This window comes from Pseudomonas reactans (genome assembly GCF_013387025.1).
Classification (GTDB): Bacteria; Pseudomonadota; Gammaproteobacteria; order Pseudomonadales; family Pseudomonadaceae; genus Aquipseudomonas; species Aquipseudomonas reactans.
Window position 1 is genome coordinate 179,416 of the sequence record NZ_JACAQP010000008.1, and the last position, 55,317, is coordinate 234,732.

Annotated in this window: 56 protein-coding genes (2 of these 56 cut by a window edge); 29 read left to right on the top strand and 27 right to left on the bottom strand. The window is 61.4% G+C overall.

All coding sequences use genetic code 11. The annotated features are described in order from the left end of the window. The 9 genes in view from HX793_RS12045 to HX793_RS12085 are tightly spaced (at most 48 nt apart) and all read left to right on the top strand, a layout consistent with a single transcriptional unit that may run on beyond the window. On the top strand, window positions 1-126 hold the 3' portion of the coding sequence (locus HX793_RS12045; RefSeq protein WP_177052917.1) for a GspH/FimT family pseudopilin. The gene continues 300 nt to the left of window position 1, outside the view; only the last 126 of its 426 coding nucleotides appear in the window; its start codon lies off the left edge, out of view; its stop codon occupies window positions 124-126. Next, window positions 123-455, top strand: a complete 333-nt coding sequence (locus tag HX793_RS12050; RefSeq protein ID WP_016978122.1) for a prepilin-type N-terminal cleavage/methylation domain-containing protein — start codon at window positions 123-125, stop codon at window positions 453-455. The genes HX793_RS12045 and HX793_RS12050 overlap by 4 nt, the downstream gene beginning before the upstream one ends. Continuing rightward, window positions 452-1,021, top strand: a complete 570-nt coding sequence (locus HX793_RS12055; protein WP_177095589.1) for a prepilin-type N-terminal cleavage/methylation domain-containing protein — start codon at window positions 452-454, stop codon at window positions 1,019-1,021. Before HX793_RS12050 ends, HX793_RS12055 begins: the two co-directional genes overlap by 4 nt. Beyond that, window positions 1,018-1,719 carry a general secretion pathway protein GspK gene (locus HX793_RS12060; protein WP_177060276.1) on the top strand — a complete coding sequence of 234 codons (702 nt, stop codon included), beginning with the start codon at window positions 1,018-1,020 and terminating at the stop codon, window positions 1,717-1,719. Before HX793_RS12055 ends, HX793_RS12060 begins: the two co-directional genes overlap by 4 nt. After that, a complete protein-coding gene (locus HX793_RS12065; RefSeq protein WP_177052914.1) occupies window positions 1,716-2,708 on the top strand; it encodes a PilN domain-containing protein in 993 nt (330 codons plus the stop codon). The genes HX793_RS12060 and HX793_RS12065 overlap by 4 nt, the downstream gene beginning before the upstream one ends. Then, on the top strand, window positions 2,683-3,285 hold the full coding sequence (gene gspM / locus HX793_RS12070; RefSeq protein ID WP_016978118.1) for a type II secretion system protein GspM: 603 nt from the start codon (window positions 2,683-2,685) through the stop codon (window positions 3,283-3,285). The genes HX793_RS12065 and gspM overlap by 26 nt, the downstream gene beginning before the upstream one ends. Beyond that, window positions 3,282-3,800 (top strand): type II secretion system protein, XpsN-like, encoded by a 519-nt coding sequence (locus HX793_RS12075; protein WP_177052913.1) that lies wholly within the window; start codon window positions 3,282-3,284, stop codon window positions 3,798-3,800. The genes gspM and HX793_RS12075 overlap by 4 nt, the downstream gene beginning before the upstream one ends. Before the next feature lie 5 nt (window positions 3,801-3,805). Further along, complete coding sequence (gspD, locus tag HX793_RS12080) at window positions 3,806-5,917, top strand: type II secretion system secretin GspD (RefSeq protein WP_177052912.1); 2,112 nt, start codon at window positions 3,806-3,808, stop codon at window positions 5,915-5,917. Between the two features lie 48 nt (window positions 5,918-5,965). After that, entirely contained in the window at window positions 5,966-6,853 is an 888-nt protein-coding gene (locus HX793_RS12085; RefSeq protein WP_177052911.1) for a GNAT family acetyltransferase, read from the top strand. A 135-nt stretch (window positions 6,854-6,988) separates the two neighbouring features. Here the strand turns inward: HX793_RS12085 and HX793_RS12090 are convergent, their stop codons facing one another. The 5 genes from HX793_RS12090 to HX793_RS12110 form a co-directional block, all read right to left on the bottom strand. Next, the gene (locus HX793_RS12090; RefSeq protein ID WP_177052910.1) at window positions 6,989-8,008 is read right to left on the bottom strand and encodes a branched-chain amino acid aminotransferase; all 1,020 of its coding nucleotides are present in this window, start codon (window positions 8,006-8,008) and stop codon (window positions 6,989-6,991) included. Between the two features lie 203 nt (window positions 8,009-8,211). Further along, window positions 8,212-9,591, bottom strand: coding sequence for a dihydrolipoyl dehydrogenase (gene lpdA, locus HX793_RS12095; protein WP_177095591.1), 1,380 nt, complete (start codon window positions 9,589-9,591; stop codon window positions 8,212-8,214). A gap of 3 nt (window positions 9,592-9,594) precedes the next feature. Beyond that, on the bottom strand, window positions 9,595-10,854 hold the full coding sequence (locus HX793_RS12100) for a dihydrolipoamide acetyltransferase family protein (protein WP_178905510.1): 1,260 nt from the start codon (window positions 10,852-10,854) through the stop codon (window positions 9,595-9,597). Then, complete coding sequence (locus HX793_RS12105; protein WP_016978112.1) at window positions 10,855-11,913, bottom strand: alpha-ketoacid dehydrogenase subunit beta; 1,059 nt, start codon at window positions 11,911-11,913, stop codon at window positions 10,855-10,857. A gap of 1 nt (window position 11,914) precedes the next feature. After that, window positions 11,915-13,150: a 3-methyl-2-oxobutanoate dehydrogenase (2-methylpropanoyl-transferring) subunit alpha gene (locus tag HX793_RS12110; protein ID WP_016978111.1), complete on the bottom strand. Its 1,236-nt coding sequence runs from the start codon at window positions 13,148-13,150 to the stop codon at window positions 11,915-11,917. A 195-nt stretch (window positions 13,151-13,345) separates the two neighbouring features. Between HX793_RS12110 and bkdR the strand changes: the two genes are divergently transcribed. Next, complete coding sequence (gene bkdR / locus HX793_RS12115) at window positions 13,346-13,831, top strand: Bkd operon transcriptional regulator BkdR (protein ID WP_010209335.1); 486 nt, start codon at window positions 13,346-13,348, stop codon at window positions 13,829-13,831. Here the strand turns inward: bkdR and HX793_RS12120 are convergent. Then, the gene (locus HX793_RS12120; protein ID WP_177095596.1) at window positions 13,828-14,691 is read right to left on the bottom strand and encodes an MBL fold metallo-hydrolase; all 864 of its coding nucleotides are present in this window, start codon (window positions 14,689-14,691) and stop codon (window positions 13,828-13,830) included. The two genes, bkdR and HX793_RS12120, sit on opposite strands and share 4 nt — an antisense overlap. 94 nt (window positions 14,692-14,785) lie before the next feature. On the opposite strand from HX793_RS12120, the gene HX793_RS12125 reads away from it, so the two are divergent. From HX793_RS12125 to HX793_RS12135, 3 genes are read left to right on the top strand one after another with little or no spacing between them, the layout of a single operon-like run. Then, the gene (locus HX793_RS12125) at window positions 14,786-15,121 is read left to right on the top strand and encodes an ArsR/SmtB family transcription factor (RefSeq protein ID WP_005789341.1); all 336 of its coding nucleotides are present in this window, start codon (window positions 14,786-14,788) and stop codon (window positions 15,119-15,121) included. Between the two features lie 50 nt (window positions 15,122-15,171). Beyond that, window positions 15,172-16,416, top strand: a complete 1,245-nt coding sequence (locus tag HX793_RS12130; RefSeq protein ID WP_177095598.1) for an FAD/NAD(P)-binding oxidoreductase — start codon at window positions 15,172-15,174, stop codon at window positions 16,414-16,416. Then, complete coding sequence (locus tag HX793_RS12135; RefSeq protein WP_177095599.1) at window positions 16,417-17,223, top strand: sulfite exporter TauE/SafE family protein; 807 nt, start codon at window positions 16,417-16,419, stop codon at window positions 17,221-17,223. 33 nt (window positions 17,224-17,256) lie between these two features. On the opposite strand, the gene HX793_RS12140 is transcribed toward HX793_RS12135, so the two are convergent. Continuing rightward, a complete protein-coding gene (locus tag HX793_RS12140; RefSeq protein WP_095016893.1) occupies window positions 17,257-17,904 on the bottom strand; it encodes a YceH family protein in 648 nt (215 codons plus the stop codon). 115 nt (window positions 17,905-18,019) lie between these two features. Here HX793_RS12140 and HX793_RS12145 point away from each other — a divergent pair, with 115 nt between their 5' ends. Then, window positions 18,020-18,529: a DUF1993 domain-containing protein gene (locus tag HX793_RS12145; protein WP_016978105.1), complete on the top strand. Its 510-nt coding sequence runs from the start codon at window positions 18,020-18,022 to the stop codon at window positions 18,527-18,529. Window positions 18,530-18,599: 70 nt separating this feature from the next. On the opposite strand, the gene sstT is transcribed toward HX793_RS12145, so the two are convergent. Further along, window positions 18,600-19,820 (bottom strand): serine/threonine transporter SstT, encoded by a 1,221-nt coding sequence (sstT, locus tag HX793_RS12150; protein WP_016977346.1) that lies wholly within the window; start codon window positions 19,818-19,820, stop codon window positions 18,600-18,602. A 229-nt stretch (window positions 19,821-20,049) separates the two neighbouring features. On the opposite strand from sstT, the gene HX793_RS12155 reads away from it, so the two are divergent. Next, the gene (locus HX793_RS12155; RefSeq protein WP_178905511.1) at window positions 20,050-21,207 is read left to right on the top strand and encodes an MFS transporter; all 1,158 of its coding nucleotides are present in this window, start codon (window positions 20,050-20,052) and stop codon (window positions 21,205-21,207) included. Window positions 21,208-21,211: 4 nt separating this feature from the next. Here HX793_RS12155 and nhaR read toward each other — a convergent pair whose 3' ends face one another. Next, complete coding sequence (gene nhaR / locus HX793_RS12160; RefSeq protein WP_177095602.1) at window positions 21,212-22,114, bottom strand: transcriptional activator NhaR; 903 nt, start codon at window positions 22,112-22,114, stop codon at window positions 21,212-21,214. A 134-nt stretch (window positions 22,115-22,248) separates the two neighbouring features. Between nhaR and HX793_RS12165 the strand changes: the two genes are divergently transcribed. The 4 genes from HX793_RS12165 (at window position 22,249) to mnmH (ending at window position 25,528) form a co-directional block, all read left to right on the top strand. Then, window positions 22,249-22,500, top strand: a complete 252-nt coding sequence (locus HX793_RS12165; protein ID WP_177052903.1) for a hypothetical protein — start codon at window positions 22,249-22,251, stop codon at window positions 22,498-22,500. 43 nt (window positions 22,501-22,543) lie between these two features. Then, window positions 22,544-23,296: a TerC family protein gene (locus HX793_RS12170; RefSeq protein ID WP_010211333.1), complete on the top strand. Its 753-nt coding sequence runs from the start codon at window positions 22,544-22,546 to the stop codon at window positions 23,294-23,296. A gap of 94 nt (window positions 23,297-23,390) precedes the next feature. Next, on the top strand, window positions 23,391-24,425 hold the full coding sequence (gene selD, locus HX793_RS12175; protein ID WP_177060190.1) for a selenide, water dikinase SelD: 1,035 nt from the start codon (window positions 23,391-23,393) through the stop codon (window positions 24,423-24,425). Then, window positions 24,425-25,528, top strand: a complete 1,104-nt coding sequence (mnmH, locus tag HX793_RS12180) for a tRNA 2-selenouridine(34) synthase MnmH (RefSeq protein WP_177052902.1) — start codon at window positions 24,425-24,427, stop codon at window positions 25,526-25,528. The genes selD and mnmH overlap by 1 nt, the downstream gene beginning before the upstream one ends. Here mnmH and HX793_RS12185 read toward each other — a convergent pair. Both HX793_RS12185 and HX793_RS12190 read right to left on the bottom strand, forming a co-directional pair. After that, entirely contained in the window at window positions 25,518-26,573 is a 1,056-nt protein-coding gene (locus tag HX793_RS12185; protein ID WP_177052901.1) for a permease, read from the bottom strand. The two genes, mnmH and HX793_RS12185, sit on opposite strands and share 11 nt — an antisense overlap. A gap of 44 nt (window positions 26,574-26,617) precedes the next feature. Continuing rightward, window positions 26,618-27,319, bottom strand: a complete 702-nt coding sequence (locus HX793_RS12190) for a hypothetical protein (protein ID WP_016977353.1) — start codon at window positions 27,317-27,319, stop codon at window positions 26,618-26,620. A gap of 253 nt (window positions 27,320-27,572) precedes the next feature. On the opposite strand from HX793_RS12190, the gene HX793_RS12195 reads away from it, so the two are divergent. The 3 genes from HX793_RS12195 to hemB all read left to right on the top strand — a co-directional run bounded on the left by HX793_RS12195 (window position 27,573) and on the right by hemB (window position 30,208). Then, on the top strand, window positions 27,573-28,271 hold the full coding sequence (locus HX793_RS12195) for a glutathione S-transferase N-terminal domain-containing protein (protein WP_177060192.1): 699 nt from the start codon (window positions 27,573-27,575) through the stop codon (window positions 28,269-28,271). Window positions 28,272-28,274: 3 nt separating this feature from the next. Continuing rightward, window positions 28,275-29,117 (top strand): PhzF family phenazine biosynthesis protein, encoded by an 843-nt coding sequence (locus tag HX793_RS12200; protein ID WP_177060194.1) that lies wholly within the window; start codon window positions 28,275-28,277, stop codon window positions 29,115-29,117. A gap of 116 nt (window positions 29,118-29,233) precedes the next feature. Then, complete coding sequence (hemB, locus tag HX793_RS12205) at window positions 29,234-30,208, top strand: porphobilinogen synthase (protein WP_016977356.1); 975 nt, start codon at window positions 29,234-29,236, stop codon at window positions 30,206-30,208. A gap of 27 nt (window positions 30,209-30,235) precedes the next feature. On the opposite strand, the gene HX793_RS12210 is transcribed toward hemB, so the two are convergent. After that, complete coding sequence (locus HX793_RS12210; RefSeq protein ID WP_177052900.1) at window positions 30,236-30,850, bottom strand: LysE family translocator; 615 nt, start codon at window positions 30,848-30,850, stop codon at window positions 30,236-30,238. 146 nt (window positions 30,851-30,996) lie between these two features. Here HX793_RS12210 and HX793_RS12215 point away from each other — a divergent pair, with 146 nt between their 5' ends. Next, on the top strand, window positions 30,997-32,082 hold the full coding sequence (locus HX793_RS12215) for a DUF1615 domain-containing protein (RefSeq protein ID WP_177060196.1): 1,086 nt from the start codon (window positions 30,997-30,999) through the stop codon (window positions 32,080-32,082). Between the two features lie 333 nt (window positions 32,083-32,415). Continuing rightward, entirely contained in the window at window positions 32,416-32,832 is a 417-nt protein-coding gene (locus HX793_RS12220; RefSeq protein ID WP_177060198.1) for a PaaI family thioesterase, read from the top strand. A gap of 169 nt (window positions 32,833-33,001) precedes the next feature. On the opposite strand, the gene HX793_RS12225 is transcribed toward HX793_RS12220, so the two are convergent. Genes HX793_RS12225 through HX793_RS12235 form a run of 3 tightly spaced genes read right to left on the bottom strand, consistent with a single transcriptional unit; the run spans window position 33,002 to window position 35,587 of the window. After that, window positions 33,002-34,183, bottom strand: coding sequence for an acetyl-CoA C-acetyltransferase (locus HX793_RS12225; protein ID WP_177052897.1), 1,182 nt, complete (start codon window positions 34,181-34,183; stop codon window positions 33,002-33,004). A gap of 11 nt (window positions 34,184-34,194) precedes the next feature. Beyond that, window positions 34,195-34,854: a CoA transferase subunit B gene (locus HX793_RS12230; protein WP_003211625.1), complete on the bottom strand. Its 660-nt coding sequence runs from the start codon at window positions 34,852-34,854 to the stop codon at window positions 34,195-34,197. A 34-nt stretch (window positions 34,855-34,888) separates the two neighbouring features. Continuing rightward, window positions 34,889-35,587: a CoA transferase subunit A gene (locus tag HX793_RS12235; protein ID WP_010211319.1), complete on the bottom strand. Its 699-nt coding sequence runs from the start codon at window positions 35,585-35,587 to the stop codon at window positions 34,889-34,891. Window positions 35,588-35,720: 133 nt separating this feature from the next. Between HX793_RS12235 and HX793_RS12240 the strand changes: the two genes are divergently transcribed. Next, the gene (locus HX793_RS12240; RefSeq protein ID WP_177052896.1) at window positions 35,721-36,626 is read left to right on the top strand and encodes a LysR family transcriptional regulator; all 906 of its coding nucleotides are present in this window, start codon (window positions 35,721-35,723) and stop codon (window positions 36,624-36,626) included. Between the two features lie 61 nt (window positions 36,627-36,687). On the opposite strand, the gene HX793_RS12245 is transcribed toward HX793_RS12240, so the two are convergent. The 6 genes from HX793_RS12245 to HX793_RS12270 all read right to left on the bottom strand — a co-directional run bounded on the left by HX793_RS12245 (window position 36,688) and on the right by HX793_RS12270 (window position 44,514). Further along, the gene (locus HX793_RS12245; RefSeq protein WP_016977362.1) at window positions 36,688-37,017 is read right to left on the bottom strand and encodes a hypothetical protein; all 330 of its coding nucleotides are present in this window, start codon (window positions 37,015-37,017) and stop codon (window positions 36,688-36,690) included. A gap of 471 nt (window positions 37,018-37,488) precedes the next feature. Further along, window positions 37,489-38,334 carry an NAD-dependent protein deacetylase gene (locus HX793_RS12250; RefSeq protein ID WP_016977363.1) on the bottom strand — a complete coding sequence of 282 codons (846 nt, stop codon included), beginning with the start codon at window positions 38,332-38,334 and terminating at the stop codon, window positions 37,489-37,491. An 8-nt stretch (window positions 38,335-38,342) separates the two neighbouring features. Further along, window positions 38,343-38,783 (bottom strand): CBS domain-containing protein, encoded by a 441-nt coding sequence (locus HX793_RS12255; RefSeq protein WP_016977364.1) that lies wholly within the window; start codon window positions 38,781-38,783, stop codon window positions 38,343-38,345. A 131-nt stretch (window positions 38,784-38,914) separates the two neighbouring features. Continuing rightward, complete coding sequence (locus HX793_RS12260; protein WP_177095605.1) at window positions 38,915-40,864, bottom strand: DNA topoisomerase III; 1,950 nt, start codon at window positions 40,862-40,864, stop codon at window positions 38,915-38,917. A 228-nt stretch (window positions 40,865-41,092) separates the two neighbouring features. Further along, the gene (locus tag HX793_RS12265) at window positions 41,093-42,718 is read right to left on the bottom strand and encodes an MFS transporter (RefSeq protein ID WP_256348360.1); all 1,626 of its coding nucleotides are present in this window, start codon (window positions 42,716-42,718) and stop codon (window positions 41,093-41,095) included. 134 nt (window positions 42,719-42,852) lie between these two features. Next, on the bottom strand, window positions 42,853-44,514 hold the full coding sequence (locus HX793_RS12270) for a GMC family oxidoreductase (protein ID WP_177095607.1): 1,662 nt from the start codon (window positions 44,512-44,514) through the stop codon (window positions 42,853-42,855). A 129-nt stretch (window positions 44,515-44,643) separates the two neighbouring features. On the opposite strand from HX793_RS12270, the gene HX793_RS12275 reads away from it, so the two are divergent. Then, window positions 44,644-45,537, top strand: coding sequence for a LysR family transcriptional regulator (locus HX793_RS12275; protein WP_095016874.1), 894 nt, complete (start codon window positions 44,644-44,646; stop codon window positions 45,535-45,537). A gap of 104 nt (window positions 45,538-45,641) precedes the next feature. On the opposite strand, the gene HX793_RS12280 is transcribed toward HX793_RS12275, so the two are convergent. From HX793_RS12280 to HX793_RS12295, 4 genes are all read right to left on the bottom strand, one after another. Further along, window positions 45,642-47,501 (bottom strand): DUF3857 domain-containing transglutaminase family protein, encoded by a 1,860-nt coding sequence (locus HX793_RS12280; RefSeq protein ID WP_177095609.1) that lies wholly within the window; start codon window positions 47,499-47,501, stop codon window positions 45,642-45,644. Window positions 47,502-47,647: 146 nt separating this feature from the next. Beyond that, window positions 47,648-48,748, bottom strand: coding sequence for a DNA alkylation repair protein (locus HX793_RS12285; RefSeq protein ID WP_177095611.1), 1,101 nt, complete (start codon window positions 48,746-48,748; stop codon window positions 47,648-47,650). Window positions 48,749-48,782: 34 nt separating this feature from the next. Then, complete coding sequence (locus HX793_RS12290) at window positions 48,783-50,129, bottom strand: glutamine synthetase family protein (RefSeq protein WP_177095614.1); 1,347 nt, start codon at window positions 50,127-50,129, stop codon at window positions 48,783-48,785. Window positions 50,130-50,140: 11 nt separating this feature from the next. Then, window positions 50,141-50,698 carry a helix-turn-helix domain-containing protein gene (locus HX793_RS12295; RefSeq protein WP_025999768.1) on the bottom strand — a complete coding sequence of 186 codons (558 nt, stop codon included), beginning with the start codon at window positions 50,696-50,698 and terminating at the stop codon, window positions 50,141-50,143. A gap of 141 nt (window positions 50,699-50,839) precedes the next feature. Between HX793_RS12295 and HX793_RS12300 the strand changes: the two genes are divergently transcribed. Both HX793_RS12300 and HX793_RS12305 read left to right on the top strand, forming a co-directional pair. Continuing rightward, window positions 50,840-51,148, top strand: coding sequence for an RcnB family protein (locus tag HX793_RS12300; RefSeq protein ID WP_177003160.1), 309 nt, complete (start codon window positions 50,840-50,842; stop codon window positions 51,146-51,148). 77 nt (window positions 51,149-51,225) lie between these two features. Next, window positions 51,226-52,419 (top strand): MFS transporter, encoded by a 1,194-nt coding sequence (locus tag HX793_RS12305; protein WP_177052889.1) that lies wholly within the window; start codon window positions 51,226-51,228, stop codon window positions 52,417-52,419. Here the strand turns inward: HX793_RS12305 and HX793_RS12310 are convergent. Together HX793_RS12310 and HX793_RS12315 are read right to left on the bottom strand one after the other, a co-directional pair. Further along, window positions 52,382-52,654 (bottom strand): DUF1652 domain-containing protein, encoded by a 273-nt coding sequence (locus HX793_RS12310; RefSeq protein ID WP_016976719.1) that lies wholly within the window; start codon window positions 52,652-52,654, stop codon window positions 52,382-52,384. The genes HX793_RS12305 and HX793_RS12310 overlap by 38 nt on opposite strands. A 107-nt stretch (window positions 52,655-52,761) precedes the next feature. Next, entirely contained in the window at window positions 52,762-54,252 is a 1,491-nt protein-coding gene (locus HX793_RS12315) for a PAS domain S-box protein (protein ID WP_177095616.1), read from the bottom strand. Between the two features lie 175 nt (window positions 54,253-54,427). On the opposite strand from HX793_RS12315, the gene HX793_RS12320 reads away from it, so the two are divergent. Continuing rightward, window positions 54,428-55,317 carry the 5' portion of a hypothetical protein gene (locus tag HX793_RS12320; protein WP_177052887.1) on the top strand. 79 nt of this gene lie beyond the right edge of the window, so 890 of the gene's 969 nt are visible here — the first part of the coding sequence; it begins with the start codon at window positions 54,428-54,430; the stop codon falls past the right edge of the window.

Sequence of the window (55,317 nt, forward strand, 5' to 3'; positions counted from 1 at the left end):
GCCGTCGAGTTCTATCCCGACGGCAGCTCCACGGGCGGCAATCTTCTATTGGCGAATGGCACCCGGCGTTGGCGCATCGATATCGGCTGGCTCACCGGCAGCGTGCAATCCAAGGCGCTGCCATGAAGCACCAGGCGGGGTTCACGCTGCTGGAAATGCTTGCCGCGCTGACGCTGATGGCGGTGTGCAGCACGGTGCTGCTGGTTGCGCTCGGCCAGAGCGCGCGCTCGTTGTCCCAGGTGGCCCACAGTGATCGGCTTTCCCATGCGGCGCTGACGATTTTCGATCAGGAGGCAGCAGGGCGATTGAGCAACGGCGTCAGCCAGGGCGAACTGGACGGCATCCGCTGGCAACTGACCAGTACCCGACAACAAACCCATATTTTCCGCCTCGACCTGGTCCTCAGTGAGGGCCCGCACCAGGCCCGTTTCAGCACCCTGAAGGCGCGCCTGTGAAGCGCCGCGAGCAGGGCTTTACCTTGCTGGAAATCCTCGTAGTGCTCAGTTTGTTGGGCGTTTTGCTGGTGCTGGTTGGGGGCGCATTGCTGGGCGCCAATCGCGCCGTGTCCAAGGCCCAGGCGTATACCGTGAGCCTGGATCAAGTGCGCGCCGCTCAGCAGTTTTTGCGCACGGCGATCAGCGAGGCGTTGCCGCTGGCGGTGGGTGAGGGCGATGTTTTTTTTGTCGGCACGGCGCAGCGGCTGGAGTTTGTCTCGACCTTGCCCGGTGTGCTAGGTGGTGGGATCCACCGGTTCAGCCTGCAACGGGTCGAACAGGATTTGCAGTTGGGCTTTTCTCAGCGTGAACCCCAGGTGCTGCTGAAAAACCTCGAGGACGTGCAGTTCAGTTATCGCGGCCTGTCTCCGCTGGGTCAGCCCACCGGTTGGGTCAGTGATTGGCCATGGCCCAAACGCCTGCCTGCGGCCGTGCGCATCGCCGCCAGCGTCGACGGCCCGGTGCCCTGGGTCACCCAGGTGATTGCCCTGCGCTTGAACCTGTCCAGCGGGAGCGTGGAAGAATGAGGCGCCAACGTGGTGCAGCCCTGCTGCTGGTGCTGTGGGTGCTGGCCTTGCTCAGCGTGTTGCTCGGCGGCCTGGCCGGCTGGGTGCAGTTGGAAAGTCGCCAGGCCCTGTGGTTGCGCCAGCACACACAAACCGTGCTGGCCGCTGAAGCCGGCATCGCCCTGGTCATGGCTGACCGGCGCTGGGTGGCCGATGGTCGCGATATCCCTTTGGCGTTTGATGATGCCCAGTTGCACGTCAGCCTGCGCAGTGAGCGCGGCAAGCTCTACCTGATCAACGCCGAGGCGCAGGATTCCACGCGCCTGGCCCTGGCCTGCGGCGCCACTCCAGCCCAGGCGACGCAACTGTCCACGGCCCTCGAAACGCGCCGCCAACAAGGCCTGGCGCCGTTCCGGGTGCTGGAAGAAGTACGCCAACTGCCCGGCATGACCCAAACCCTCTACAGCCAATTGCTACCCGAGATCACCTTGTGGAGCGACCTGGATCGCCCCGATCCCGCCTTCGCCAGCCCGCTGATGCGCAAGGCGCTGAACCTGCCGCGCCAGAACGCCGAAGGTGCCGACCCCGGCGAAGTGCTGGTGGTCGACAGCCGCGCCGAGCGCCCTGGTGGTTATCAGGCGCGGCTGCAAGTCACCGTTTTATTGAGCCCATCGGAGGACAGCGCACAACCCTATCGGGTGTTGCGTTGGCAAGAATGAATCGACTGGAACCCATCGCCCGACATTGGCGCGGCAGCCTGTTGCAACAGGGTTGGCGCTTGTGGCTCGCGGAGCTGCGCGCCTGTGTGCCGAGTGGGTTGGCACGGCGAGAACCGCCGGAGCAGATCCACCACTGGCCGTTACCGGCGCCGGTCGCGGCGGACAGCACGCGCCAAGTGCTGATGCTTGGCGCGGATGCCGTGCTGCTGCAGCGCGTGCAACTGCCTTTGGCCGCCGGGCGCAACCTCAACGCGGTGGTCGGTTATGAACTGGATCGCTACACCCCGTTCGAGGCCGACCAACTCTACTTCGTCGCGCGTCAGGAACGGCGCACGTCCACCCACCTTGAGGTCACGCTGGTGGCGATCCTGCGCGAACGGCTGGACCAGATCCTCACCGACTGCGCTGCACTTGGCCTGCATCCCCATCGCGTGGATGCGGCCAACCTGGGTATCGACCTGCTGCCCCCGCCGCTGCGCCCGCGCCAACGCCCGCCGGGCATGGGGTTGCAACGCAGCCTGCCGTGGTTGTGCGGGGCCCTGCTGATCGCAGCAATGCTGCTGTGGCTAAACGACCGCCAACGCGTCATCGACGCCATGCACGCCAGTGTGCAGCAACAGAAAGCCGAGGTCGTCGAGGTGCATGCCCTGCGCCAGCAACTGCTCAATACCCGGGGCGCGGCGCAGTACCTTACCCGGCGCAAACTGGCGCAACCCCCCCTGGCCGCGCTACTCAACGACCTGACCACTTGCCTGCCCGCCGATACCTGGCTGGATCAGTTGGACGTGAAGGACGGCGAGATTTCCCTCTCAGGTCAAAGCGCCAAGGCCAGCGCATTGATTACCCGCATCAAAGGCTGCCGCAGCCTGGAAAACGCCCAGTTCGAAGGGGTGATCCAGCCCGATGCCCGTACTGGCAAGGACCAGTTTGCCTTGCGTGCCCACCTACGCCAGGAGGCCGCCGATGCGCCGACCCCTCACACCCCGTGAACGCCGCGGCACTGCCTTGCTGGTGTTGGCGTTGGTACTCGGCACGGCCTACTGGCTGCTGATCGACAGTTGGTTCGCCGGCCCCCTGCGCGACATGGGCGAACAGGCCGAACAGTTGCGCGAGCAACAGCAACGCTATGCCGGCGTGTTGCGTCAACGTGATGCGCTGCGCCAACAGCTTGAGCAAGCCCGCCAGGACCCGGCCAGCAGCACCAGCCTGTTGCCGGGGGATGACCCCGACGTGGTGGCCGCCGACCTGATGCAGCGCCTTGCCGACCTGATCAACAGCCACGCCAACCTCGGCGGCGGTTGCAGCCTGACCCAGCGCAAGCCCATCACGCCGGAGCAGGACGACGGCGAGCCGTATCGCCAGGTCAAGGTCAGCCTGACCCTCGATTGCGCCATCGAACCCTTGGAGGCGCTGTTGCATGAGCTGGAGTATCAACCGCCGTTCTTGTTCGTGGATGAACTGCGCATCCGCCGCAGCCAGCAGGCGCCGGCCAATGGCGGTGCAGGCAAGTTGGTGGTGCACCTGCTGGTGCGCGGTTACCTGCAACCGGCGCGGGTGACGCCATGATCAGCAGATTACGCCCCGTGGAGTGGGGCCTGCTCGGCTTGTCGGGTTTGCTGGGCCTGTTGATGGCGGTAATCCTCAGCAGCATCGGTGATGAACCGCAATGGCTGCCTGAAGCGCCCGCGCGCGCTCATCCCACCGCCCAGGTACAGATCGCGCCGAGTGTCCCGCTGGAAAACCTGGCCGCCACTTGGCAAGCACCGCTGTTCAGCCCCGACCGCAGTCCGGATCGCGTCGTGGGCAAAGCCAAGGTCACCAGCCTGGCCAACCTGACCCTCAGCGGCATCATGATCACCGGCAACCTGCAAATGGCCATGCTCAAGCAAACCGATGGCCGCGCCCTGACGGTCCGCCTCGGCCAGGCCTTGCCCAACGGCTGGCGCCTGGACCACCTGACCCCGCAATCCGCCCGATTCAGCCTGGATGGCCGCACGCAAACCTTGAGCCTCTACGCCAAGCGCCTGCCGCCGCCGTCCAACCGGCCCCCCATCACTTTGCCCCGCGAGCCCCTCCCTTGATCGACATGCGCACCTCAACGTTTTGCCTGGCGACCGCTTTTGTCCTGAGCGGCTGTGGATCCTTCCCCGACCGTCTGGATGCGGACGACGATCTGCTGCACGAAGCGATGCAAGGCACCGGCTCGCAACGCCCGCCGACCGAGCAAGCCGTGCCGGAAAGCCCACCGCCTGCGGTGAAAACACCGACGCAGCGCCAACTGATCCGTGGCAACCAGCAGTTCATGCGCGGGCCGGCAGCGCAGCCGGTGGCGAAAGAGGAGGGTGGCGATATCGTCTTCAACTTCGCCGACCAGCCCATCGAAGCGGTGATCAACAGCGTGATGGGCGACCTGCTGCATGAAAACTACAGCATCGCCCAAGGCGTGAAGGGCAATGTAAGCTTTTCCACCTCCAAGCCGGTGGACAAACAACAGGCGCTGTCGATCCTCGAAACCCTGCTGTCCTGGACCGACAACGCGATGATCAAACAGGGTGATCGCTATGTGATTCTGCCCGCCAACCAAGCGGTGGCGGGCAAGCTGGTGCCGCAGATGAGCGTGGCGCAACCGTCCAGCGGCCTGTCGGCGCGGCTGTTTCCGCTGCGCTACATCGCTGCCACCGAGATGCAGAAACTGCTCAAGCCCTTCGCCCGTGAGAATGCGTTCCTGCTGGTGGACCCGGCCCGCAACGTGCTGAGCCTGGCTGGCACCTCGGATGAACTGGCCAACTACCAGGACACCATCGACACCTTTGATGTGGACTGGCTCAAAGGCATGTCGGTGGGCGTGTTCGGCCTGCAACGGGCTTCCGTGGCCGAATTGATGCCCCAGCTGCAAAGCCTGTTCGGCCCTGACAGCGGCATGCCCCTGGCCGGGATGCTGCGCTTTTTGCCGATTGAACGGACCAACTCGGTGGTGGCGATTTCTTCCCAGCCACAGTACCTCAGCGAAGTGGGCGACTGGATTCGCACCATCGACGAGGGTGGCGGCAACGAGCCGCAGATGTACGTCTACGACGTGCGCAATATGAAGGCCGCCGACCTGGCCAAGTACTTGCGGCAGATCTACGGCACCGGCGCGATCAAGGACGACACACCGGCCAAGGTCGCGCCTGGCCTGCGCACCACGACCCTGTCGTCACTCAATACCGGCGGCTTGCAGAACAACCCACCTGCTGCCGAAGCGCCGGAGCCTGACGAGAAGGAGGTCGCGCCCACCAGCGCGCTTGAAGCCGGCACCCGCATTACCGCGCAAAAGAGCAGCAATCAACTGCTGGTGCGCACCCGGCCCGCGCAGTGGAAAGAGATCGAAGCGGCGATCAAGCGGCTCGATAACCCGCCGCTGCAAGTGCAGATCGAGACGCGGATTCTTGAGGTCAAGCTCACCGGTGAACTGGACTTGGGCGTGCAGTGGTACCTGGGGCGGCTGGCGGGTAATTCCTCCAGCACCACCGTCGCCAACGCTTCCGGCAGCCAGGGCGCACTCGGCGGGGGTGGGGCGGGGTTGGGGGCGACGGATTCGTTGTTCTACTCGTTTGTCAGTTCGAATCTGCAGGTGGCGTTGCATGCGCTGGAAACCAATGGCCGCACCCAGGTGCTGTCGGCGCCGTCGCTGGTGGTGATGAACAACCAGCCGGCGCAGATTCAAGTGGGGGATAACATTCCGATCAACCAGACCACGGTGAATACCGGGGATGCGGATACCACGTTGAGCAGTGTCGAGTATGTGCAGACGGGCGTGATTCTGGACGTGGTGCCGCGGATCAATCCGGGTGGGTTGGTGTACATGGATATTCAGCAGCAAGTCAGTGATGCCGAGAGTCAGAGTGCGAACAGCAACACGCCGGTGAATCCGCGTATCTCGACGCGCTCGGTGTCGACGCAGGTGGCGGTGCAGAGTGGGCAGACGGTGTTGCTGGGGGGGTTGATCAAGCAGGACAACGGGGAGAGTGTGAGTGCTGTGCCGTACCTGGGGAAGATTCCGGGGTTGCGGTGGTTGTTTGGGAGTACCAGCAAGTCGAAGGATCGGACGGAGCTGATTGTGTTGATTACGCCTAAGGTGATTACCAGCAGTGGGCAGGCGCGGCAGGTGACGGATGATTATCGGCAGCAGATGCAGTTGTTGCGGCCAGGGGGGTAGGTTGGTGTACATAGGTGTTTGTTATTGCGCCGTCAATCAGGAGGAATCATGTCTACCGTCGTCCGTCTCGCCCAGGCAGCCGATGCCGAAGGGATCAGCCAGGTCATCCTGGCGGCCTTGCACAGCAGTAATGCGCGGGATTATCCGGCCGATGTGATTGCGCGGGTGGCCAGTAATTTCACGCCTGATGCCGTGTTGGCCTTGCTTAAGCGCCGCCTGGTACTGGTGGCCATTCAAGATCAACTGATCGTCGCCACCGCCGCCCTTGACGGTAATGTGGTGCGCTCGGTGTTCGTCAATCCAGCTTTGCAAGGGCAAGGCATTGGCCGGCTGTTGATGATCGAGATTGAACTGCGCGCCCGTGAGGCGGGGGTGACGGTATTGAGCGTGCCGTCATCACTGACGGCCGAGCCGTTCTACACCAAGCTGGGGTTCAACACCGTGCGCGACGTTTACCACGGCAACGAGCGTACGCTGGTGATGGAAAAGACGCTGCTGTCCCGGCATCCCATCGGGCCGTACCGCGACCGTCAGCATCGGGCGCAAGTGGTTACGTTATGGCAGCAGGCCTTTGGCTATGATACTGCGCATAACGTGCCGACCCTGGCTATCGATAAGAAGCTGGCCGTCAACGACGGGCTGTTCTTCGTGGCCACGGATAAAAAGACGGTGATCGGAACGGTTCTGGCCGGTTATGACGGCCATCGTGGCTGGCTGTATTCAGTGGCGGTGCATGCCGACTATCGGCGCCATGGCTTGGGGTCCTCACTGGTGCGTCATGCGGAACAGGCATTGACCGCCTTGGGTTGCATGAAGATCAACCTGCAGATCAACGGCGGCAATGATGCGGTGGTGGGGTTCTACGAGGCATTGGGGTATGGGGTGGAGCCGAGGATCAGCATGGGCAAGAAGCTTTTGGCGAATATCCCATCGTAATCTTGAGAATGTCGAAGATCAAAATGTGGGAGCGGGCTTGCTCGCGAATGCGGAGTATCAGTCACCTAATTCAGTGCTGACAAACCGCTTTCGCGAGCAAGCCCGCTCCCACATTGGGTTTTTTTTCAGGGTTGCTTAGACCTTGACGATCCAGCCTTCCGGCGCTTCAACGTCGCCGGTCTGCACACCGGTCAGCTCTTTGTAGAGCTTCTGGGTGATTGGGCCGACTTCGGTTTCGCTGTGGAACACGTGCAGCTTGCCGTTGTACTGGATGCCGCCGATTGGCGAAATCACCGCAGCCGTACCGCAGGCGCCGGCTTCCTTGAACTGGTCCAGCTTGTCGATGAACACTTCGCCCTCGACCACTTCCAGGCCCAGGCGGGTCTTGGCCAGTTCGATCAGCGACAGGCGGGTGATGCCTGGCAGTACCGAAGGCGACTTCGGCGTGATGAACTGGTTGTCGTGGGTGATCCCGAAGAAGTTGGCCGAGCCGACTTCTTCGATTTTCGAGTGGGTCATCGGGTCCAGGTAGATCGCGTCGGCAAAACCGGCTTTCTTCGCCTCGGAACCTGGCATCAGGCTGGCGGCGTAGTTGCCACCGACCTTGGCGGCACCGGTGCCTTGTGGCGCGGCGCGGTCGAAGGTGGAGATCTGGAAGTTGTGCGGCACCAGGCCGCCTTTGAAGTAGGCGCCGACCGGGATGCAGAACACGGAGAAGATGAATTCCGGCGCGGTGCGCACGCCGATGTTGTCACCGGTGCCGATCACGAACGGGCGCAGGTACAGCGCGCCGCCGCTGCCGTACGGCGGGATGAAGTGCTCGTTGGCCTTGACCACTTGCTTGCAGGCGTCGATGAACACATCGGTCGGCACATGCGGCATCAGCAGGCGGGCGCAGCTGCGTTGCATACGGGCGGCGTTCTGGTCCGGGCGGAACAGGTTGATCGAGCCGTCCTTGCAGCGGTAGGCCTTGAGGCCTTCAAAGCATTGCTGGCCGTAGTGCAGGGCGGTGGAGCCCTCGCTGATGTGCAGCACGTTGTCGTCGGTCAGGGTGCCGTCTTGCCATTCGCCGTTTTTCCAGACCTGGAGAAACCGCTTGTCGGTCTTGATGTAGTCAAAACCCAGCTTGTCCCAATTGATGCTTTCGTTACCCATGACACCCTCTATCGTTGGTCAAGTCGGTTTTTTTCTGGATGGGCGCAACAATACTTCATTCTTGGCCGGTGTGGGAGCGGGTGGGCGGACCATTCAGCCTCTGTATTGGCTGATCCACCGCTATCGCAGGCAAGCCAGCTCCCACATTTGGAATGCATTCCACTGTGGGAGCCGGGCTTGCCCGCGATAGCCTCACCTCGGTTTTACAGGTGTAAGGCATGCCCTAACGCTCTTAATGCGGCTTCCTGAACGGCCTCGCCCAACGTCGGATGGGCGTGGATGGTGCCCGCCACGTCTTCCAGGCGCGAACCCATTTCCAGGCTCAGGCCAAAGGCGGTGGACAGTTCGGAGACCCCCACCCCCACGGCCTGCCAGCCGACGATCAGGTGGTTGTCACGTCGCGCCACCACCCGTACGAAGCCGGTTTTCGACTCTAGGGTCATCGCCCGGCCATTGGCCGCGAACGGGAAGCTCGACACGATGCAGTCCAGCCCTGCGGCCTTGGCTTCGTCGGGCGTTTTGCCGACCACCACCAGTTCCGGGTCGGTAAAGCACACTGCCGGGATCGCGGCCGGGTTGAATTCGCGGGACTTGCCGCTGATCAGTTCGGCGACCATTTCACCCTGGGCCATTGCACGGTGCGCCAGCATCGGCTCGCCGCTCAGGTCGCCGATGGCATACACATTGCGCATGCTGGTCTGGCAACGGCTGTCGATCTTGATCGCCGCGCCGTTCATCTCCAGGTTCAGCGCTTCGAGGTTCCAGCCTTGGGTGTTGGGTTTGCGACCCACAGCAACCAGCACCTGATCCGTTGCCAGCGACAGGGTGTCGCCATTCGGGTCGCGTACTTGCAGGCTGCCATCGGCAAAACCGGTGACGCTGTGCTTGAGGTACAGCTTCACGCCCAGTTGCTTGAGGGATTCATTCACCGGCTGGGTCAACTCAGCGTCATAGGCCGGCAGGATACGATCCTGTGCCTCGACCACACTGACCTCGGCACCGAGCTTGCGGTAGGCGATGCCCAGTTCCAGGCCGATATACCCGCCACCCACCACGATCAGGCGCTTGGGCACTCGCGTTGGCGCCAGCGCTTCAGTGGACGAAATGATCGGCCCGCCAATCGGCAGCATCGGCAGGTTGACGCTTTTCGAGCCGGTGGCCAGCAGCAAGTGCTCGCACTGGATGCGCTGGTCGCCGACGTCGACGGTCTTGCCATCCACCACCTTGGCCCAGCCGTGGATCACCTGCACTTTGTGTTTCTTCAGCAAGGCGGCGACGCCGGTGGTCAGGCGATCGACGATGCCGTTTTTCCATTCCACGCTTTTACGGATGTCCAGGGTCGGCACATCCACTTCGATGCCCAGTTGCGAACCCTGGCTGTGGTGGATAGTTTGCTGGAACTGCTCGGCCACGTGGATCAAGGCCTTGGACGGAATGCAGCCGATATTCAGGCAGGTGCCGCCCAGCGCCTGGCCTTCCACCAGGATGGTCGGAATGCCCAACTGGCCGGCACGAATCGCCGCCACATAACCGCCAGGGCCGCCGCCGATAATCAACAGCGTGGTATTCAATGTCTGCGTCATGCCTTACTCCAGGAACAGGCTGGCGGGTTGTTCGAGCAGGCCGCGAATGGCCTGGATGAATTGCGCCGCGTCCATGCCATCGACCACCCGGTGATCGAAGGAGCTGGAGAGGTTCATCATCTTGCGTACCACGATCTGGCCCTTGATCACCATCGGCCGTTCAACGATACGGTTGACGCCGACGATGGCCACTTCCGGCAGGTTCAGCACCGGCGTGCTGACGATGCCGCCCAAGGCACCCAGGCTGGTCAGGGTGATGGTCGAACCCGACAGCTCATCGCGGCTGGCCTTGCCGTTGCGCGCAGCCGTGGCCAAACGTGCGATTTCTTCGGCATTGCCCCACAGGCTGCGGGCTTCGGCGTGACGCACCACCGGCACCATCAGGCCAACGTCGCTCTGGGTGGCGACGCCCACATGCACCGCGCCGAGGCGGGTGATGACCTGGGCTTCGTCGTCGTAACGCGCGTTGATCTGCGGGAAGTCACGCAGTGCCACCACCATGGCGCGCACGATGAACGGCAGCAGGGTCAGCTTGCCGCGCGTAGCACCGTGTTTCTCGTTGAGGTGCACACGCAACTCATCAAGGGCGGTGACGTCGATCTCTTCCACATAACTGAAATGCGCGGCGCGCCGGGTGGCGTCCTGCATGCGCTGGGCGATCTTGCGGCGCATGCCGATCACCGGGATTTGTTCTTCAGTGTTGCGTTCGGCGTAGGGGTTGGCAGCCGTTGATGCCCTCGCCGAACCTTGCTGGAGGTAGGCGTCGAGATCTTCGTGCAGAATCCGGCCCGCCGGGCCAGAGCCCTGGACCAGACGCAGTTGAATCCCGGCGTCCAATGCGTGTTTGCGCACGGCCGGGGAGGCCAGCGGGCGTTCGTCGGCTTCACGTGCCACAGGTGCCTGGGCTGCGATAACCGGCGCAGGTTTGCTTTCAACCACGACTGGCGCAAGCTTGGCTTCAACCACAGGCGCGGCCTTCGGCGCTTCCTTCACGGCGGGCGCTTCCTTGGCGTTGCCCGCGCCTTCCACTTCAATGCTGATCAGAATACTGCCCACGGCCATGACTTCCCCCGGCTCGCCGCCGAGGGAAATCACCTTGCCGTGCACGGGCGAGGGAATGTCTACCATCGCCTTGTCGGTCATCACATCCGCCAGTACCTGGTCTTCCACGACCATGTCGCCAACCTTCACATGCCACACCGACAGTTCAACTTCCGCGATGCCTTCGCCAATATCCGGCATCTTGATAACGTGCGTGCCCATTCAGACCTCCATGACCCGTTTCAACGCCGCGCCCACTCGGGACGGCCCTGGGAAATACGCCCACTCTTGCGCGTGCGGGTAGGGGGTGTCCCAGCCGGTGACGCGTTCGATCGGCGCTTCCAGGTGGTGGAAGCAATGCTCTTGCACCAGCGACACCAACTCGGCACCAAAACCGCAGGTGCGGGTGGCTTCATGCACCACCACGCAACGACCGGTCTTCTTCACGGATTTGACGATGGTTTCCAGGTCCAGCGGCCACAGGCTGCGCAGGTCGATGACCTCGGCGTCAATGCCGGTTTCTTCGGCGGCGACTTGCGACACATACACGGTGGTGCCGTAGGTCAGCACCGTGACCGCCGAACCCGGACGCACGATGGCGGCCACGTCCAGCGGCACGGTGTAATAACCGTCCGGTACCTGGGCTTGCGGGTGTTTCGACCACGGGGTTACCGGGCGGTCGTGGTGGCCATCGAATGGGCCGTTATACAGGCGTTTCGGCTCGAGGAAGATAACCGGGTCATCGTTTTCGATGGAGGCGATCAGCAAACCTTTGGCGTCGTAAGGGTTGGACGGCATCACCGTGCGCAGCCCGCAGACCTGGGTGAACACCGCTTCGATACTCTGGCTGTGGGTCTGGCCACCGTAGATGCCACCGCCGCATGGCATGCGCATGGTCAGTGGCGCGGTGAACTGGCCGGCCGAGCGATAACGCAGGCGCGCCGCTTCGGAGATGATCTGGTCGGTGGCGGGGTAGACGTAGTCGGCGAACTGGATCTCGGCCACCGGGCGCAGGCCATAGGCGCCCATGCCCACGGCCACGCCGATAATGCCACTCTCGGAGATCGGTGCGTCAAACACGCGGGAGCTGCCGTACTTGGTCTGCAAGCCTTCGGTGCAACGGAACACACCGCCGAAATAACCGACGTCCTGGCCGAACACCACCACGTTGTCGTCGCGTTCGAGCATCACATCCATGGCCGAGCGCAGGGCCTGGATCATGGTCATGGTGGTGGTGGTCATGGCGGTTTCCACTTCAATACTGTTGTTGTGATCGTTCATGTCAGATCCCCAACTCTTGACGCTGGCGCTTCAAATGCTCCGGCATCTCTTTGTAGACGTCTTCGAACATGGTCGCGGCGCTTGGAATCTGGCCGCCGGCGAGGGTGCCGTACTGTTCGGCTTCTTTCTGCGCCTTGACCACTTCGGCTTCAAGTTCTGCACTGACCGCTGCGTGTTCCTCTTCGGACCACTGGCCAATCTTGATCAGGTGCTGCTTGAGACGGGCAATCGGGTCGCCCAGAGGGAAATGGCTCCAGTCGTCGGCGGGACGGTATTTCGATGGATCATCCGAAGTGGAGTGCGGGCCGGCGCGGTAGGTGACCCACTCGATCAGCGTGGGACCAAGGTTGCGGCGCGCACGCTCGGCGGCCCAGGCGGAAGCGGCGTACACCGCGATGAAGTCGTTGCCGTCCACCCGCAGGGAGGCGATGCCGCAACCGACGCCGCGTCCGGCGAAGGTGGTGGCTTCACCCCCGGCGATGGCCTGGAAGGTGGAGATGGCCCACTGGTTGTTGACCACATTGAGGATCACCGGCGCACGGTACACGTGGGCGAAGGTGAGGGCGGTGTGGAAGTCCGATTCGGCGGTGGCACCGTCGCCAATCCAGGCCGAGGCGATCTTGGTATCGCCCTTGATCGCCGAGGCCATGCCCCAGCCCACGCCTTGTACGAATTGGGTGGCGAGGTTACCGGAAATGGTGAAGAAGCCTGCGTCCTTGACCGAGTACATGATCGGCAACTGACGGCCCTTGAGCGGATCACGCTCGTTGGACAGCAGTTGGCAGATCAGGTCCACCAGCGGCACTTCGCGGGCCATCAGGATGCTTTGCTGGCGGTAGGTGGGGAAGCACATGTCGTCGATGTTTAAGGCCAGGGCCTGGGCGCTGCCGATGGCTTCTTCGCCAAGGCTTTGCATGTAGAACGACATTTTTTTCTGACGCTGGGCGACCACCATGCGGTTGTCGAAAATGCGCGTCTTGAGCATGGCACGCATGCCTTTGCGCAGGATCTCGACCGGGACGCCTTCGGCCCATGGGCCGAGGGCCTGGCCCTGGTCGTCGAGCACGCGGATCAGGCCCTTGGCCAGGTCGGCGGTGTCGGCGGGTTCTACGTCGATGGCGGGTTTGCGCACTAGACCTGCGTCGGTCAGGCGCAGGTACGTGAAGTCGGTCTTGCAGCCTGGGCGTCCCGAGGGTTCAGGGACGTGCAGGCGCAGTGGTTCATACTGCTGGGTCATGGCTTTCTACGCTCTATCTTGTGAATTTCTTGTAGTGGGCGCGCTAGCTGACAGTCAGCCTCCGGATAGGAGAAATCTTGTCCTACAACAATCATAGGCGGGGCGTGGAAGAATATTTATCTGTGTTTCGTTGCACTCAGGATCATTTGCGGATAAAAAATCTGCATAAACATAATAAACAGGTGATTTTGTCTCATGCGCAAACTGGACCGTACCGATATCGGCATTCTCAACGCCCTGCAGGAGAACGCCCGCATCACCAACGCCGACCTGGCCCGCTCGGTGAACCTGTCGCCCACGCCGTGTTTCAACCGGGTGAAGGCGATGGAGGAATTGGGCTTGATTCGTGACCAGGTCACCCTGCTCGACGCCGACCTGCTGGGGCTGCACGTCAACGTGTTCATCCACGTCAGCCTGGAAAAACAGAATGAATTGGCGTTGCAGCAGTTCGAAGGCGCGATCTCCGACCGGCCGGAAGTGATGGAGTGTTACCTGATGGCCGGCGACCCGGACTATCTGATCCGGGTGCTGGTGCCGACAATCCAGTCGCTTGAGCGCTTCATGATGGACTTTTTGACCAAGGTGCCGGGCGTCGCCAATATCCGCTCCAGCTTTGCCCTCAAGCAAGTGCGCTATAAAACCGCGTTGCCGCTACCGGCCAACGGCATCAACCTGGGTTAGAGGTGGTTGACCGGAATCTTCAGGTACACCACACCATTGTCCTCCGCCGGCGGCATATTCCCCGCCCGCACATTCACCTGGATCGCCGGCAGCAACAGCGTCGGCATCCCCAGCCCTGCGTCGCGCGTGGTGCGCATCTCGACAAACGCGGCTTCATCCACGCCATCATGCACATGGATATTCCCCGCCCGCTGCTCGGCCACCGTGGTCCGGCACTTTGCCTCACGACCTTCCGGCGGGTAGTCGTGGCAGACGTACAGCTCGGTTTCCAGGGGAAAGCCCAGCAACTTGCGCATCGACGCATACAACTGCTGCGCATCGCCGCCGGGGAAATCACAGCGCGCTGTACCGACATCCGGCATGAACAGCGTGTCCCCCACCAGGATCAACCGGTCGTCGATCAGGTAGGCCATGTCCGCCGGGGTATGCCCTGGCACATGCAGGGCCTGGGCCTTGATCGTGCCGATGTGAAACACCTCATCCGGCGCAAACAGGTGATCGAACTGCGAGCCATCCACGCGAAATTCCGGCTCCAGGTTGAACAGGTTCTTGAACACGCCCTGCACTGTGCTGATCGACTGCCCGATGGCGATCTTGCCGCCCAGCGTGCGGCGCAGGTAAGGCGCGGCGGACAAGTGATCAGCGTGGGCGTGGGTTTCCAGCAGCCATTGCACCTGCAGCCCATGCTCGCGTACAAAGCGGATGACCTTGTCGGCCTGGGCGGTGTCGGTCCGCCCCGAGGCCGGGTCGTAGTTGAGCACCGAATCGACGATGGCGCAGGGGCCGCCGTCGGCTTCATAAACGACGTAGGTGTAAGTCGAAGAGGCGTCGTCCAGAAAGGCTTGAATCAGCGCTGGCATGGCGGTTGTCCCGGATGAAGAAAAAAGTAGTTACAATCAGTTTACGTTTTCACATAATGTTTTGAGCTTAAGTGACAAAAAGGACCCGAGGCAAATGGAATCTACTCTGAGTGAGGGCGAAGTCGCCCAGTTGCGCGCATCGGCGTCCAAGGCCTGTTCCTTGCTCAAGGCCCTGGCCAATGAGGACCGTTTGTTGATCCTGTGCCAGTTGACCCAAGGCGAACGCAATGTCGGCGAACTGGAAGCCCTGACCGGCGTGCGCCAGCCCACGCTGTCTCAACAATTGGGCATTTTGCGTGACGAAGGGTTGGTCGCCACCCGTCGGGAAGGTAAATACATCTTCTACGGGTTGGCCAGCCACGAAGTGATTCAAGTGATGAAGACCCTGTCCGGCTTGTACTGCGGCGCGGTCATAAAAAGCTGGGCGTGACGCCATCCGGCAGCGACCCTTGTGTGCATGTATGACAAAGGCGATAGACCATGACCGACCAACACTGGGGCCCAACCATCAGTGGCGACATCGTAGTCATCGGCGGCGGCTCGGCGGGCATTGGCCTGCTGGCCAGCCTGCTCAAGCGCGACCCGCACCTGAATATCATCCTGATCGAACCGAGCGACCATCATTGCTACCAGCCCGCCTGGACCCTGGTGGGCGGCGGCGCCTATGACCTGAAAAAGACCCGTCGTCCGCTCGCTGATGTATTGCCCAACGGCGTTACCTGGGTGCAAGCCGCCGTCACCGAAGTTCTGCCCGACGAGCAGACCCTGATCCTTGACAGCGGCCAGCGTGTCAGTTGGCAAAACCTGATTGTCTGCCCCGGCCTGCGCCTGGCCTGGGAGAAGATCGAAGGCCTGCAAGACACCCTCGGCAAGCATGGCGTCACGTCCAACTACAGCTACCAGCACGCCGCTTACACCTGGCAACGGGTGCAGCAACTCAAGGGTGGCAAGGCGATCTTCACCCAGCCAGCCATGCCGATCAAATGCGCAGGTGCGCCGCAAAAGGCCCTGTATTTGTCCTGCGATCACTGGCTCAAGCAGGGCGTGCTGAAAAACATCGACGTCGAATTCAACCTGGCCGGTGCCGCGTTGTTCGGCGTGGCGACCTTCGTGCCGCCGTTGATGAAATACGTGGAGAAGTACGACGCCCGCCTGGCGTTCAACGCCAACCTGGTGAAAGTCGATGGCCCCGCTGGCAAGGCCTGGTTCGAAGTGAAGGACGCCGAAGGCACTGCGCGCATTGAAGAAAAATCCTTCGACCTGCTGCACGTGGTCCCACCGCAGGTTTCTCCGGATTTCATCCGCCAAAGCCCGCTGGCCGACGCCGCCGGCTGGTGCGAAGTGAACCCCCTTAGCCTGCAACACCTGCGCTACCCACACATCTTCGGCCTGGGTGATGTGTGCGGCACCCCCAACGCCAAGACCGCCGCTGCGGTACGCAAGCAGATCGTCGTGGTCGCTGAAAACCTGCTGGCCCTGCGCAAACAGGCGCCGCTGCCGCTTAAATACGATGGCTATGGTTCCTGCCCATTGACGGTGGAGAAGGGCAAGGTGGTGCTGGCCGAGTTCGGCTACGGCGGCAAGTTGCTGCCGACCTTTCCCCTGGACCCGACCCAGGCGCGCCGCTCGATGTGGTTCCTCAAGGCCACTTTGCTGCCGTGGTTCTACTGGAATGGCATGCTCAAGGGGCGCGAATGGCTGACCCGCCTGAGCAAGGTGGACTGAATGCTGCTGGCCAGTGTGTTGGGATTATTGATGGGCCTTGTCATGGGCCTGACCGGCGCGGGCGGCGGCATCCTCGGGGTGCCGGCGCTGGTGTTGGGGTTGGGTCTGAGCATGACCCAGGCCGCGCCGGTGTCGTTGCTCGCCGTCGGTGCGGCGGCAGCGGTAGGGGCGATTGACGGTTTGCGCCATGGCCTGGTGCGTTACCGCGCCGCGTTATTGATCGCCTTGCTCGGTGCGCTGTTTTCGCCAGTGGGTGTTTTTCTTGCCCACCAATTGCCGGAAGCGCTGCTGATGGGCCTGTTCAGCGGGTTGATGGTGCTAGTAGCCTGGCGCATGTTGCAGCGTGAAAAACGCGAGGCAGGGCCGAGTGACCATGGCACGGCGTCCTGGGGCCAGAAGAACTGCATGCTCGATCAGCAGACTGGGCGCCTGGCCTGGACCGCCAAGTGCAGCGCGACCCTGGCCGCCCTCGGCGCGGTGACCGGTGCAGTGTCCGGCCTGCTCGGTGTGGGCGGTGGCTTTCTGATCGTGCCGGCGTTCAAGCAACTCACCGATGTGCAGATGCGCGGCATCGTCGCCACCTCCTTGATGGTGATCAGCCTGCTCTCGCTGATCGGCGTGGCCGGTGCATTCCATGCCGGTGTGCGCATCGAGTCGGTGGGCTGGGTATTTATCGGCGCAAGCATCGTCGGCATGCTGGCTGGCCGACGCCTATGCTCGGTGATTCCCGCCCGTATCTTGCAGGTGGGGTTTGCCAGCCTGTGCGTACTGGTGGCGATTGGAATGCTGGTTAACGCCTTGCTCTGAAACGGTGGCGAGGGAGCTTGCTGCGCAGCACCTTCAGCCCTGTTCCAACTGGGCCAGGCGCTCTTCAAGCGCTGCAATCCGCGCTTCCAGTTCTTCGATCCGGTCCGCTGAAACGCCAGCCCCGCGTTCCACGGGGTTGCCCCGTGCCGCGAGGATTGTCTCGATGTCTGCCGGATCGCCCAGCGCATGGGTGTAGCGGTCTTCGCGCTGCCCGGCCTGGCGCGGCACCAGCAACGCCAGCCCGCGGGCAATCAAGCGCTCCAGTTGATGCACCACCTGCTCGGCATCTTCGAAGTCATGCATGCGTCCGCTGCGGGTCAGCAGCTCATTGACGGTCTGCGGTCCTCGCAAGAACAGCAGCCCGGTGAGGATCACCTGGGCCGGCACCAGCTCCAGCGCCTTGTCCACACGATGTTCCCAGCGGTCTGCACGGCTGCCCATCACCAGGCGGGTGAAGCCCTGGCCTTCCAGAGCACGCAGGCTCTGGCCGACCTGGCCCTGGCTGAGGGTCATGACCGGCTCGCGGCTGGTCTTCTGGTTGCAGGCCAGTACCAGGGCATTGAGGGTCAGGGGATAGGTTTCCGGGTTGGTCGCCTGCTTTTCGATCAGGCAGCCCAGGATGCGGATTTCCGTGCTGTTCAGGCGCGGCTCAGGGGTCTCGGTGTCGTGCTCGGCGGTCATCGCGCTTTCCCTATGCAGTGAAGTGCCTAGCGTAAGCCGGAAAAAATAAAAGACAAGCGGCGGGCATGGCTATAATCGCCGCTGGTTCAAACCGTGACATTACCCAGAGACTGCCATGACTATTTCCCTGTACGCCGCCTCCATCCCCGTCTTCAAGCAAATGCTCACCGCTCTGAGTGGTGTGCTGGCCAAGGCCGAAGCCCATGCCACCGCCAAGAACATCGAGCCTAACGCCTTGCTGCAAGCGCGCCTGTTCCCGGACATGTTCCAGCTAGTGCGCCAGGTGCAGATCGCCGTCGACTTCGCCAAGGGCGTTTCTGCACGCCTGGCCGAAATCGAAGTGCCGAAATATGAAGATACCGAAGTCACCTTCGCTGACCTGCAAGCGCTGATCGCCAAAGTGCTGGCCTTTGTCGACACCATCCAGCCCGAGCAAGTCGACGGCAAGGAAGGCATCGAGATCGTCACGCGCCCAGGCACACCGAAAGAGAAGCGCTTCAGCGGCCAGTCCTACCTGCTGACCTACGGCCTGCCGCAGTTCTTCTTCCACGTCACCACCGCCTACGCGCTGCTGCGCCACAACGGCGTGGAAGTGGGCAAGCGTGATTACATGGGCGCTTTCTAAGCATCCAGTCACAAAAAAGCCCGGGGTCGTTCACTGAAGAACGCCCCCGGGCTTTTTTGTGGCGGGCGGCTTAAGCCGGCTGTTCTTCCTTGCCCAGGCAGGCGGCGGCGGTGAACAGCACATCGGTGGACGAGTTCAGCGCGGTTTCCGCCGAATCCTGCAGCACGCCGATGATGAAACCCACGGCGACGACTTGCATGGCGATCTCGCTGGGAATGCCAAACAGGCTGCACGCCAGCGGGATCAACAGCAGCGAACCGCCCGCCACGCCGGAAGCACCGCAGGCGCAGACGGCCGCGACCACACTGAGCAGCACGGCGGTGGGCAGGTCGACGGCAATGCCCAAGGTGTGCACGGCGGCCAGGGTCAGTACAGTGATGGTGATCGCGGCGCCGGCCATGTTGATGGTGGCACCGAGTGGGATTGACACCGAGTAGGTGTCCTCATGCAGGCCCAGGCGTTTGCTCAAGGCCAGGTTGACCGGGATGTTCGCCGCCGAACTGCGGGTGAAGAACGCGGTGATCCCGCTTTCGCGCAGGCACATCAACACCAAGGGATACGGGTTGCGGCGCAGTTTCCAGAACACGATGGCCGGGTTGACCACCAGCGCCACGAACAGCATGCAGCCGATCAGCACTACCAGCAAGTGAGCATAGCCGAGCAGGGCGCCGAAGCCGGAAGTGGCCAGGGTCGAGGCCACCAGGCCGAAAATGCCCAGCGGCGCAAAGCGGATCACCACCCGCACGATCAGCGTGACGCCGTTGGACAGGTCGTCGAGCACGGTGCGGGTGGTTTCGCCGGCATGGCGAATGGCTATGCCCATGCCGATGGCCCAGGCCAGGATGCCGATGAAGTTGGCATTCATCAGTGCGCTGACCGGGTTGTCCACCACGCTTAACAACAGGCTTTGCAGCACTTCACCAATGCCGCCGGGCGCGGTCACCATTGCGTCGTGGGTTGCCAGCACCAGCGAGGAGGGGAACCACATGCTCGCAATCACCGCGACCACGGCGGCGGCAAAGGTGCCCAGCAGGTACAGGAACAGGATCGGCTTGATATGGGTTTCCTGGCCGTGCTTATGGTTGGCGATCGACGCCATCACCAGCACAAACACCAAAATCGGCGCCACGGCCTTGAGCGCGGCGACGAACACCTTGCCGATAAAACCGGTGGCCTTGGCCGCCTCGGGCAACAGCAAGGCCAGCAGGATGCCGGCGATCAGGCCGATGACGATTTGCGTGACCAGGCTGACGCGGGCCAGTCGTTGCAGGAGGGAAGGGGCAGCAGTCATAAACACTTGTCTCTAGTTTTTGGAGGCACGGCGGCACAGGCAGAAAGGGCTGTAGGACGCGGATCGCGAAGTCTAGCATGCTGTAGGAAATGTCCCCGGCGGTGCGGCATTGCGTCACCCGCCCACCCCAGTCTTTGCAAAATCCTGTTAACATTCCGTCCTCTCATCTTTCCTAATCCTTCAGCGCGCCCTTCGGGTTGTCGTTGATGTCGTCGTTTCTGGAGTTTTCATGTTGTTTCCCATCCTGCTGCTGTCGGCCGCCGGCTTTACCGTGCTGACCACGGAATTCGTCATCGTCGGCCTGCTGCCGTCCATCGCCCGGGACCTGAATGTGAGTGTGTCCCAGGCCGGGCTGCTGGTGACCTTGTTCGCATTTACCGTGGCGGCCTTTGGTCCGTTTCTGACGGCCTACTGCGCGCGCTTCCCACGCAAGCGGCTGTTTATCAGCATCCTGATCATGTTCGGCGTGGCCAATACCGTGGCGGCGCTGGCGCCGAATATCTGGGTGATGGCCGTGGCGCGGTTGATCCCGGCCCTGGGCCTGCCGGTGTTCTGGGCCTTGGCCAGCGAAACGGCGGTGGACATTGTCGGCCCCGAATTCGCCGGGCGTGCCATCGAGAAGATCGGCTTCGGGATCGTGTGTGCCACGGTCTTCGGCATTCCGGTGGGCACGCTGATTTCCGATATGTTCGGCTGGCGCAGCGCGTTTGCCATCCTCGCGGTGGTGGCCTTGGCCAAGGCCTTGCTACTGTTTATCTACCTGCCGGTGACCCAACCGAAGAACGCTGAAGTGACGCTGCGCTCGCAGTTCAAGATCCTGCGCAACCCACTGATGCAGGGCCATATCCTGTTGTCGATCCTGGTGTTCAGCGGCATGTTCACGGCGTACACCTACCTGGCTGACATCCTGGAACGCCTGGCCGGTTTCGACGGTACGTTGGTGGGCTGGTGCCTGATGGGCTTCGGTGCGGTCGGGCTGATTGGCAATTCGTTGGGCGGGCGTGCGGTGGATCGCCACCCGTTGATCGCGTCGATGGTGTTCTGCGGCTTCATGATTGCGGGCATGGTGGCGGTGGTACCGGCGATCCACTCCACCCTTGGCCTGGCGGCGGCGATGGCCGTGTGGGGCGTGACCCAGGCGGCGATGTTTCTGGTCAGCCATGTGCGCTTGATGAAAGCCGCACCCCATGCGCCGGCATTTGCCGCATCGCTGAACATCGCCGGGGCCAACCTGGGCATCGGCCTGGGCGCCCTGGTGGGTGGCCATGTGATCGATACCCTCGGCCTGGGCAGCCTGGGCTTTGCCGCTTCCGGGTTTATCCTGGTGTCGATCCTGCTGGCGTTGTGGTTGATGACTGCCAAGCAACCGGTCGCCTCCCAGGCCTGAGCCGTCAGGGCAGGGTGGTGAACAACTCGCGCCTGGCACCTTCGGTAATCGCCACGATGCCGGGGTGCTTGACCTTGCGCTCCACCGAGATCGCGTAGAACGACTCGGTCACCGCCACGGTCTGGCCAATCAGCGCCACGCCGTACTGGCGCACCACCTCTTCGGCAATCACGCTGGGGGCGATAAAAATCCCGCTGCCGGATTGGCCGAAGGCCTGCATCAAGGCGCTGTCGTCGAACTCGCCGATGATCTTTGGCTGGATCTGCTGTTCGGCAAACCAGCGCTGCAAACGGCTGCGCACCACGGTTTCTGCGCCTGGAATCAACAGCGGCGCGCCGTGCAGGCACTGTGGGAAATCCCCGCCGTATGCGTCAGCCAACGCCTGGGTGGCGAAAAAGCTGATGCCACATTCCCCTAACTTCTGGCTGTAGCCCTTGATGTCCAGGTGTGTAGGCATGGGGCTATCGGAAATCACCAGGTCGAGGCGCTGGATGGCCAGGTCGGCCAGCAGGCGTTCGAGCTTGTCTTCGCGGCAGGTGATACGGATCGGCTCGCTCAACTCCATGGTCGGCGCGATCAGCCGGTAAACGATGGACTTGGGCACCACATCCGCCACGCCGACGCGGAACAGAATCTGCTGTTCATCGGGCTGCGCGCGCAGCATGGCCTCCAATTCATTGCCGGTCTGGAACATCTGCTCGGCGTAGGGCAGGGCCTGGCGCCCGGCTTCGGTCAGTTCCAACTGACGGCCGACGCGCTGAAACAGCGCGATACCAAAGGTTTGCTCCAACAGGCTGATCTGCCCGCTGATGGTCTGGGGCGTGAGGTTAAGCTGCTCACACGCGCGCACGATGCTGCCGGTCTTGGCCACCACCCAGAAGTAGTGCAGTTGTCGGTAATTGAGCATGGCCACCGTCACTTCGTGAAAATCGAAGTATACGCGAGAAAAATACGAATTTTCCTGAACTGTCCACCTGCATAGAATGCCTCGCTATCGCGGGGCCACTATTTGGACCCAATGGTTCTAACGAGGAAGACATCATGAAACTCAATTCCCTGGGCATGGCATCGTTGCTTGCGCTTTCATTGGTAGTGATCAGCGGCTGCGATCAGGTCGAGAAAAGCGCGCAGCAGGTATTGGGCAAGGCCACCGAATCGGCCAAGCAAGCCATCGATGACACCCACAAGGCGGCCGAGCAGGCATTGAGTGAAGCGACCAACGGCCTGATCAACCCGCAGAAAAAGGATGATCAGGAAGACAAAGAAAGCGAATCTTCTAGCAAAGAAGCCTAATTTCCCCGCACTTTTTATTCACGAAGAACGTCAGGACTGACCTATGGATTACCTTTTACAACTGGCCGCCAGCCCCACCGCCTGGGTTGCCCTGGCGACCTTGATCGTCATGGAGATCGTGCTGGGCATCGATAACCTGATCTTCATCTCGATCCTCACCAACAAGCTGCCGGAGCAGCATCGGGCCAAGGCTCGACGCATCGGTATCAGCATGGCGTTGGTGCTGCGTCTGGGCCTGTTGAGCACCATCGCGTTCATCGTGCAGTTGACCGCGCCGGTATTTGAAGTGTTTGGCCAGGCGTTCTCGTGGAAGGACATGATCCTGATCGCCGGTGGCCTGTTCCTGGTGTGGAAGGCAACCACCGAGATCCATCACAGCATGGACCCGGAGCCGGAAGAGAAGGAAACCAGCGCTGGCAACGTCGTGGCCATCGGCTTCGCTGCGGCCATCGGCCAGATCCTGTTGCTCGACCTGGTGTTCTCCATCGACAGCATCATCACCGCCGTGGGCATGACCGAGCACTTGCCGATCATGATCATTGCCGTGGTGACCTCGGTGATCGTGATGCTGGTGGCCGCCGAGCCGTTGGCCAAGTTCATCAACGACAACCCGACCGTGGTGATGTTGGCCCTGGGCTTCCTGATCATGATCGGTATGACGTTGATCGCCGAAGGCTTCGGCGCCCATGTGCCTAAAGGCTACGTGTACGCAGCCATGGCGTTCTCGGCGGCGATCGAATGTTTGAACATTGCCCGCCGTAACCGCCACAAGCGTTTGCTGGCTGCCCGGCAATAACGGCTGAAACCAAAAGGCCGGCTGCGCTCACAAGAGTCCAGCCGGCCTTTTGCTGTCTGTTAGAATTCGCGCACTTGATAGCGTGAGGTCCTACATGAACGAGCCGATTCGTCTTACCCAGTACAGTCACGGCGCGGGGTGTGGCTGCAAGATATCGCCCCAGGTATTGGAGGTGATCCTTGCCGGTAGCGGCGCACAGCACCTCGACCCCAAGCTGTGGGTGGGCAATGCTTCACGCGACGATGCGGCGGTGTACGCCATTGATGATGAGCGCGGCGTGGTCTCCACCACCGACTTTTTCATGCCGATTGTCGATGACCCCTTCGATTTCGGCCGGATTGCCGCCACCAACGCCATCAGTGACATCTACGCCATGGGCGGCGATCCGTTGATGGCCATCGCCATTCTGGGTTGGCCGGTGAATGTGCTGGCGCCGGAGATTGCCCGCGAGGTGATCCGTGGCGGCCGTTCCGTGTGCGACGAAGCCGGTATTCCCCTGGCGGGCGGCCACTCGATCGATGCCCCGGAGCCCATCTTCGGGCTGGCAGTGACCGGCCTCGTGCAAAAGCGCCATATGAAGCGCAACGACACGGCCAGCGCCGGTTGCCGGCTGTACCTGACCAAGCCTCTGGGCATCGGCATCCTCACTACCGCCGAGAAGCAGGGCAAATTGCGCGAAGCAGATATCGGCATGGCCCGGGACTGGATGTGCACCCTGAACAAGCCCGGCAGTCGTTTCGGCAAGTTGGCGGGGGTGACGGCGATGACCGATGTCACCGGTTTCGGGCTGTTGGGCCACTTGGTGGAAATGGCCGATGGCAGCGGCCTGACGGCGCGCATCGAGTACAACAATGTCCCTCGCTTAGCCGGGATCGAAGATTATCTGGATCAGGGCTGCATGCCCGGCGGTACGTTGCGCAACTTCGACAGCTATTCAAGCAAACTCGGACGTCTTCAGGAACTGCACAAGCGTGTGCTGTGCGACCCGCAGACCAGCGGCGGTCTGTTGATCGCCGTCACGCCCGAGGGCGATGCCGAATTCCACACTGTGGCGGCTGAACTGGGCCTGGTCCTGAAGCCTATCGGCGAACTGGTCGAGCGACAGACCCACGCGGTTGAGGTGATTTGATGGCGACTGATATCACCGACTACCGCGACATCTTTCTCAACGACCGGCCGATGATGGATACCCGTGCGCCGGTCGAGTTCGTCAAAGGCGCCTTTCCAGGTGTAGTCAATCTACCGCTGATGACCGATGACGAGCGCCAGCGGGTCGGCACCTGCTACAAACAGCAAGGCCAGCAGGCGGCCATCGTGCTCGGACATGAACTGGTGTCCGGCGCAATCAAGGCCGAGCGCATCGAACAATGGGCGCGTTTCGCCCAGGCCAACCCCGATGGCTACCTCTACTGTTTCCGAGGAGGGCTGCGTTCGCAGATCGTGCAGCAGTGGCTGAAGACCGAGGCAGGTATCGAGTACCCGCGTGTGGGCGGTGGCTATAAGGCCATGCGCAGCTTTTTGCTGGAGACCGTTGAGCAGGCTGCGGCCCAGTGTGATTTTGTGTTGCTCGGCGGCATGACCGGCACCGGCAAGACCGAAGTGCTTGGCCAATTGAGCAACGCCCTGGACCTGGAAGGCCACGCCAACCATCGTGGTTCCAGCTTCGGCAAGCGCGCCACGGCGCAGCCGTCCAACATCGATTTTGAAAACCGCCTGGCGGTGGACCTGTTGAAGCAACGCGCCGCCGGTATCGAGCATTTTGTGGTCGAGGACGAAAGCCGCATGATCGGCAGTTGCGCGTTGCCACTGCCGTTGCACAAGGGTATGCAGTCGTTCCCGATGGTGTGGTTGGAAGACAGCGTGGAGGGCCGAGTCGAGCGGATCCTGCGCGATTACGTCGTGGACTTGTGTGCAGAGTTCGTCGCGGTGTTTGGCGAGCACGGCCAGACATTGTTCGCCGAGCGCCTGACCCAGAGTCTGGCCAATATCCACAAGCGCCTGGGCGGTGAGCGTTACCAGCGGTTGCAGGGGATCTTGCAGGACGCCCTCGTAGAACAGGCCCGCAGTGGTGCAGTGGACCTGCACCGGGCCTGGATCGAAGGATTACTCAGGGAATATTACGATCCGATGTACGCCTTCCAACGTGAAAGCAAAGGCGCACGTATCGAGTTTGCGGGCGAGCAGGGCGCCGTGGTGGCGTATCTGCGCGAGCGCGCCCAGGCTAAAGGATAGCGGCGCCGATCAAGCCGCAAGCCAGCCCCACCAGCATCGTCAGCCCGGCCACCGTCACCAGTACGCGCGTATCGAAATCCTTGCGCAGCATCAGCAGTGACGGCAGGCTCACGCTGGGCAGGGTCATTAGCAAGGCCACGGCCGGGCCGGTGCCCATGCCCAGGGCCATCATGGTTTGTACGATAGGGATCTCTGCGGCGGTGGGAATCACGAACAATGTGCCGACAATCGCCAGCGGCACCAGCCACACCAGGCTGTTGGTCATGGCGCCATCCACATGAGGAAACAGCCAGACCCGCGCCGCGCCCAGTATCAATACCGCCAGGATGTAGATCGGAATCGTGCTCCAGAACAGCTGCCACAAGGTGCGCGCCCAGCGACTCAAGAACGGTTGCGACTCCACGACGCTGGCTTCGGCCACCGCATCCAGCGCCGCTTCCGGCACCTGCTCCGGACCGGCAATACGTTGCGCCACCAGCGACACTCCGACGACCAGCACAATGCCCGCCACCAGCCGGAGTGCGGTGAAGCCCCAGCCCAGCACAAAGCCCATGAATACCAGAGTTGCCGGGTTGAGCACCGGGTTGGCGATCCAGAACGCCAACGCCGCGCCCACCGATACCCGTTGGCGGCGCATGCCCGCCGCGACCGGTGCCGCGCAGCAGCTGCACATCATGCCCGGCAAGGCGAACAGGCCGCCGCGTAACGTCGAGCCGAGCCCGGCACGTCCGAACAGACGCAGCAGCCAGTCCCGTGGAACCAGCACTTGCAGGAGCGAGCCGAGAATCACCGCCAGCACGGCGGCTTTCCAGATCGCCAGGAAATACACCTGGGCGTAGGCCAGTGCGGCAGCCAGGGGCGCGCTTTGCTGGTCGTTGAGGATCGATGCGCCGATGCTGTGGCTATCCGCGGCGACAAAGGCCTTGAGGTAGTAGGGCGACCACTTTACGTAGTAGAGCCCGACGCAGGCGACCAGCAGGAACAGCGCGGGCTTCCACCAGAACGCCCAGCCACGGCCGGGCTGGGAAGGAGTGAGGTTGGGCATGGTGATGATCCGCAGATGAGTCGAGAGCGGCGCATCATACGCTGTCAGCTGTCGGCACTCACCTGTGTCGGTTCAGGGCAGCTTTCGTTGCCGTCGTTCAAGCCTTGCTTGTAGTTGCGGCTCAGCAGCGAAGCCTTGCCGTTGTGCCAGGTCAGGGTCAGCACGTAGAGCGTATCGTAGTCGCTGCCGGACCAGTCGTCGGTGATGGTGTGCTTTTCGCCCGACGCTTCGCTCGCCACCTTGTTGATCAATTCCGGCAGATAACCGTGGGACCAGGCGGTGTAGATGATGGAGTTGTGGTATTTGGCTTCCACCAGTTCGTCGGCGAGGGCGCTGGTGTCATTCGCTGAAAACTTGATGTTCACCGGCAGGCCCAACTTGATGGCGCTGGGGCTGATGGTCATCAGGGGGCGAATATAGCTGTAGGAATTGTCAAACTCACCTTCTTCCACATTACGCGTCGGGTTGGCGGCGAAGACGAAGTTGGCTTTGCCGAACCGCTCCGGCAGTACTGTTGCGAGGTTCATCGCCCGGTTGAGGCCCTGGCAATTGAGTTGGCCCAGGCCACCCGCGGGTTTTTCACCGTGGCGCAGGAAGACCAGGGTTTGCACGCCGTCTACCTGGTCGGCATTGCTGATGCGCGATTCCAGGGTCAGATCGATAGCGCCGCCGACCAGCAGTACTGGCAACAAAATGTATGAATATCGTTTGAGGCGTCTAGCAAGGCACAGAGGCTTGATTGTCATTAGTGTCGAGTCTTCAGTGCATCGGGTTAAGGCGGACAAGCCCGGCCCAGCGACGCCTGCGGCGTGCTGCGGTGTTCCCTGTCGCAATAGCGAGGTGCCTCCTTTCACCGTTTGAACGCACTTTCGAGTGCGCAAGGGCGTATTGGTTCGCCCACGCGGGAGAATAGCCCGCAGTTGTTGCGTATTGATGACCCATGCAGGACATCGGCCAGATGACTATCATGGGCTTCCTGCACCTACCTGGGGCTTCCCGATGAACCCAATCGCCGCTTTCCCGATTAATAGCAAATGGCCCGCCCAGCATCCCGAGCGTCTGCAACTGTACTCCTTGCCGACGCCCAACGGGGTCAAAGTGTCGATCATGCTCGAAGAGCTGGGTCTGCCCTATGAAGCGCACACGATCAGTTTCGAGACCCAGGACCAGTTGTCGCCGGAATTCATGTCCCTGAATCCCAACAACAAGATCCCCGCAATCATCGACCCCAATGGCCCCAGCGGTCACCCATTGGCGCTGTTCGAGTCCGGAGCGATCCTGATCTACCTGGCGGAAAAAACCAGCCGGTTGCTGTCCGAAGACCCGGCCACCCGCTATGAAACGATCCAATGGTTGATGTTCCAGATGGGCGGTATCGGGCCGATGTTTGGCCAGTTGGGGTTCTTCAACAAATTCGCCGGCAAGGCCTACGAAGACAAGCGCCCCCGCGACCGTTACGCCGCCGAATCCCGGCGCTTGCTGGAGGTGCTGGAGAAACGCCTGCTGGGCCGCACCTGGATCATGGGCGATGAGTACAGCATTGCCGACATCGCGATCTTCCCGTGGGTCCGCAACCTGATCGGCTTCTACGAGTCGGGTGACCTGGTGGGCATTGCCGACTTCCCTAATGTGTTGCGCGCGCTGGACGGTTTTGTCGCAAGGCCGGCCGTGATCCGTGGCCTTAATATTCCGAGGTGAAGCATGCCGACTTTTGATTTCAAACAGGTGGACGTGTTTAGTCGCGTGGCGCTCAAAGGCAACCCGCTGGCAGTGGTGTTTGGCGCCGACAGCTTGACGGATCAGCAGATGGCGGACTTCGCCAATTGGACCAACCTCAGCGAAACCACGTTTTTGCTGACACCGCGTGATCCCAGGGCTGACTACCGGGTACGAATCTTTACCACCTTGACGGAACTGCCGTTTGCCGGGCACCCCACGCTGGGCAGTTGCCATGCGTGGCTGCAAGCCGGCGGGATTGCGAAAGATGAGGAGATCATCCAGGAGTGCGAAATTGGCCTGGTACGGATCCGTCGCCAAGGCGATGAGTTGGCATTTATCGCGCCGCCGTTGTTGCGTTCAGGGGCGCTGGAGGCCTCGTTGGTCGAGCGCCTGCGTGTCGCGCTGGGCTTGGCGCCCGACGCCATCGTGCGTAGCCAGTGGGTCGACAACGGTGCGGGATGGCTAGCGGTGATGCTGTCGGACCGTAATCAAGTATTGGACCTGCAACCGGACTATTCGCAAATGCTCGGTTTGGCGGTGGGTGTAATCGCCCCCTGCGATCCCACGCGGGACGATGTAGACGCACAGTTTGAAGTCCGCGCCTTCATTGCGGGTGACGGCGCCCAGGAGGACCCGGCCACCGGCAGCCTGAACGCTGGCGTCGCCCAATGGCTGCTGGCCGAAGGCCTGGCGCCTGAGCGCTATGTGGTCAGTCAGGGCACGGCCATCGGAAGGGCGGGGCGCATTCGAGTCGAGCGCCAGGGTGATGAAATCTGGGTGGGTGGCGCTGTGGCGGTGTGTATCGAAGGGCGACTGCAGCTCTAGATCAATGAATTGTTACGGGCGGCGCAATACACTATTGGCCCCTCGACGTTTGTGCTGCCGGGGCCAAGGGGCATAAGCTTTCGCCCCAAAGATTTCTGCCTTTTGATAGGAAAGCCATGACCAGCCAGTTCCCCCAAGCCCGCCCACGCCGCCTGCGCCGCTCCCCGGAGCTGCGTGGTTTGTTCCAGGAAAGCGAATTCACCCTCAATGATCTGGTGCTGCCGATCTTCGTCGAAGAAGAAATCGACGACTTCGTGCCGATCACCAGCATGCCCGGCGTGTTGCGCATCCCTGAGAAGAAACTGGCCGGCGAGATTGAGCGCTATGCCCGCGCCGGCATCAAGTCGGTGATGACCTTTGGCGTGTCGCACCACCTGGACGCCAGCGGTAGCGACACCTGGAAGGAACGCGGCCTGGTCTCGCGCATGTCCTCGATCATCAAGGACGCCGTGCCGGAAATGATCGTGATGTCCGACACCTGCTTCTGCGAATACACCGACCACGGCCATTGCGGCGTGATGCACGGCGCCCATGTCGACAATGACGCGACCCTGGTCAACCTCGGCAAACAAGCCGTGGCGGCGGCCCGCGCCGGTGCCGATGTGATCGCACCCTCGGCGGCGATGGACGGCCAGGTCCAGGCGATTCGCCGCGCCCTGGATGACGCCGGCTTCACCCATATCCCGATCATGGCTTACTCGACCAAATTCGCCTCGGCCCTCTACGGCCCGTTCCGCGAAGCCGGCGGCAGCGCGCTCAAAGGCGACCGCAAAAGCTACCAGATGAACCCGATGAACCGCCGTGAAGCCGTGCGTGAGTCGTTGCTGGACGAGCAGGAAGGCGCGGACGCGTTGATGGTCAAGCCAGCCGGAGCCTACCTCGACATCATCCGCGACATCCGCGAAGCCTCGCGCCTGCCCGTGGCGGCGTATCAGGTGAGCGGCGAGTACGCGATGATCAAGTTCGGCGCCCAGGCGGGCGCGATTGACGAGGATCGTGTGGTGCGCGAGACATTGGGGTCGATCAAGCGCGCGGGTGCGGACTTGATCTTCACCTACTTTGCAATGGACCTGGCGTTGGCCGGGATCTGATTGAGGGGCGTTTGCGCAATGCTGCCTTCAGCGTTGCGCAAACGCCAGATTCAACCCCAACCCCGCAAAGGCCGCCGCAAAGCTGCGGCGCAGCCAGTTCTGCACCCGTGGTGACTCGATCACGGCACGCCGAAACACATTGGCTAGCAGGCCATAGGCCACGAACACCACAAACGTCATTGCCATGAACACAGCGCTCAGCACCAACATCTGCAGGGCGGGCGCCGTGTTGCCTGGTGTAATGAACTGGGGCAGGAACGCCAGGAAGAAGATGGTCAGCTTCGGGTTGAGAATGTTCATCAGCAGGCCGCGCAACATCAGTGTCCGGGCACCTGTGTGAGTCGGTGTGTCGCTGACCGCAAAGGCCGAGCGATCCCGCCAGGTGGCATACGCTACGTACAACAGGTAGGCGGCGCCTGCGTACTTCAACATTTCGAACGCCAACGCGCTGGTGTGCAACAAGGCCGAGAGGCCGAGAACCGACGCGAGCAAATGCGGGATGATCCCTGCGGTACAGCCCAACGAGGCGAACACACTGGCGCGCTTGCCGGCGGCGAGGCCGGTGGACACGGTAAAGATCACGCCGGTGCCGGGAATCAGCACGACAATCAGGCAGGTGATAAGGAAGTTGAGGCTGAGCATGGCATTCAAACTCCGTGTACGAATGGTCGATGACAGATCCTGTCACGTTTGCGGGTGACTGGCGAGGGTACCTGCGGGGCGAACCCTGCTTACACTTACCGGTCGATATCTGCACTATCCGGCCCGCTTTCATCCAAGGAAGTCCCATGCATTCAAGCCGCCTGATCCTCTGTTTTGCCACTTTGCTGGTGCTGGCTGGTTGCTCCACTTCACGCAACGCGCAGCAGCCGGAGCGCAGCGAAGCCGAAGTGAAGACGCAGATCGTGCGGCTGCTGCCGGCCCAGGTGTCCGACCGCACGGGGTGGGCCCAGGACATCTACACCGCCTTCGATACCCAGAAAATCTATCCCAGCACGGAAAACATCTGCGCTGTGCTCGCGGTCACCGAGCAGGAGTCCACTTACCAAGTGGACCCACCCGTGCCGAATATGGGCAAGATCGCGCAGGATGAAATCCTGCGGCGTGCAGGAAAAGTCCATGTGCCGGCGTTTGTCGTACGCAGCGCGCTGCAACTGCGTTCGCCCACCGGCAAGACTTACGCTGATCGCCTGAGCGCAGCGCGCACGGAGAAAGACCTGAGCGGCATCTTCGATGACTTCATCAGCATGGTGCCTCTGGGAAACACGCTGTTTGGTGGTTTCAACCCGGTGCATACCGCAGGGCCGATGCAGGTGAGTATCGACTTTGCGCAGAAACAGGCGCGAGGTTATCCCTACACGGTGGACGGCAGCATTCGCCGCGAAGTGTTCACCCGCCGGGGCGGCATGTACTTCGGCATCGCGCATTTGCTCGGTTATCCGGTGAACTATGACCAGCCGTTGTATCGCTTTGCCGATTTCAACGCCGGCTGGTACGCCAGCCGCAATGCCGCGTTCCAGGCCGCCGTCAGCCGTGCCTCGGGCAAAGAACTGGCATTGGATGGGGATTTGATTCGCTACGGCTCGTTGTTGCCCGGCACTACCGAGTTGGCAGTGCGTTCGCTGGGCGCAAAGCTGGATATGCGCAACCCCAGCATCCGCAGCCAACTGGAGCAGGGCGAGCAGCTGGACTTTGAAGACACCACGCTCTACAAGCGCGTGTTTGCCCTGGCCGACAAGGCGGCGGGCAAGCCGATGCCACGGGCGATCCTGCCGGGCATCGTGCTCAAGAGTCCCAAAATCACCCGCAATCTCACTACCGCCTGGTTCGCCAAACGGGTGGATGAACGTTATCAGCGGTGCATGAAGCGCTGATCAGCTTTGTGGCGAGCGGACTTGCTGTGATGAGCAGGTTTCTTGTGGCGAGAGGGCTTGTCGCACCGCCTGCGTTGGGCTGCGAAGCAGCCCCATTCAAAGAGAATGCGGTGTATCAGGTATCACTCGGCGGCTCTTTTGGGGGCTGCTTCGCAGCCCAACGCGGGCGGTGCGACGATTCGACAAGCCCGCTCGCCACAGGCCGTCCACCAGGTTAAAGCGGGTCTGGTGGATTAACGCAAAGCATCGCGCGGGATTTGCGCGGTGGATGGTAATGGCCGCTGCCGGCGTCCAGGCGTACATCTTAACCTTCACTCCAGGGAAGAGTCCGCCATGATCATTCACGCCGTACCTGAAGGTTTTGTTTCATTGCCCCGCAGCAGCCCATTGCTTGATCTGCTCGGCCCGGCCTATTGCCGAGGGGAGGGCCTGCAACTGGAAATCGGCCTGCGCGCCGACAATCGCCACGCCAATGGGCGCGGTACCGTGCATGGCGGGGTGTTGGCGACCCTGGCGGATATCGGCATGGGGTATGCCATGGCGTTTTCCAGCCAGCCGCCGCTGCCGTTGATTACTGCGAGCATGACCTTGGACTACCTGGGGGCGGTGCAGGTGGGGGAGTGGATTGTGGTGCGGTTGGAGCATCACAAGCGGGGGCGGCAGATGGCGTTTGCCACGGTGAGCTTGCAGGTGGGGGAGAGAGTGGTGGCGCGGGCGAATGCGGTGTTTGCGGTGCCGCAACCTCAGTGAAAACCATAAAGAAAAGGCCTGGTTTTCGTGGAACCAGGCCCTCTCAATGTTGCCCTTTATTGCTTTTCTGTAGGAGCGAGCTTGCTCGCGAAGATCGCTAACGATAACGCAGCTCTTCTGGCAGAACTCAGCGCCTGTAGATTCTTCGCGAGCAAGCGCGCTCCTACAGTCAAGCGCGTTCGAGCGCCAGCGCGACACCCTGGCCGCCACCGATGCACAGCGTTGCCAGGCCTTTCTTGGCATCACGTTTGATCATTTCATGCAGCAGGGTCACCAGCACGCGGCAGCCTGAGGCGCCGATCGGGTGGCCGATGGCGATGGCGCCACCGTTGACGTTGACCTTCTCTGCGTCCCATTCCAGCTCTTTGCCCACCGCCAGGGATTGCGCGGCGAAGGCTTCGTTGGCTTCGATCAGGTCCAGGTCGCCCAGGCTCCAGCCGGCTTTGTCCAGGCAGCGACGGGTCGCCGAGACCGGGCCGATGCCCATGATGGCTGGGTCGACGCCCGCGTTGGCGTAGCTGGCGATACGCGCCAGTACCGGCAGGCCGAGGGCCTTGGCCTTGTCGGCGCTCATCAGCAGTACGGCGGCGGCGCCGTCGTTGAGGCTGGAGGCGTTGCCGGCGGTGACGCTGCCGTCCTTTTTGAACGCCGGTTTCAGTTTGGCCAGGGACTCGGCAGTGGTGCCGGCGCGAGGCTGTTCATCCACGGCGAAGGCCACTGGATCGCCTTTACGCTGGGGAATCAAGATCGGGGTGATCTCATCGACAAAGCGGCCTGCTTCAATAGCAGCAGCGGCTTTTTGCTGAGAGGCAGCAGCGAACGCGTCCTGGGCTTCACGGCTGATGCCGTACTTGTCCACCAGGTTCTCGGCGGTGATGCCCATGTGGTAGTCGTTGAATGCATCCCACAGGCCGTCGGTGATCATGCTGTCGATCATCTTGGCATGACCCATGCGCAAACCCGTGCGTGCGGCGGGCAGTACGTACGGGGCCAGGCTCATGTTCTCCATGCCGCCGGCGATGATCACTTCGGCATCGCCGCAACGGATGGCCTGGGCGCCCAGGTGCAGGGCCTTGAGGCCGGAGCCGCAGACCTTGTTGAGGGTCAGGCTCGGCACGGCGTGGGGCAGGCCGGCGAGGATCGAGGCCTGGCGCGCCGGGTTCTGGCCTGAGCCGGCGGTGAGTACCTGGCCGAGGATCACTTCATCCACTTGGGCCGGGTCCAGGCCAGTCTGTTCCAACAGGCGACGGATCACGGCAGCGCCCAATTCCGGTGCCGGAATATTCGCCAGAGAACCCTGGAAGCTGCCCACGGCGGTGCGGGTGGCAGCAACAATCACGACGTCTTGCATGGAATCTGTCCTCACTGGAAGTGCATTTCTGGAACGTGGTCCGGGACGATCAGTTTACCGGCGGTCTTGCTCACAATCTCCTCAACGCTGACGCCAGGTGCGCGTTCCTTGAGGACAAAAGCGCCATTTTCGATTTCCAGGTACGCGAGGTCGGTCAATACACGCTTGATGCAGTTGGCGCCGGTCAGCGGCAGGCTGCACTGGCTGAGCAGCTTGGACTCACCGTCCTTGGACGCGTGGGTCATGATCACGATGATGTTTTCTGCACCGGCCACCAGGTCCATGGCGCCGCCCATGCCTTTGACCAGCTTGCCAGGGATCATCCATGAGGCGATGTTGCCTTGTACGTCTACTTCAAATGCGCCAAGCACGGTGAGGTCGACGTGGCCGCCACGGATCATCGCGAAGGACTCGGCGGAGGAGAAGATCGACGCACCGATGCGTGCGGTCACGGTCTGCTTGCCGGCGTTGATCATGTCGGCATCAATGGTTTCTTCTGTAGGAAACGGTCCCATGCCCAGCAGGCCGTTTTCCGATTGCAGCATCACTTCCATGCCTTCGGGGATGTAATTGGCCACCAGGGTCGGGATGCCGATGCCGAGGTTGACGTAGAAGCCGTCCTGCATTTCGCGGGCGACGCGTTGAGCCATTTGTTCGCGGGTAAGAGCCATTTTAGGTGTCCTTATTGTTCGGGCTGGGGGCGGATTATTTGCGTACGGTGCGCTGTTCGATGCGCTTCTCGAACGTGCCGCAGATGATCCGGTCGACGTAGATGCCAGGGGTGTGGATCTGCGCCGGGTCCAGCTCGCCCGGTTCGACGATTTCTTCGACTTCGACCACGGTGATCTTGCCGGCGGTGGCGGCCAGCGGGTTGAAATTCTGGGCGGTGTGGCGATAGATGACGTTGCCGAAGTGGTCGGCTTTCCAGCCTTTGACGATGGCGAAGTCGCCGGTGATGGATTCTTCCATCAGGTACGGACGACCGTTGAACTCGCGGGTTTCCTTGCCTTCGGCAACCGGGGTGCCGACGCCGGTGGCGGTGAAAAAGGCCGGGATGCCGGCGCCGCCAGCACGCATTTTCTCGGCCAGAGTGCCTTGGGGCGTCAGCACCACTTCGATTTCGCCGCTGAGCAATTGCTTCTCGAACAGGGCGTTTTCACCGACGTAGGAGGCGATCACCTTGCTGATCTGTTTTTCTTCCAGCAGTACGCCCAAACCGAAACCGTCGACGCCGCAGTTGTTGGAAACCACAGTCAGGTCGCGGGTGCCTTTGCGTTTGATCTCGGCGATGAGGTTTTCCGGAATGCCACACAGGCCAAAACCACCGGAGAGTACGGTCATGCCGTCTTCCAGGCCTGCCAGTGCTTCCTCGTAGGACGCCACGCGTTTATCGAAACCTGCCATATGCACCTCTTTTATTGTTTGTGGGCCAGCCAATGAACCGAGTGTTGCGCCGGTTGATTGATTTGTTAAGTTGTTTTTTAAGGTTGATTGATTTAAAAAACAGCATAGTCGCCTGACCGTTTGGAGTAGCGTCATGACCGTTAAACAGATGCGCGCGTTTCTCGCCGTGGCCCAGAGCCTGAGTTTTGCCGCCGCCTGCGAGCGCTTGCACCTTTCCCAATCGGCGTTGAGCCTGACCATCAAGGGCCTGGAAGAAGGCCTGGGCGGGCGCCTGTTCAGCCGCAATACTCGCAACGTTGCCCTGACGCCCGAAGGCGAGTCCTTGCTGCCCCTGGCGCGCCGGCTGATTGCCGACTGGGACAACGCCGAAGACGAACTGCGCCAGCGTTTCACTTTGCAGCGTGGGCGAGTCACTGTCGCGGCGATGCCCTCGTTTGCGGGCAATTTGCTGCCACCGATCCTGAAGATATTCCGCGCGCGTTACCCTCAGGTGAATGTGACCGTGCATGACCTGATCAATGAGCAGGTGCTGGAGATGGTGCGCGATCGGCAGGTAGAGTTGGGCGTGGCGTTCGAGCCGGCTGAGGGGTCATCACTGGCATTTACGCCTTTGTACCTGGATCGCTTTATCGCGGTGGTTCCGGGTGATTCGCCCTTGGCGGGCTGTACCGAAATCGATTGGAAAACCTTGCTTGAACAGCCGTTCATCACTTTGCAACGTCCGTCGACGGTTCGGGTCATGCTGGAGGAGCATTTGGGCGCGCTACAGATGAAGCTACCGGTCGCCCTGGAAAGTCATCAACTGGCGACAGTGGGCAAGATGGTAGCGAGTGGTTTGGGCGTCAGCGCGGTACCGGCGTTGTGCGCAAGGCAGATGGAAGAGGCGGGCGCCCACTGCATCACCTTGACCGACCCGGTGATCGAGCGGCCGATTGGTGTGCTGACCAAGCCAGGGCATGAACTTTCGGCGGCGGCGCAGGTGTTGTTTGATATCTTCCGGGATGAAGCGGCAAAAGGGCGGTTTCCGGCATTGTTATAACTCAGGCATTAAAAAGCCCGCTTGAATGAACAAGCGGGCTTAAATATTCAATGCTGTGTTATCAGCAGTATCTATCAATCACTTTAACGTGCGATTGGCCTTTGAGGTTCTGCCATTCGGTATTAAGTGTGTGGAAGACCTGCTCGATAAAGTTGCGATCGGCCGCCGCTTTCTTACCGACATAACCCTGGCCGCGACGGTACATCTTCAGGCGCGCCGCCAATTCACGGTTATTGCGGTCGAACTCGGCTTCTTCGGTGTGGGGCGCCAGGCAGTCGATTTGGACTTCGCCCGATTTGCCAATCCACAGGATATGGTCGTCGAGTGTGTCTTTCTGCGCTGCGAACATCTCAGCCAATTCATCGATAGTTGGTTGGTTGTTCAGATTCATGTGTAAGCCCCTTGACCAGTTGGCGATCTATCAGTTGGTTCGTTAAAACATCTTTAGTTGTCTCCGGTTGCGAAAACCGGGCGTCAGCGACTGTCTGCCGAATACGGGCAGGGTCTTGAACCTGATGCATGTAGTCTTGCTGATGAACTGCTACGCAATGCTTTCATAACGAAGACAAGTCGCATTTGAGCGCCTTGTACCGAGCCCTACGGGCCGGTCAGCTTCATCAATCCGCCTTATGGGCAGTGCACATCCGGAAAAAACAGCTCGGCGGTCAGACGAGCTTGTTCAAAACGCTTGTTGCCAACGCTCCCGATCCGGGAGACGTCTCGATAATGCAAGGACAAAAAGGTTACGTCAACGGTTATGTAGTGATTATTTTTGAACACTACATAAATCGCCGTAGGGACGGGAGAATGCGAGAAAACGTGACTTGGGCGTCATTTTCTGGAGGTGCAAGTCAGGCAGATATCAGGTTAATCGCTCAGCCAGCACGGGCAACAAGCGCTCGCATTCAGCTTCGATCTTCACCTGTAACAGCTCATCCCCTCGGGTCTTGCCCAAATTGATGGCAATCACCGGTTTGCCCTGTTCGACCATGGCTTTGCACAGGCGAAACGCCGAGTAGGCCATCAGCGACGAGCCCACCACCAGCAACCCCTCGGCATGCTCTACCGCAGCCATCGCCCTGGCTGCTGTCACTGGCGCTACGTTCTCACCAAAAAACACGACATCCGGCTTCAAGCGTTCGCCATCGCAATGGGGGCAGCGCGGGACCTGGAAGTGTTCTTCAAAAGCAGGGTCGAGCAGCGTGTCGCCATCCGGTGCCTGCACCGCGTGGACCTGCGCCAAATAGGGGTTGTCGATTTCCATCTGTCGCTGGATTGCGTCACGCTGGCTGCGCAATTGGCAATCCAGGCACAGCACCCGGTGCAGGCTGCCATGCAGTTCGATCACGTCATGGCTGCCGGCCTGATCATGCAGGGTGTCGACGTTCTGTGTGATCAACCCACTGATGCGCTCGCGCTGTTGTAGCGTCGCCAGGGCCAGGTGCGCCTTGTTCGGTTGCGCAATGCGGACCCTCGGCCAGCCCAACATCGCTCGCGCCCAATAACGGCGCCGCGCCTGCGGGGTGGCGAGGAATTCCTGGTACATCATTGGCGCCTTGCCCCGACGCACGCCTTCGCTGTCGCGATAATCGGGAATGCCCGACGATGTGCTGATCCCGGCACCGGTCAACACCAGAAAACGCCGGTTTGCCATGGCCCGGTACAGGGTGTCGAGGTGGTCCTCTTGATGTTCCAGCGTGTCGAGCATGGGTTCCCCTATTCGCCGCGGATGTACTGCTCCAGCTGTTTGATCAGGTCTGCCTGGTCGGCAATGGCTTCTTTGACCAAGTCACCGATGGAGAGCAGGCCCAACAGTTTGCCGTCTTCGACCACCGGCAGGTGGCGCAGGTGACTGTCGGTCATGATGTTCATGCACTCATCGACCTTTTTATGGGTGTCGACGGTGATCACCGGAGAGCTCATCACCTCATGCACCTTTGTGGTGACCGACGACAGCCCCTTGAGCATGATTTTGCGGGCGTAATCACGCTCGCTGATGATGCCTACCACCACGCCATCCTGGACGACCGGCAAGGCCCCGACGTTTTTCTCCGACATCCGGACCAGTGCTTCAAACACGGTGTGGTCGTGTTTGATGACATGGACTTCCTGGTTTTTCTGGTCCTTGGCTTTGAGCACTTGTGCAACGGTTTTCATGGCGGCCACTCCGGTTTTTTTGTTGGTTAGTCAGGCTCCCCCTACAGAATCCTAGACGGCCCGCGCGGCGGCAAGGTCCAAAGCGGCGCTAAACCCGTCGAAAAACGTCATTCGCCGGATTTTTTCGGGTTTTACCCCGCAGTTGTCGGCTTTTTCGTCCGTTTGGGAGTGGCTCCCGCTTTACGTGGTGCGCTTTTGCGCTTCTTTTTCCAAGGCGCGGCACCTCGGCCTGCCGGGCTGGCCGCACCGGTGATGGTCATGCGCAGGCCATTGCAGCGTGCCACCTGCTTGCTCATCCAGGCCGCCTGTTTGGCCACGAATTCTTCCAGGCTCATTTCGCCGCTTTGCACCATGTCCAGCGCCTGCTCCCAGATCGCCGTGGTGCCGGGGTCTGCGATAGCGCGGGGTACGGCGTCGATCAGGCTGAACGCTGCCGGGGTGGCCGACAGCGCCTTGCCGTTCTTCACCAGGTAGCCACGGTCCAACAGGCCCTGGATGATGCCGGCGCGGGTGGCTTCGGTGCCGATGCCGGTGGTGTCCTTGAGTTTTTGCTTGAGCAGTGGGTCTTCCACCAGCTTGGCGACGTTTTTCATCGCCTTGATCAGGTCGCCTTCGGTAAAGGGATTGGGCGGCTGGGTCCACAGGTCCTTGAGGTTGACCTTGGCCACGGCATAATCCTGGCCCTGCACCAATGCCGGCAACGCTTGTGGGGCTGGCGCTTCACGCCCTTTCGCCGGCGCCAGGGCTTCTGGCAAGGCGCGTTTCCAGCCCGCTTCGATCACGACTTTGCCCACTGCGCGCAACGCTTGCCCCGCGCAGTCGAAATCCGCCTGGGTACGATCGTATTCATGGTTGGGCAGGAACTGCGCCAGGTAGCGTGCACGAATCAGGGTGTACACCGCACGGTGCTTGCCGGTGAGTTGCGCCACATCCTTGCCGGCGCCGGTCGGGATGATGCCGTGGTGGGCGCTGACCTTGGCGTCATTCCATGCCCGTGAGCGACGCTGCGGGTCGATATGCGGCATCAGCTCGTTCACCGCTGTATCAGCACGCCCCAACGCAGCGAGAATCTTCGGCGCGTCGCTGTGCTGGCTCAACGGCAGGTAGCCGCAATCACTGCGCGGGTAGGTGATGGCCTTGTTGGTTTCATACAGCGACTGGGCAATATCCAGGGTTTCCTGGGCGCCGAGGCCGAGTTTTTTAGAGCAGATTTCCTGCAGGGTGCCGAGATCGAAGGGCAGGGGCGCCACTTCGCGCATGCGTTCGGTACGCAGCTTGACCAGCCGCGCGGTGGCGGCGTTGCGCATGGCGTCGGCGGCGTCTCGCGCCAGTTGCGGGTTGAGGCAGCGGCCCTGCTCATCACAGGCATCCTCGGCCGCGCGCCACTGGGCGGTGAAGGTCATGGCGTTGTGGCGCAGATCGACATCGATGGCCCAGTACGCCACCGGTACAAAATCGGCAATGCTGCGGTCGCGGTCCACCACCAGGCGCAAGGTCGGCGTTTGCACCCGACCCACAGGCAATACGCCCTGATAACCGGATTGGCGCCCCAGCAAGGTAAACAGGCGACTCATGTTCATGCCGATCAGCCAGTCGGCGCGGGAACGGCCCAAGGCCGAGTGGTACAGGCTGAAGGTTTCGGCACCGGGCTTGAGGGCCGCTAAAGCCTTGCGGATGGAGGCGTCGTCCAGCGCTGACAGCCACAGCCGTTGGATCGGCCCACGATAGCGGCAATGCTCCACCAGCTCACGCGCGATCATCTCGCCTTCGCGGTCGGCGTCAGTGGCGATCACCAGTTCCTGGGCTTCCCCCAGCAAACGCTTGACCGCCTTGAACTGGCTGGCAGTCTTGGGCTTGACGCGCATCTTCCATTTTTCCGGGACGATGGGCAGGTCGGCCAGCACCCAGCGTTTGTACTTTTCGTCGTAGGCGTCGGGCGGGGCGGTTTCCAGCAGGTGGCCGATGCACCAGGTGACCGTGACGCCATTGCCCAGCCAGCAGCCATCGCCCCGACGACTGGCGCCGAGTACGGCCGCTATATCCTTGGCCTGGGAAGGTTTTTCACAGAGGTACAGCCGCATGGTCATCACATCAGATCGGGTTGATGCCTTGCAGGATGCTCAGTCGGAGCGCTTAGATCAACCATTATCTGTATGGATGTACAGCAATTTGTGTGGTCACCGCAAAACAAATGTGGGAGCGGGCTTGCTCGCGAATACGGAGTATCAGTCAACTCATCTGTGACTGATCCACCGCCTTCGCGAGCAAGCCCGCTCCCACAGGGGATCTCCAGTGTTCAGGAGATCGGGTCAGTTGTTATCAATATCCACATGCCGCGTTTCTTTGAGGCAGAACAGCCCCACGATCAGGCTCACCCCCGTCACCACCACCGGGTACCACAGGCCGTAGAAGATATCGCCGGTGTACACCACCAGCGCGAACGACACGGTCGGCAGGAACCCGCCAAACCAGCCGTTGCCGATGTGGTAGGGCAGGGACATCGAGGTGTAGCGGATGCGGGTCGGGAACAACTCCACCATCAACGCGGCCAGCGGGCCGTAGCACATGGCGGCGATCAGGATCAGCGCCACGATCAGCACCACCACCATGGTCTTGTTGACCTGGGCAACGTCCGCCGACGACGGGTAGCCGGCCAATGTCACGGCGCCACGCAGGGCTTTTTCGTCAAACCCTTCGATACGCACGTCGCCCACGCTCACCTGCACCGGGCTGCCGGCCGGTGCCGCGGCGCTGCTGTAGGGCAGGCCCTGCTTGACCAGGAAGGTCTTGACCTTGTCGCACGGGCTGTCGAATTTCGCCTTGCCCACCGGGTCGAACTGGAAGGTGCAGGTGGCCGGGTCGGCCAGCACGGTGATCGGGGCCTGGTTGCTGGCCTGGTCCATCGCCGGGTTGGTGTAGTGCGCCAGGCTCTTGAAGATCGGGAAGTACAGCGCGGTCGCCAGCAGCAGGCCTAGCATCAGCACCGGCTTGCGGCCCACCTTGTCCGACAGCCAGCCGAAGAAGATGAAGAACGGCGCGCCGATCACCACGCTGATGATCAGCAGCATGTTGGCCAGGGCCGGGTCCATCTTCAGGAACTGGGTGAGGAAGAACAGCACATAGAACTGCGCCGCGTAGAAGGTCACCGCCTGGCCGCCGTTGATGCTGAACAGGGCGATCAGCACGATCTTGAGGTTTTCCCATTTGCCGAATGAATCGCGGATCGGCGACTTGCTGGCCTTGCCTTCCTCTTTCATTTTGAGGAACGCCGGCGACTCATGCAGGCTCATGCGGATCCAGGTGGAAATACCCAACAGCACGATGGAGAACAGGAACGGAATACGCCAGCCCCACACTTCGAACTGGTCACCGGTGAAGTAACGGCAGGCCAACACCACCAGCAGTGACAGCAGCAGGCCGAGGGTCGCAGTGGATTGAATCCAGCTGGTGTGGAAGCCGCGTTTGCCGGCAGGCGCATGTTCCGCCACGTAGGTCGCCGCGCCGCCGTATTCACCGCCCAGCGCCAGGCCTTGCAGCATGCGCAGCACGATCAGGATGATCGGCGCCGCAATGCCGATGCTCGCGTAGGTCGGCAACAGCCCGACACAGAAGGTCGCCACGCCCATCAAGATGATGGTGACGAGGAAGGTGTATTTGCGCCCGATCATGTCGCCCAGGCGGCCAAACACCAGCGCGCCGAACGGCCGCACCACAAAGCCGGCTGCAAAGGCCATCAAGGCAAAGATAAACGCCGTGGTGTCGTTGACCCCGGCAAAGAACTGCTTGCTGATCACCGCCGCGAGGGCGCCATAGAGGAAAAAGTCATACCACTCGAACACCGTCCCCAGGGACGAGGCGAAGATGACCTTCTTTGAGTCGTTGCGGGTAACGGCGGTGTTGACCGCCGAGCCCAGGGGTTGAGCATGTTCTGACATCGGGTAGCCCTCACAGTGATTATTTATTGTTGTTCCACTGTCGGCGCCAACCTCAGCGCCGCTATTTCTCAATTCCTTTGTAGGGGCGAGGCGGGCGGTTAGCCCTTGCTCGCGAAAATCCTGAGTACTCCGCGTTAAACCAGAAGTGATGCGTTATCGTTAACGTTTTTCGCGAGCAAGCTCGCTCCTACAGTGTTCGGCGAAAGGATCAGCTGCGCGGCCTTCTCCGCGATCATCAGCGTCGGTGAACAGGTATTGCCAGACGTGATGCGCGGCATGACAGAGGCATCGGCAATGCGCAAACCAGGCACGCCATGCACCCGCAGTTGCGCATCGACTACCGCGTCTTTATCGCTGCCCATGCGGCAGGTGCCGACCGGATGGAAGATGGTTGTACCGATGCGCGCGGCGGCTTCGTGCAATTCGTCTTCGGTTTGCAGCGAATCGCCTGGCAGGTATTCCACCGGCTTGAACTGGCTCAGGGCCGGGGCAGCGACGATACGGCGTGTCAGGCGGATCGCGTCAGCGGCCACCCGCAAGTCTTCCGGGTGGCTCAGGTAATTGGGGCGGATCAGCGGTGCATCCGCCGGGTTGGCCGAGCGAATGTCGATGCGCCCGCGACTTTGCGGGCGCAAGTCGCAGACCGATGCGGTAAACGCCGGGAATGCGTGCAGCGGCTCGCCAAAACGCTCAAGTGACAGCGGCTGCACGTGGTATTCGAGGTTGGCCGAGGTCTGTTCCGGGCCCGAGCGAGCAAACGCGCCGAGCTGGCTCGGCGCCATCGACAATGGGCCGCTGCGGTCATACAGGTAGCGCAGGCCCATGCCCATCTTGCCCCATAGCGTGCCGGCGATCTGGTTGAGGGTGCGGGCGTTTTCCAGTTTGTAGATCAGCCGCAGTTGCAGGTGGTCCTGCAGGTTGCCACCAACGCCCGGCAGTTCATGCAGGACGTCGACGCCCAAGGGTTTGAGCACACTGGACGGACCGATTCCCGAGCGCTGCAAGATGCCTGGCGACCCTACGGAGCCGGCGCACAGGACGATCTCCTTGCGGGCCTTCCAACTCAGTTGCTGGCCCTGCTGGCGTCCGATTACCTGGGAGGCACGGCCGTTTTCCAGCTGCACGCGGTCGACCTCCACTTCGGTCATCACCGTGAGGTTGGGGCGCTGGCGAACCGGCTTGAGAAACGCCTTGGCCGCATTCCAGCGCACGCCGGCTTTCTGGTTGACCTGAAAGTAGCCGCAGCCTTCGTTGTCGCCCTGGTTGAAGTCATTGATGTTGGCAATACCACTTTGCGCTGCCGCATCACGGAAAGCATCGAGGATCGGCCAGTGCAGGCGCTGCTGTTCGACGCGCCATTCACCGCCATCGCTATGGAATTCCGAGCCGCCGGCAAAGTGGTTTTCACTCTGCTTGAACAGGGGCAGCACGTCTTTCCACGCCCAGCCCGCGTTGCCTTCTGCAGCCCAGCCGTCGTAATCCCGGGCCTGGCCGCGCATGTAGATCATGCCGTTGATGGAGGAGCAGCCGCCCAGCACCTTGCCCCGTGGGTAGCTCAGCGCACGGCCTTGCAGGCCTTCCTGGGCTTCGGTCTTGAAGCACCAGTCGGTACGTGGGTTGCCGATGCAGAACAGGTAGCCGACGGGAATGTGGATCCAGGGGTAGTTGTCACGGCCGCCGGCTTCAAGCAGCAGCACACGGTGGGCGGGGTTGGCGGACAGTCGATTGGCCAGCAGGCAGCCCGCGGGGCCGGCGCCTACGACGATGTAATCGTATTCAGCAGTTGCAATGGGCATCTGAGGCCTCGCTTGTTTTTCTTATTGGCTCCATCCTAGTTGTTAGTTTTCGTCTTAAAAATGTTAGTTTTTACCCAGCTGCTGTGCGTTTTTAAACAGCACCGCCGAGGCTCATGCAATGGAGGCGTCATGTTCGACTGGAACGACCTGCGGTATTTTCTGGAGCTGCAGCGCAGCGGCCGCTTGCTCACCGCCGCGCAACGTCTGAAAACCACGCATGCCACCGTGGCGCGGCATATCGAGGCGATCGAGAAAAGCCTCGGCACCGCGCTGTTCGTACAGCACGCGCAGGGCTACGAGTTGACGCCTGCCGGCGAAGCGCTGCTCAAGCACGCCGAAGCCATGGAAAACGTCGCGTTGCTGGCTGAAGACGAACTGACCCACTCTGCCGCGCCCCTGGGCAAGATCCGCCTCGGCGTGGCTGAGGGCTTGGGCGTGATGTTCCTGGCCAGCCGCATGGGCGGGCTGTTTGATCGCTACCCCGGACTGGAAGTGGAGCTGGTGGCGGTGCCGCGCTTTGTCAGCATCCTCAACCGCGAAGCGGAAATCAGCATCCACCTCGAACGCCCCAGCGTCGATCAACTGGTTACCCGCAAACTCACCGACTACCGCCTGGCCCTCTACGCCAGCCGTGCCTATCTGGACCGCAACCCACCGATCGAAAAGCGCGAAGACCTCGCCGCGCACGCGTGGATCGATTACGTGGATGATTTGCTGTTCAGCCAGGAACTCAAGTTCCTCAGCAGCTTCTGCCGCAACCCCAAGGTGGTGTTCCACAGCACTAGCGTGATTGCCCAGCACCAGGCCGCGCGCTCCGGGTTGGGGATTGCGGTGCTGCCGTGCTTCATGGCGTCTGGCGATCCGGAGTTGGTGCCGTTGCTGCCGGGGGAGGGGATCCAGCGCAGTTACTGGATCAGTTCGCGCCGGGAGTTGCACAAGTCGGTGCGGCTGCGGGTGTTGTGGGATTACGTGGTGGAGTTGTGCGCGCGCGAGCAACGCTTGTTGCTTGGCGAGCCCCTGTAGGAGCGAGCTTGCTCGCGAAGAACGTCAACGATAACGCAGCGTTCATGATATAGCGCGGCGCTCTCAGGTTTCTTCGCGAGCAAGCTCGCTCCTACAAAATGGGGTTAGAGTTTCACCACCTGATGCACCTGCTCCGCGCAAGCTCGTGCATCCTCAATCATGTTCCCGAACGCCTTGCTGACAATCTCATCATGGCTCAACCAACGCACCTTCTGGCTCAGGCGATAGTTATAACGCAGCCCGCCATTCTCCTGCGAACCCTGCAGATCCAAGTCATACCACGGCGAACGAACCTGGCAACCCGGGATGGTTTTTTCCATCCGCCCGCCGCTCAGGGTGATGCTGTAGTCATGGGTTTGCGGGTTGCCCAGATCAAGCTCGGCCTGCTGCCCTTGGCGGCGGTAGTTGATAAAACCATCCCAACGACCCTTGAGCGATTCATCGCTATATACGTAGTCATTCGCCAGCTTTTCCAGCGCACGCTGATCATTCATTTTGGCCGTGACGGTGTAGCCGTCATGCACCACAAAGCCGGTGGCCGGGCGAGTGATCTGGCAGTCGCTGATCTCGTTGCCGAAGTTGGCGCAGATGTCCTGGTCGGTGGCGGTGCTGCCTTGCTGGCGGTCGGCGACGCTCAGTTGCATCAGCGGCAGGCGGCTGAAGGTGATCGTGGCCTGGGTCGCGCCGTCGCCTTGTTTGTCGTAGTGCACCTGTTTGTCCAGGCGCAGGGTGGTTTCGGGGCGTTCCAGCGGGATATGTTCCTCGCGCACCTGACTCTGGGCGTCGTTGACCAGCACCCAGCGGTCCTGGATATCGGGCATGACCTGGCCGGGGGCGAACACCGGGTTGGTCGGGTCGAGCCACCACACTTGGCCGTCCACTTCGGCGCGCACGATGGCGTGGTTCGGCGCCTGGGTGCCGGGGATCAGTAGCGACTCGACCACATCGCCCCGGCTGACCCAGGCGGTTTCGGCCTTGATGCCACTGGCCTTGAGCAAGGCGGTCAGCAGGATTGCCAGGTCCTTGCAGTCGCCATAACCGTGCTGTTCGATTTCAGCGAGGTTGAAGGGCACGTAGCCGCGCTCTGTCGCCCGCCAATCACCCAGGTAGCGGTAGTGATCGTTGATGTGCTGCATCAATGCCGCGACCTGTTCGGCCGGCGCCAAACCGCGCACGGCGACCACGGCAGCAGCACTTTGCGACGGCAGGTTGGCCCCGAGGATCTGGTTGTAGCGCTGCGCGAACGCCCCGAAGTACGCCTGGCGCTCCAGAGCACTGCCCACCTCGATACGCGGGATGCGCAGCAACGCGGCGTTGGAGGCCTCGTTGATGTAGTTGAGGTAGGTCGGGTCCTTTTGCACCACGTCCAGGGTCTTGCCATTCTGCGACGGCGTTACGCTGAAACCCTCGAACAGTTCGCTGCGCCACTGTATCGGTCGCTCTGCGGTAAACCGCGCCTTGAATCGGTCGCGCCGCGCCGGGCTGGCGCCGAATTTGAGCACGTAGTGAAACTGGGTCATCAAGGGTTTGGCGGCGTGGTGCTCGCGTACGGTGTAGCGAATCTGCGTGCCGACGCGCAGGTTGGGGAAGGCCAGCGAGGTCTGTTTGTTGCGGCTGAAGCCCTGGTCCGGGTTGGGCGCGGTGCGGGTGTCGATCTGCGTCGCATCCAGCGCCACTGGCTTGGCGCCGGGCTGGGTGGACTGCGCGCTGATCACTTCAAAGGTGTCGCCTTCGGAATAATCGAAGTCGATGCGCGAGAGCATTTCGCGGCCGCTCGGCTTGAGGATCGTATAGCGGTAGGTGGTGGTGCAGTCGGTACTGGCGTCGCGGTTGAAGTGGCAGTGCAACTCTGTGTCGCTGGCCAGTGGTGCTTCGGCCAGCGGTTGCAGCGCGGCAAACACGCCAGGAGCAACAAGCCCTAGGCTGATGGCAATCAGGGGGCGGTGAAACGAAAAACGGGACATGGGCGCCTCGGTGACACATTGAAACAGCTACCCAATGGGCAGCGAGAAGGCGCTGGATGATAATGGATCGCAACTGAGAAAGCCAGGATTGTTCGACAATTTATGTGGCTGAAAGGCCCGTGCTAGAGCCTTTTCTTTGATTTGTGTCAGTCGTTTCGCAGTTTGAAGTCGGCACTGGCAAGCCTCTCGCCGTTGATCAACACATGGACGACATGCTTGCCGGGGTAATGCTTACGCGTGGTCAACTCGCGGATATGTTGCTCACGTCGGAGGCTGTGAAGTTCGCCAGCGCCGAGAGTAAACGCCTTGAGCTTGAAGACCTTTGCGGCACTGTGGCCGGCGCTTTTCACGTAGTCGATGGCGTAGTCCACCACCAGTTTCTGTGGGGTAGTGGCGGTGGACTCCAGGCTGAACGACAGGTTGATGCGGTCGCCCAGGTTGATCACCGCCGGCGTGACCTGTAGATGGTGGATCTTCACCTCGGCCTTGGCGCCTGCGCCCATGATCGTCAGGGCGCGGGTGTTGCCTTGTTTGATCAGGCTACGCAGAGCATGGCGGGCGATCCACGCGGTGTGCGGGTTATCCAGGTTCCAGCCCTCGATCAGGCTGAGCACCCAGTCCGGGTGGTCCTTGGTGATGTCGTTGAGGTGGTTGGCCACGGACTTGCGTACGTAGAGGCTGTTATCGGCCTTAAGGTTGTCGAGGATCGATGCGCACAGCTCGGGGTTGGCCTGCACTTCGGCCAAACGGAATGACCAAGGCAGGCGCGGCCGCGAACCTTCGCTGGCCAGGCGGCGCACATGTTCGTTGTCATCCAGCGACCAGGCTTGCATCACGGCCAGCGTGCGCGGGAAGTCGTGCAGCAGAAAGTGACGGATGGCGAATTCAGCGGAACCGAAGGTGGTGAAATATTTAAGAGCAGCCATGGAGCGCTTGAAGTCGTGCAACCCGTAACTTGCCACGAAATGCGGCAGGAACAGGCTGACAAACGCACTGTTCAGGCGCGGCGCCAGGGCATGCAGCAGCTTGAGGGTCTGCGGATAATCCAGCGGGATCACCGCGTGCAGGCTTTCGCTGACCCGCGCCATGCGCTGCATCACCGACAACTCGGCCAACCCGGCCTTGGCGTGCTTGAGGAAGCCCTTGGCGTCGAACGCCGGGTACACCGCTGTCATTTCATCGGCGATGTGCTGCAGGCGTTCGACGTTGAAGATTTCCTTGAGGGCCGGGGCGCTTTGGTCGGTCATCGGTGATTCCGGTGGCGGTTAGAGAAAGTGGCGGTTAGAGAAACCAGCGGTATTCCCGCGCGTTGATCTCTTGCTGGAAGGCCAGGTGGTCCTGGCGTTTGTTTTCGCAGTAAACGTCGACAAATTCGGCGCCCAGCTTATCGCGCAATACCGCTTGATGCTGCATGGCGCGCACGGCGTCGAGCATGTCCAGTGGGAAGTCGGTGCCACTGCTGCGATCTTCGTTCAGCGGGGCGATGGGTTCGCGCTTGGCTTCCAGGCCGTGCTCCAGGCCGACAAGGATCGCCGCCAGCACCAGGTACGGGTTGGCATCGGCACTGGCCAGCCGGTGCTCGATGCGCAGGTTGCGTGGGTCGGACTCGGGAATGCGCACGCACGCGTCACGGTCTTCAAAGCCCCAACTGGCACGGGTGGCGGCGTTGACTGTACCGCCCAGGCGGCGGAAGGCGTTGTGGTTGGGCGAGAAGATCGGCATGCAGTGGGGCAGCAACTCCAGGCAACCGGCTACGGCGTGGCGCAACGGTTGCTGTTGGTGCGCTGCCAGCAGGTTATTGCCCGCGCCGTCGTACAGGCTGACATGCACATGCATGCCGCTACCAGGGTATTGCAGGTACGGCTTGGCCATGAAGCTGGCGCGGTAACCGTGCTTGAGCGCCACGCCACGGGTGCTGCGGCAGAACAGGGCGGCCCAGTCGGCGGCGCGCATGCCATCGTCGAGGTGGCCGAAGTTGATCTCGAACTGGCCGGGGCCGATCTCGGCAGTGATCACCGTGATGTCGATGCCCTGGTCCTTGGCGGTTTGCGCCATGTCGTCGAGCACTTCGCCAAAGCGCGACAGCCGTTCGATATGCAGGTTGGGCTGGTCGTCGGGGTCATCGCTCAGTGGGTCGCGGGCGAATTGCGGCAGGCCGTTGTCGAGTTTTTTGTCGAACAGGTAGAACTCCAGTTCAAACGCCACCACCGGGTGGATGCCCTTGTGTTGCAGACGCTCCAGCACCTTGGCCAGCACTTCGCGGGGTTCGAATTCGATGGGCGCTTCGGTGCCGTCCGAGGTGATCAGCATCTGGCCGAGCGGCTGCGACTCCCAGCTCACCGGCTTGAGCGTGCCAGGCACCAGGCGACGGCTGGCATCCGGGTCGCCGTCGTTGAAGCAATAGTCGCCAATCTTGAACAACCCGCCCTGAGCCCCGAGCAGCACGGCGTTCTGCGGTAGCTTCAGCGGGCTGCCGGCGGCGACTTTTTCCAGCATCTCGATGGGGTAGCGCTTGCCGTAGAAGTGCCCGGGAATGTCCAGGGCGATCAGGTCGACATAACGCACGTCAGGATGGTTCTGGCGAAAGGTCCGTACTTCGGCCAGTAACGTGGAGGCATGGCTTTTCACGGGTGCAGCTCCTAGTTGTAAACCCACAACACGCGGGCGGGCAGGTCGGTCAGGTTGGCATAGCGGCAATGGGCGAAGCTGGCCAGGTGGAAACTGTCGCCTGGGCCGAGGGTGACCGAGTCGGCCTCACCCTCGACCCACAGGGTCAACTCGCCTTCCAGCACAAAACCGGCTTGTTCGGCGCGGTCGCTCATGGTTTGTTCACCGCTGTTGGCACCCGGTGCCAACAGGCTGTCGAGCATCGAAAAGGCGCCATTCATGCTCGGAGAGACGAGGATGTCGGTGATGCCATTGGCGTAGTACACCGTGCGCCGTTCATTGGGACGGGTAATCCAGTCCACGGCCTTGGGTTTGGGCTGGCTGTAGAAATAGGTGGTGGGTACATCGAGGGCGTGGCTGATGGCGGTGAGATCGGCCACGGTCGGGCGCGACAGGCCGCGCTCGACCTGGGACAGGAAACCCACCGAGCGCTCGATTTCTTTCGCGAGCTGGGCCAGGGTGAGCTTCTTGTGCTTGCGCAGGTCGTGGATCAGCGCGGCGAGGGTGGCAAGTTCTTCTTGGGGTGTCATGAAATTTATTTCGATAATTTTCATGAAAAATTACAGGAATTATTTCATGGGAGCAATGGGGCATCTGCCACAGGTGAATTGAATGATCATGCGCGGCAGCGGTCCGAACCTGGGTACGCATCATTCATTGAAGGAGCACCCATGAAGTCCAAATCCCTGATCGCCTCGCTGCTGGTCGCCACCAGCCTGTCCACTGTCAGTTTCGTCGTGCAGGCCGGTGATACGCCTCAGGAAACCGTGCAACCTTCCAATATCAACACCCGTGACCTGAAAGAAGGTGACCGCGCGCCAGACATTCTGATGCGCAAGGAGTCGGCGGTCAGCGACTGGAAAAAACGCGGCCTCAAGCAGCCTGAAGAAGACAGCCAGTGGGCGCGGGTGGGCGACAAGTTCGTGTTGCTCAAGACCACCAACGGCACCATTCTTGAGATCACCCCCGTGAAGAAATGACAGTGTTGGTGTGGATTGCCCTGGGTTAAGGTAACCGGCTATAGAGGCCGGGTTACCTTATAAAGATCGAGAGCAGGATGCTTGCCACAATAAGAAACTACCCCCGCACCGTTAATCTGCTGTTGTCCGCCACGTTGCTGCTCACGCTGGCCAAGGCAATCACGTTTCCGTATCTGGTCATTTACCTCAGCCATCGTTTCGCCCTCGATATCACCCAGGTCGGCCTGGTGATCGGCAGTTCGCTGATTGTCGGCTCGTTGCTCAGTGTGTACGGCGGCTTTCTCGTAGACCGCATCAATAGCTACCGGCTACTGCTGGCCTTGAGCATGCTGTTTGTGCTGGGTTTCATCGGCACGGTACTGGCGCAGACTATCTGGGCGTTCTACACCTGCCTGATCCTGATCAACCTGGCTTACGCGGTGATCGATATCGCCGTCAAAGCCGGCTTTGCCAGCCTGTTGCCCGAAGATGCCCGCAGCGAAGTATTTTCCATCAAGTACACCCTGACCAATATCGGCTATGCGGTTGGGCCTTTTTTCGGGGCGATGATTGCCAAGCTGGATATCAGCTTGCCGTTTATTCTGTCTGCGGTCCTGGGGGTAGGGTTTTTCCTGCTGTACTGGCGCTGGGGCGATCGTAGCCTGGCCACCGTCGATGCCCCGCAAAAGCCGGTGCCGTTCCTGGCCGTCGGCCGGGTGCTTTTAAGCGATCATCGCCTGGTCTGCTTCACCCTCGGCGGCGTGCTCAGTGCTGTGGTGTTCGGCCAGTTCACCGCGTGGCTTTCGCAATACCTGGTAACGACCACCACTGCCGATTACACCTACACCGTGGTCAGTGCCGTGCTGACCACCAATGCGGTGCTGGTGATTGCTCTGCAATACGTGATCGGGCGGCGCATTTCGCACCGCTATCTCGGTCAATGGCTGATCGCAGGCCTGGGCATGTTCTTGCTGGGGATCATTGGTTTCGCGTTGTCGACCAGCCTGTTGGCGTGGGTGCTGGCGATGGCGGTGTTCACGGTGGGGGAGATTATCGTGTTTCCGGCCGAGTACATGTTTATCGACCGGATTGCCCCGGACCACCTGCGCGGCATGTACTACGGGGCACAGAATCTGTCCAACCTGGGCGCCGCATTGGGGCCGGTGTTGTGTGGGCTGGTGCTGGCCAGCCTACCGGCCCACTACATGTTCTACATGCTGGGGGCGTTCATCGTGGGGGGCGGGGTGTTCTATTTCATTGGGGCGTCGTTGAAGGCAAGTCATCCAGCGTGAGCTTGCCCATGGTGTTGCTCTGCAGTTCGTAGCGCAGTTCTTCCACCATCTTTTCGACGTCTTGCGGGGTCTGCAGGCGGTTGGTGCTGATCCCGGTCACCACCAGATCCACACGGCCGGTCTCCGCGTCGTAGACCTTGAGGGTCAGGGACGCGTCCCGGCACAGGGTGAATTCACATGTCAGCGGCGACAGGCCTTCTTCGATGCAATTTCGCAGTTGAGAGAGGGTAAACATGCGGGTTCCTTCAGGCATAAGTTCGATGCTTGAAGGTTATGGCGTGCTGCCCGCTGCAATAAGGCGAATTCGCACTAGGTGCACTAGTGCATTTGCACTTTCGCGGCCTATTTCTTGAGGCGCAATTCCCCGGCAAACAGCCCGCGTTCACGGGCCCAGACAATGGCCGCACTGCGGCTGTGCACCCCCAACTTCGAGTACACCGTGGCCACATGGTTACGTACGGTGTTGGGCGCCAGTTTCAGGCGTGAGGCGATCTCTTTGTCGGCCAGGCCTTCACAGATCAAACCCAGGACATCGCGTTCACGGGCCGTGAGGTCGGTAAAGGCGATATTCGGCTGATTGGGGCTGTTGACGCTCTTGGCGTTGGCGAGTTTTTCGATCAGTGTCTGGCTGAACCAGGAAGCGTCCTGCATCACTTCCTCGATGGCCGCCACCAGCTCCAGCTCGGAGCGTTTGCGTTCAGTGATGTTCATCATCACCAGCAGGTAACACGGTACGTCCTGGATGATCACGGTATCGGCGGACACCACGCAGTCGATCACCTCGTTGCCTTTCTTGCGCACCTTGAGGTCCTGGCCGTCGAGGTTGCCGGCTTTTTCCAGGGTGGCAAACAACTGCGCGCCCGCCTGGGGGCTGTCGATAAAGTCGATGTCTTCAATGGACTTGCCGATCAGCTCTTCGCTGATATAGCCGGTGATGCTCATGAACGCCTCGTTGATGTCCACCACCTGGCGGTTGCCGGCGCTGCACACCAGGGTCGGCACGGGCGTGAGGCGGAAGGATTTGGCGAAACGCTCCTCGCTCTGGCGCAGGGCAATTTCGGCCTTGCGTCGTGGCTCCAGGTCCATGAACGAAAACAGCATGCAGTCCTCTTCGTTCATGTCCAACGGCTGGCCGGCCACGATCACCAACTTGCTGCCGCCCTCAGGCAGGCGCAGTTCGGCCTGCATCTGCGGGATGGTCGCCCCTTCGCCCAGACGCTGGATGGCCAGGTCCTTGCGCTCGGCCTGTTCCAGCACATCCAGCTCATAGACGGATTTACCGATGACCTGGTCTCGGTTGTAGCCGGTCATTTCCAGGAAGCCCTGGTTGACCTTGATGTAGCGCAAGTCACTCAGGCGACAGATCACTGCCGGCGCCGGGTTGGCATTGAAGGTTTTTTCGAAGCGCTGTTCGGCGCTGGCCCACTCGGTGGCGTCACTGAGGATCAGCACCAGTAGTTCCGGTTCACCCCGGGAGTCGGTGATTACCAGGCTGCGCAGGCGGTGGACCCAGGTTTTTTCTTCATCGTCGGTGGGCGTGACTTCTACCACCACGTCGCTGAACTCATCGCCCGCGGCGGCCCGGGCCAGGGGGTAGTTTTCCGGCTGTACCGGGTGGTTATTGCGGTAGCGCAAGGCGAAGCGCTTGGCATATTGCTGGCCATCGGCCCCTAGCCCCATCACGTCGCCCACGCCATGCATGGTGAGTGCCGCCTCGTTGGCCCAGAGAATGGTTTGATCGATCTCGGCCAGAATCACACCGTCGGACAGCCCGGAAATGATCTGCTGCAGTTGGCGACGGTTGGTTTCTTTGGCTAGAACGTCCTGCGTCATAGGTTCTCCGGGGTTTTGGGCGCATGGAAAGTACGACATCCGCGCTTCAGGATAGTGCAGAGATATTCCGCGACATGGGGTGCGAATGCACCAGATGGCCTGGTGCATTTGAGCGGGGACGGCAAGCGGCAGCCTCGCCAGACTGAAACGGTCAATCACTGTCAAAGGATCGAACATGACCACTGTCTATGAAACCAACCGTTCGCTGTTTCGCGTGTCCTGGAGTTCCGTGCTGGCCGGTAGTGCAATTGCCCTGGTGACCTACCTGGTGTTGAGCGTGCTGGGAACCGCCATCGGTGCCAGCGCTGTCGACCCGATGCAGGCCGGCAACCCGCTCAGCGGTTTCGGCACGGGTGCAGGGATCTGGCTGTTCGTCTCGACGCTGTTGGCAATCGGCGCGGGGGCCTTCGTGGCTGGGCGGACCGCGCCGGATCGTGGCGGCCTGCATGGCGTACTCACCTGGACCCTGACCACCTTGCTCACCACCTGGCTATTGGCCGGGCTGGCCGCCAGTGTGGTCGGCACAGCCGGCAATGTGGTGGGCAAGGGATTATCGGCAGCCGGTAGCGGCATTGCGGCGGCAGCGCCGGGCATTGGCGACAGCGTCAAGCAGCAACTCAACGAGCAGGGCATCCAGCTGGATTGGAACAGCCTGCAAGGCGAGCTCGACACCTTGCTCAAGCAAAGCGGCAAGCCTGAGCTGGACCCGGCCAACGTCGAACAGAAAACCGATCAGGCCGCCGCCGATGGCAAACAGACCGCCACCGACGCCGCGACCCACCCGGCCCAGGCGGGCGATCAGTTGAAGCAATGGTTCGAACGCGTCAAGGCGTCCGGTGAGCCTGCGTTGAATGCTGCGGATAAAGACGCGCTGGTCAACATCGTTGCTGCGCGTACGGGCAAGAGCAAAGAAGAAGCCACGCAGATCGTCGACAACTACGCCCAGGCTTACCAACAAGCCATGCAAAAGGTCGATGAGCTGAAGCAGCAGGCCGAGCAGAAAGCCCGTGAAGCTGGCGAAGTGGCCGCCAAACAGCTCTCCCGCGCGGCGTGGAGCACCTTGGC

Bases quoted from the DNA above. Each gene is read 5' to 3' on its own strand.
- HX793_RS12155 (WP_178905511.1), top strand. From the start codon at position 20,050: ATGTTGTTTCCCATCCTGCTGCTGTCGGCCGCCGGCTTTACCGTGCTG.
- selD (WP_177060190.1), top strand. From the start codon at position 23,391: ATGAACGAGCCGATTCGTCTTACCCAGTACAGTCACGGCGCGGGGTGT.
- HX793_RS12295 (WP_025999768.1), bottom strand. From the start codon at position 50,698: ATGACACCCCAAGAAGAACTTGCCACCCTCGCCGCGCTGATCCACGAC.
- HX793_RS12235 (WP_010211319.1), bottom strand. From the start codon at position 35,587: ATGGCAGGTTTCGATAAACGCGTGGCGTCCTACGAGGAAGCACTGGCA.
- sstT (WP_016977346.1), bottom strand. From the start codon at position 19,820: ATGACTGCTGCCCCTTCCCTCCTGCAACGACTGGCCCGCGTCAGCCTG.
- HX793_RS12090 (WP_177052910.1), bottom strand. From the start codon at position 8,008: ATGGGTAACGAAAGCATCAATTGGGACAAGCTGGGTTTTGACTACATC.
- hemB (WP_016977356.1), top strand. From the start codon at position 29,234: ATGACCAGCCAGTTCCCCCAAGCCCGCCCACGCCGCCTGCGCCGCTCC.
- HX793_RS12130 (WP_177095598.1), top strand. From the start codon at position 15,172: ATGACCGACCAACACTGGGGCCCAACCATCAGTGGCGACATCGTAGTC.
- HX793_RS12195 (WP_177060192.1), top strand. From the start codon at position 27,573: ATGAACCCAATCGCCGCTTTCCCGATTAATAGCAAATGGCCCGCCCAG.
- HX793_RS12265 (WP_256348360.1), bottom strand. From the start codon at position 42,718: ATGTCAGAACATGCTCAACCCCTGGGCTCGGCGGTCAACACCGCCGTT.
- HX793_RS12225 (WP_177052897.1), bottom strand. From the start codon at position 34,183: ATGCAAGACGTCGTGATTGTTGCTGCCACCCGCACCGCCGTGGGCAGC.
- HX793_RS12270 (WP_177095607.1), bottom strand. From the start codon at position 44,514: ATGCCCATTGCAACTGCTGAATACGATTACATCGTCGTAGGCGCCGGC.
- HX793_RS12190 (WP_016977353.1), bottom strand. From the start codon at position 27,319: ATGACAATCAAGCCTCTGTGCCTTGCTAGACGCCTCAAACGATATTCA.
- HX793_RS12300 (WP_177003160.1), top strand. From the start codon at position 50,840: ATGAAGTCCAAATCCCTGATCGCCTCGCTGCTGGTCGCCACCAGCCTG.
- HX793_RS12125 (WP_005789341.1), top strand. From the start codon at position 14,786: ATGGAATCTACTCTGAGTGAGGGCGAAGTCGCCCAGTTGCGCGCATCG.
- HX793_RS12310 (WP_016976719.1), bottom strand. From the start codon at position 52,654: ATGTTTACCCTCTCTCAACTGCGAAATTGCATCGAAGAAGGCCTGTCG.
- HX793_RS12050 (WP_016978122.1), top strand. From the start codon at position 123: ATGAAGCACCAGGCGGGGTTCACGCTGCTGGAAATGCTTGCCGCGCTG.
- HX793_RS12275 (WP_095016874.1), top strand. From the start codon at position 44,644: ATGTTCGACTGGAACGACCTGCGGTATTTTCTGGAGCTGCAGCGCAGC.
- mnmH (WP_177052902.1), top strand. From the start codon at position 24,425: ATGGCGACTGATATCACCGACTACCGCGACATCTTTCTCAACGACCGG.
- gspM (WP_016978118.1), top strand. From the start codon at position 2,683: ATGCGCCGACCCCTCACACCCCGTGAACGCCGCGGCACTGCCTTGCTG.
- nhaR (WP_177095602.1), bottom strand. From the start codon at position 22,114: ATGCTCAATTACCGACAACTGCACTACTTCTGGGTGGTGGCCAAGACC.
- HX793_RS12260 (WP_177095605.1), bottom strand. From the start codon at position 40,864: ATGCGGCTGTACCTCTGTGAAAAACCTTCCCAGGCCAAGGATATAGCG.
- HX793_RS12060 (WP_177060276.1), top strand. From the start codon at position 1,018: ATGAGGCGCCAACGTGGTGCAGCCCTGCTGCTGGTGCTGTGGGTGCTG.
- gspD (WP_177052912.1), top strand. From the start codon at position 3,806: ATGCGCACCTCAACGTTTTGCCTGGCGACCGCTTTTGTCCTGAGCGGC.
- HX793_RS12245 (WP_016977362.1), bottom strand. From the start codon at position 37,017: ATGAATCTGAACAACCAACCAACTATCGATGAATTGGCTGAGATGTTC.
- HX793_RS12185 (WP_177052901.1), bottom strand. From the start codon at position 26,573: ATGCCCAACCTCACTCCTTCCCAGCCCGGCCGTGGCTGGGCGTTCTGG.
- HX793_RS12065 (WP_177052914.1), top strand. From the start codon at position 1,716: ATGAATCGACTGGAACCCATCGCCCGACATTGGCGCGGCAGCCTGTTG.
- HX793_RS12210 (WP_177052900.1), bottom strand. From the start codon at position 30,850: ATGCTCAGCCTCAACTTCCTTATCACCTGCCTGATTGTCGTGCTGATT.
- HX793_RS12145 (WP_016978105.1), top strand. From the start codon at position 18,020: ATGACTATTTCCCTGTACGCCGCCTCCATCCCCGTCTTCAAGCAAATG.
- HX793_RS12075 (WP_177052913.1), top strand. From the start codon at position 3,282: ATGATCAGCAGATTACGCCCCGTGGAGTGGGGCCTGCTCGGCTTGTCG.
- HX793_RS12200 (WP_177060194.1), top strand. From the start codon at position 28,275: ATGCCGACTTTTGATTTCAAACAGGTGGACGTGTTTAGTCGCGTGGCG.
- HX793_RS12280 (WP_177095609.1), bottom strand. From the start codon at position 47,501: ATGTCCCGTTTTTCGTTTCACCGCCCCCTGATTGCCATCAGCCTAGGG.
- bkdR (WP_010209335.1), top strand. From the start codon at position 13,346: ATGCGCAAACTGGACCGTACCGATATCGGCATTCTCAACGCCCTGCAG.
- HX793_RS12215 (WP_177060196.1), top strand. From the start codon at position 30,997: ATGCATTCAAGCCGCCTGATCCTCTGTTTTGCCACTTTGCTGGTGCTG.
- HX793_RS12315 (WP_177095616.1), bottom strand. From the start codon at position 54,252: ATGACGCAGGACGTTCTAGCCAAAGAAACCAACCGTCGCCAACTGCAG.
- HX793_RS12105 (WP_016978112.1), bottom strand. From the start codon at position 11,913: ATGAACGATCACAACAACAGTATTGAAGTGGAAACCGCCATGACCACC.
- HX793_RS12305 (WP_177052889.1), top strand. From the start codon at position 51,226: ATGCTTGCCACAATAAGAAACTACCCCCGCACCGTTAATCTGCTGTTG.
- HX793_RS12140 (WP_095016893.1), bottom strand. From the start codon at position 17,904: ATGACCGCCGAGCACGACACCGAGACCCCTGAGCCGCGCCTGAACAGC.
- HX793_RS12255 (WP_016977364.1), bottom strand. From the start codon at position 38,783: ATGAAAACCGTTGCACAAGTGCTCAAAGCCAAGGACCAGAAAAACCAG.
- HX793_RS12250 (WP_016977363.1), bottom strand. From the start codon at position 38,334: ATGCTCGACACGCTGGAACATCAAGAGGACCACCTCGACACCCTGTAC.
- HX793_RS12285 (WP_177095611.1), bottom strand. From the start codon at position 48,748: ATGACCGACCAAAGCGCCCCGGCCCTCAAGGAAATCTTCAACGTCGAA.
- HX793_RS12170 (WP_010211333.1), top strand. From the start codon at position 22,544: ATGGATTACCTTTTACAACTGGCCGCCAGCCCCACCGCCTGGGTTGCC.
- lpdA (WP_177095591.1), bottom strand. From the start codon at position 9,591: ATGACGCAGACATTGAATACCACGCTGTTGATTATCGGCGGCGGCCCT.
- HX793_RS12110 (WP_016978111.1), bottom strand. From the start codon at position 13,150: ATGACCCAGCAGTATGAACCACTGCGCCTGCACGTCCCTGAACCCTCG.
- HX793_RS12240 (WP_177052896.1), top strand. From the start codon at position 35,721: ATGACCGTTAAACAGATGCGCGCGTTTCTCGCCGTGGCCCAGAGCCTG.
- HX793_RS12135 (WP_177095599.1), top strand. From the start codon at position 16,417: ATGCTGCTGGCCAGTGTGTTGGGATTATTGATGGGCCTTGTCATGGGC.
- HX793_RS12120 (WP_177095596.1), bottom strand. From the start codon at position 14,691: ATGCCAGCGCTGATTCAAGCCTTTCTGGACGACGCCTCTTCGACTTAC.
- HX793_RS12230 (WP_003211625.1), bottom strand. From the start codon at position 34,854: ATGGCTCTTACCCGCGAACAAATGGCTCAACGCGTCGCCCGCGAAATG.
- HX793_RS12165 (WP_177052903.1), top strand. From the start codon at position 22,249: ATGAAACTCAATTCCCTGGGCATGGCATCGTTGCTTGCGCTTTCATTG.
- HX793_RS12085 (WP_177052911.1), top strand. From the start codon at position 5,966: ATGTCTACCGTCGTCCGTCTCGCCCAGGCAGCCGATGCCGAAGGGATC.
- HX793_RS12220 (WP_177060198.1), top strand. From the start codon at position 32,416: ATGATCATTCACGCCGTACCTGAAGGTTTTGTTTCATTGCCCCGCAGC.
- HX793_RS12100 (WP_178905510.1), bottom strand. From the start codon at position 10,854: ATGGGCACGCACGTTATCAAGATGCCGGATATTGGCGAAGGCATCGCG.